At 59.6% G+C, this 53,362-nt stretch carries 47 protein-coding genes, 1 other RNA gene and 1 riboswitch; of the genes, 15 read left to right on the forward strand and 33 right to left on the reverse strand.

Annotated elements, in window-relative coordinates; genetic code table 11:
* The 4 genes from ACR0KJ_RS17730 to rpsL all read right to left on the reverse strand — a co-directional run.
* The coding region (locus ACR0KJ_RS17730) for a GTP-binding protein (protein WP_215675807.1) at nt 1-91 on the reverse strand (91 nt) is incomplete at its 3' end.
* Nucleotides 92-151: 60 nt separating this feature from the next.
* Nucleotides 152-2,269 (reverse strand): elongation factor G, encoded by a 2,118-nt coding sequence (gene fusA, locus ACR0KJ_RS17735; protein ID WP_480627304.1) that lies wholly within the window; start codon nt 2,267-2,269, stop codon nt 152-154.
* Nucleotides 2,270-2,287: 18 nt separating this feature from the next.
* A complete protein-coding gene (gene rpsG, locus ACR0KJ_RS17740; RefSeq protein ID WP_039529242.1) occupies nt 2,288-2,758 on the reverse strand; it encodes a 30S ribosomal protein S7 in 471 nt (156 codons plus the stop codon).
* 15 nt (nt 2,759-2,773) lie between these two features.
* A complete protein-coding gene (rpsL, locus tag ACR0KJ_RS17745; protein WP_005621086.1) occupies nt 2,774-3,145 on the reverse strand; it encodes a 30S ribosomal protein S12 in 372 nt (123 codons plus the stop codon).
* Between the two features lie 397 nt (nt 3,146-3,542).
* On the opposite strand from rpsL, the gene ACR0KJ_RS17750 reads away from it, so the two are divergent.
* Together ACR0KJ_RS17750 and ACR0KJ_RS17755 are read left to right on the forward strand one after the other, a co-directional pair.
* Nucleotides 3,543-4,364: a putative rhamnosyl transferase gene (locus ACR0KJ_RS17750; RefSeq protein ID WP_480627305.1), complete on the forward strand. Its 822-nt coding sequence runs from the start codon at nt 3,543-3,545 to the stop codon at nt 4,362-4,364.
* The gene (locus tag ACR0KJ_RS17755) at nt 4,361-5,170 is read left to right on the forward strand and encodes a putative rhamnosyl transferase (RefSeq protein WP_480586622.1); all 810 of its coding nucleotides are present in this window, start codon (nt 4,361-4,363) and stop codon (nt 5,168-5,170) included. The genes ACR0KJ_RS17750 and ACR0KJ_RS17755 overlap by 4 nt, the downstream gene beginning before the upstream one ends.
* On the opposite strand, the gene ACR0KJ_RS17760 is transcribed toward ACR0KJ_RS17755, so the two are convergent.
* From ACR0KJ_RS17760 to rplJ, 5 genes are all read right to left on the reverse strand, one after another.
* Complete coding sequence (locus tag ACR0KJ_RS17760; protein WP_480627306.1) at nt 5,155-6,024, reverse strand: DMT family transporter; 870 nt, start codon at nt 6,022-6,024, stop codon at nt 5,155-5,157. The genes ACR0KJ_RS17755 and ACR0KJ_RS17760 overlap by 16 nt on opposite strands.
* A gap of 461 nt (nt 6,025-6,485) precedes the next feature.
* The gene (gene rpoC, locus ACR0KJ_RS17765; RefSeq protein ID WP_480627307.1) at nt 6,486-10,727 is read right to left on the reverse strand and encodes a DNA-directed RNA polymerase subunit beta'; all 4,242 of its coding nucleotides are present in this window, start codon (nt 10,725-10,727) and stop codon (nt 6,486-6,488) included.
* Nucleotides 10,728-10,777: 50 nt separating this feature from the next.
* Nucleotides 10,778-14,914: a DNA-directed RNA polymerase subunit beta gene (gene rpoB, locus ACR0KJ_RS17770; protein ID WP_170624516.1), complete on the reverse strand. Its 4,137-nt coding sequence runs from the start codon at nt 14,912-14,914 to the stop codon at nt 10,778-10,780.
* A gap of 250 nt (nt 14,915-15,164) precedes the next feature.
* A complete protein-coding gene (gene rplL / locus ACR0KJ_RS17775; protein ID WP_008755409.1) occupies nt 15,165-15,539 on the reverse strand; it encodes a 50S ribosomal protein L7/L12 in 375 nt (124 codons plus the stop codon).
* 79 nt (nt 15,540-15,618) lie between these two features.
* Nucleotides 15,619-16,137, reverse strand: coding sequence for a 50S ribosomal protein L10 (gene rplJ, locus ACR0KJ_RS17780; protein ID WP_170455059.1), 519 nt, complete (start codon nt 16,135-16,137; stop codon nt 15,619-15,621).
* Between the two features lie 401 nt (nt 16,138-16,538).
* Between rplJ and ACR0KJ_RS17785 the strand changes: the two genes are divergently transcribed.
* The gene (locus ACR0KJ_RS17785) at nt 16,539-17,498 is read left to right on the forward strand and encodes an aminoglycoside phosphotransferase family protein (RefSeq protein WP_170524068.1); all 960 of its coding nucleotides are present in this window, start codon (nt 16,539-16,541) and stop codon (nt 17,496-17,498) included.
* Between the two features lie 72 nt (nt 17,499-17,570).
* Here ACR0KJ_RS17785 and rplA read toward each other — a convergent pair whose 3' ends face one another.
* The gene (rplA, locus tag ACR0KJ_RS17790; protein ID WP_170455063.1) at nt 17,571-18,269 is read right to left on the reverse strand and encodes a 50S ribosomal protein L1; all 699 of its coding nucleotides are present in this window, start codon (nt 18,267-18,269) and stop codon (nt 17,571-17,573) included.
* Between the two features lies 1 nt (nt 18,270).
* Nucleotides 18,271-18,720 (reverse strand): 50S ribosomal protein L11, encoded by a 450-nt coding sequence (gene rplK / locus ACR0KJ_RS17795; RefSeq protein ID WP_010440985.1) that lies wholly within the window; start codon nt 18,718-18,720, stop codon nt 18,271-18,273.
* Nucleotides 18,721-18,935: 215 nt separating this feature from the next.
* Here rplK and ACR0KJ_RS17800 point away from each other — a divergent pair, with 215 nt between their 5' ends.
* A complete protein-coding gene (locus ACR0KJ_RS17800) occupies nt 18,936-19,868 on the forward strand; it encodes a hypothetical protein (RefSeq protein WP_480627308.1) in 933 nt (310 codons plus the stop codon).
* Nucleotides 19,869-20,092: 224 nt separating this feature from the next.
* The gene (locus tag ACR0KJ_RS17805; RefSeq protein ID WP_480627309.1) at nt 20,093-20,611 is read left to right on the forward strand and encodes a trimeric intracellular cation channel family protein; all 519 of its coding nucleotides are present in this window, start codon (nt 20,093-20,095) and stop codon (nt 20,609-20,611) included.
* A gap of 76 nt (nt 20,612-20,687) precedes the next feature.
* Here ACR0KJ_RS17805 and nusG read toward each other — a convergent pair whose 3' ends face one another.
* The 11 genes from nusG to ccoN form a co-directional block, all read right to left on the reverse strand.
* Nucleotides 20,688-21,221: a transcription termination/antitermination protein NusG gene (nusG, locus tag ACR0KJ_RS17810; RefSeq protein WP_152459924.1), complete on the reverse strand. Its 534-nt coding sequence runs from the start codon at nt 21,219-21,221 to the stop codon at nt 20,688-20,690.
* A 189-nt stretch (nt 21,222-21,410) separates the two neighbouring features.
* On the reverse strand, nt 21,411-21,608 hold the full coding sequence (gene secE, locus ACR0KJ_RS17815) for a preprotein translocase subunit SecE (RefSeq protein WP_050605011.1): 198 nt from the start codon (nt 21,606-21,608) through the stop codon (nt 21,411-21,413).
* Nucleotides 21,609-21,709: 101 nt separating this feature from the next.
* Nucleotides 21,710-21,868, reverse strand: coding sequence for a cbb3-type cytochrome oxidase assembly protein CcoS (ccoS, locus tag ACR0KJ_RS17820; RefSeq protein WP_170455067.1), 159 nt, complete (start codon nt 21,866-21,868; stop codon nt 21,710-21,712).
* A gap of 6 nt (nt 21,869-21,874) precedes the next feature.
* Entirely contained in the window at nt 21,875-24,052 is a 2,178-nt protein-coding gene (locus tag ACR0KJ_RS17825) for a heavy metal translocating P-type ATPase (RefSeq protein ID WP_170455069.1), read from the reverse strand.
* A 4-nt stretch (nt 24,053-24,056) separates the two neighbouring features.
* Complete coding sequence (locus ACR0KJ_RS17830; protein WP_170624520.1) at nt 24,057-24,515, reverse strand: FixH family protein; 459 nt, start codon at nt 24,513-24,515, stop codon at nt 24,057-24,059.
* On the reverse strand, nt 24,512-25,945 hold the full coding sequence (gene ccoG / locus ACR0KJ_RS17835) for a cytochrome c oxidase accessory protein CcoG (protein WP_170455073.1): 1,434 nt from the start codon (nt 25,943-25,945) through the stop codon (nt 24,512-24,514). The genes ACR0KJ_RS17830 and ccoG overlap by 4 nt, the downstream gene beginning before the upstream one ends.
* Before the next feature lie 100 nt (nt 25,946-26,045).
* A complete protein-coding gene (locus ACR0KJ_RS17840; RefSeq protein WP_170455075.1) occupies nt 26,046-26,921 on the reverse strand; it encodes a LysR family transcriptional regulator in 876 nt (291 codons plus the stop codon).
* 409 nt (nt 26,922-27,330) lie between these two features.
* Nucleotides 27,331-28,194 carry a cytochrome-c oxidase, cbb3-type subunit III gene (ccoP, locus tag ACR0KJ_RS17845; RefSeq protein ID WP_170455077.1) on the reverse strand — a complete coding sequence of 288 codons (864 nt, stop codon included), beginning with the start codon at nt 28,192-28,194 and terminating at the stop codon, nt 27,331-27,333.
* Nucleotides 28,191-28,394: a cbb3-type cytochrome c oxidase subunit 3 gene (locus ACR0KJ_RS17850; RefSeq protein ID WP_170455079.1), complete on the reverse strand. Its 204-nt coding sequence runs from the start codon at nt 28,392-28,394 to the stop codon at nt 28,191-28,193. Before ACR0KJ_RS17850 ends, ccoP begins: the two co-directional genes overlap by 4 nt.
* A 12-nt stretch (nt 28,395-28,406) precedes the next feature.
* Nucleotides 28,407-29,135 (reverse strand): cytochrome-c oxidase, cbb3-type subunit II, encoded by a 729-nt coding sequence (gene ccoO, locus ACR0KJ_RS17855; RefSeq protein ID WP_170455081.1) that lies wholly within the window; start codon nt 29,133-29,135, stop codon nt 28,407-28,409.
* A 14-nt stretch (nt 29,136-29,149) separates the two neighbouring features.
* Nucleotides 29,150-30,757, reverse strand: coding sequence for a cytochrome-c oxidase, cbb3-type subunit I (gene ccoN, locus ACR0KJ_RS17860; RefSeq protein WP_170455084.1), 1,608 nt, complete (start codon nt 30,755-30,757; stop codon nt 29,150-29,152).
* Nucleotides 30,758-30,953: 196 nt separating this feature from the next.
* Between ccoN and ACR0KJ_RS17865 the strand changes: the two genes are divergently transcribed.
* Both ACR0KJ_RS17865 and ACR0KJ_RS17870 read left to right on the forward strand, forming a co-directional pair.
* Nucleotides 30,954-31,793 carry a universal stress protein gene (locus tag ACR0KJ_RS17865; RefSeq protein ID WP_170455085.1) on the forward strand — a complete coding sequence of 280 codons (840 nt, stop codon included), beginning with the start codon at nt 30,954-30,956 and terminating at the stop codon, nt 31,791-31,793.
* A 201-nt stretch (nt 31,794-31,994) separates the two neighbouring features.
* Nucleotides 31,995-32,402, forward strand: coding sequence for a hypothetical protein (locus tag ACR0KJ_RS17870; protein ID WP_480627310.1), 408 nt, complete (start codon nt 31,995-31,997; stop codon nt 32,400-32,402).
* 48 nt (nt 32,403-32,450) lie between these two features.
* Here ACR0KJ_RS17870 and fnrL read toward each other — a convergent pair whose 3' ends face one another.
* Nucleotides 32,451-33,194: a transcriptional regulator FnrL gene (gene fnrL, locus ACR0KJ_RS17875; RefSeq protein ID WP_480627311.1), complete on the reverse strand. Its 744-nt coding sequence runs from the start codon at nt 33,192-33,194 to the stop codon at nt 32,451-32,453.
* A gap of 61 nt (nt 33,195-33,255) precedes the next feature.
* Here fnrL and hemN point away from each other — a divergent pair, with 61 nt between their 5' ends.
* Nucleotides 33,256-34,611 (forward strand): oxygen-independent coproporphyrinogen III oxidase, encoded by a 1,356-nt coding sequence (gene hemN, locus ACR0KJ_RS17880; protein WP_170624525.1) that lies wholly within the window; start codon nt 33,256-33,258, stop codon nt 34,609-34,611.
* A gap of 214 nt (nt 34,612-34,825) precedes the next feature.
* Nucleotides 34,826-36,754, forward strand: a complete 1,929-nt coding sequence (locus ACR0KJ_RS17885) for an elongation factor G (RefSeq protein WP_480627312.1) — start codon at nt 34,826-34,828, stop codon at nt 36,752-36,754.
* 19 nt (nt 36,755-36,773) lie between these two features.
* Here the strand turns inward: ACR0KJ_RS17885 and ACR0KJ_RS17890 are convergent, their stop codons facing one another.
* The 6 genes from ACR0KJ_RS17890 to ACR0KJ_RS17915 form a co-directional block, all read right to left on the reverse strand.
* Nucleotides 36,774-38,351: an ABC transporter ATP-binding protein gene (locus tag ACR0KJ_RS17890; RefSeq protein WP_480627323.1), complete on the reverse strand. Its 1,578-nt coding sequence runs from the start codon at nt 38,349-38,351 to the stop codon at nt 36,774-36,776.
* 2 nt (nt 38,352-38,353) lie between these two features.
* Nucleotides 38,354-38,671 (reverse strand): hypothetical protein, encoded by a 318-nt coding sequence (locus ACR0KJ_RS17895; protein WP_480627313.1) that lies wholly within the window; start codon nt 38,669-38,671, stop codon nt 38,354-38,356.
* Nucleotides 38,668-39,774: an ABC transporter permease gene (locus ACR0KJ_RS17900; RefSeq protein ID WP_480627314.1), complete on the reverse strand. Its 1,107-nt coding sequence runs from the start codon at nt 39,772-39,774 to the stop codon at nt 38,668-38,670. Before ACR0KJ_RS17900 ends, ACR0KJ_RS17895 begins: the two co-directional genes overlap by 4 nt.
* Nucleotides 39,775-40,869: a microcin C ABC transporter permease YejB gene (locus ACR0KJ_RS17905; protein WP_480627315.1), complete on the reverse strand. Its 1,095-nt coding sequence runs from the start codon at nt 40,867-40,869 to the stop codon at nt 39,775-39,777.
* Between the two features lies 1 nt (nt 40,870).
* A complete protein-coding gene (locus ACR0KJ_RS17910) occupies nt 40,871-42,781 on the reverse strand; it encodes an extracellular solute-binding protein (protein ID WP_480627316.1) in 1,911 nt (636 codons plus the stop codon).
* A 170-nt stretch (nt 42,782-42,951) separates the two neighbouring features.
* Nucleotides 42,952-43,467 (reverse strand): c-type cytochrome, encoded by a 516-nt coding sequence (locus ACR0KJ_RS17915; protein WP_170624701.1) that lies wholly within the window; start codon nt 43,465-43,467, stop codon nt 42,952-42,954.
* A gap of 120 nt (nt 43,468-43,587) precedes the next feature.
* Here ACR0KJ_RS17915 and ACR0KJ_RS17920 point away from each other — a divergent pair, with 120 nt between their 5' ends.
* Nucleotides 43,588-44,421, forward strand: a complete 834-nt coding sequence (locus tag ACR0KJ_RS17920; protein WP_170455103.1) for a prephenate dehydratase — start codon at nt 43,588-43,590, stop codon at nt 44,419-44,421.
* A gap of 60 nt (nt 44,422-44,481) precedes the next feature.
* Here ACR0KJ_RS17920 and ACR0KJ_RS17925 read toward each other — a convergent pair whose 3' ends face one another.
* The gene (locus tag ACR0KJ_RS17925; RefSeq protein ID WP_480627317.1) at nt 44,482-44,949 is read right to left on the reverse strand and encodes an SRPBCC family protein; all 468 of its coding nucleotides are present in this window, start codon (nt 44,947-44,949) and stop codon (nt 44,482-44,484) included.
* Between the two features lie 33 nt (nt 44,950-44,982).
* Nucleotides 44,983-45,966: an NAD(+) diphosphatase gene (gene nudC / locus ACR0KJ_RS17930; protein ID WP_480627324.1), complete on the reverse strand. Its 984-nt coding sequence runs from the start codon at nt 45,964-45,966 to the stop codon at nt 44,983-44,985.
* Between the two features lie 227 nt (nt 45,967-46,193).
* Between nudC and ACR0KJ_RS17935 the strand changes: the two genes are divergently transcribed.
* Both ACR0KJ_RS17935 and ffs read left to right on the forward strand, forming a co-directional pair.
* A complete protein-coding gene (locus ACR0KJ_RS17935) occupies nt 46,194-48,026 on the forward strand; it encodes a bifunctional 2',3'-cyclic-nucleotide 2'-phosphodiesterase/3'-nucleotidase (RefSeq protein ID WP_480627318.1) in 1,833 nt (610 codons plus the stop codon).
* 39 nt (nt 48,027-48,065) lie between these two features.
* Nucleotides 48,066-48,164, forward strand: an RNA gene (gene ffs, locus ACR0KJ_RS17940) — signal recognition particle sRNA small type.
* Nucleotides 48,165-48,193: 29 nt separating this feature from the next.
* Here the strand turns inward: ffs and ACR0KJ_RS17945 are convergent.
* Nucleotides 48,194-49,051 (reverse strand): alpha/beta hydrolase family protein, encoded by an 858-nt coding sequence (locus tag ACR0KJ_RS17945; protein WP_480627319.1) that lies wholly within the window; start codon nt 49,049-49,051, stop codon nt 48,194-48,196.
* Between the two features lie 158 nt (nt 49,052-49,209).
* A riboswitch (cobalamin riboswitch) is annotated at nt 49,210-49,430 on the forward strand.
* Nucleotides 49,431-49,517: 87 nt separating this feature from the next.
* Here ACR0KJ_RS17945 and ACR0KJ_RS17950 point away from each other — a divergent pair.
* Complete coding sequence (locus tag ACR0KJ_RS17950; RefSeq protein WP_480627320.1) at nt 49,518-49,925, forward strand: hypothetical protein; 408 nt, start codon at nt 49,518-49,520, stop codon at nt 49,923-49,925.
* On the opposite strand, the gene ACR0KJ_RS17955 is transcribed toward ACR0KJ_RS17950, so the two are convergent.
* Nucleotides 49,917-50,429, reverse strand: coding sequence for a protein-tyrosine phosphatase family protein (locus tag ACR0KJ_RS17955; RefSeq protein ID WP_480627321.1), 513 nt, complete (start codon nt 50,427-50,429; stop codon nt 49,917-49,919). The two genes, ACR0KJ_RS17950 and ACR0KJ_RS17955, sit on opposite strands and share 9 nt — an antisense overlap.
* 173 nt (nt 50,430-50,602) lie before the next feature.
* Between ACR0KJ_RS17955 and ACR0KJ_RS17960 the strand changes: the two genes are divergently transcribed.
* Together ACR0KJ_RS17960 and ACR0KJ_RS17965 are read left to right on the forward strand one after the other, a co-directional pair.
* Nucleotides 50,603-52,360, forward strand: coding sequence for a DNA polymerase III subunit gamma/tau (locus tag ACR0KJ_RS17960; protein ID WP_480627322.1), 1,758 nt, complete (start codon nt 50,603-50,605; stop codon nt 52,358-52,360).
* A 31-nt stretch (nt 52,361-52,391) separates the two neighbouring features.
* Nucleotides 52,392-53,261 (forward strand): TauD/TfdA family dioxygenase, encoded by an 870-nt coding sequence (locus ACR0KJ_RS17965; RefSeq protein ID WP_170624537.1) that lies wholly within the window; start codon nt 52,392-52,394, stop codon nt 53,259-53,261.
* The last annotated feature ends 101 nt before the right edge of the window (nt 53,262-53,362 follow it).

Here is a 53,362-nt window from a genome sequence, read left to right on the forward strand (position 1 = left end):
CTGCGGTCAGCGTCGTTTTACCATGGTCAACGTGGCCAATCGTGCCGATGTTGACGTGCGGTTTTGTACGCTCAAACTTTTCCTTTGCCATGATGGCCTCCTTTTTCGGTAATGAAGGGAGCCCCTGACCGGAGCTCCCTCAAATCTTCGCTTATGCGTATTTCGCCTGGATCTCGTCCGAGATGTTCTGCGGAACCGGATCGTAGTGGTCGAACTGCATGGTGAACTGGGCACGGCCCGACGACATCGAACGCAGGGTGTTGATGTAGCCGAACATGTTCGCCAGCGGAACGAACGCGTCGATCGCGATCGCGTTGCCGCGCGGTTCCTGACCAGACACCTGGCCACGACGCGAGGTCAGGTCGCCGATGATACCGCCGGTATATTCTTCCGGGGTGATCACTTCGACCTTCATGATCGGTTCCAGCAGTTTCGCGCCAGCTTTGCGCATGCCTTCACGCATACACATACGGGCCGCGATTTCGAACGCCAGAACGCTCGAGTCAACGTCGTGGAACTTACCGTCCAGCAGGGCAACCTTGAAGTCGATCACGGGGAAGCCAGCCAGCGGGCCGCTATCCATGACCGAGTTGATGCCTTTTTCAACACCCGGGATGTATTCCTTCGGAACGGCACCACCAACAATGCGGCTTTCGAACGAATAACCTTCGCCCGGCTCGGTCGGCTGGATTTCCAGCTTAACTTCACCGAACTGACCCGAACCACCCGACTGTTTCTTGTGGGTGTAGGTGTGCTCGACCGGCATCGAGATGGTTTCGCGATAGGCCACCTGCGGTGCACCGATGTTCGCTTCAACCTTGAACTCGCGCTTCAAACGGTCAACCAGGATGTCCAGGTGAAGTTCGCCCATGCCCTTCATGATGGTCTGACCCGATTCCAGGTCGGTTTCCACACGGAAGGACGGGTCTTCGGCGGCCAGACGGGCCAGACCCTGGGACATTTTCTCCTGGTCGCCCTTGGTTTTGGGCTCGACCGCGATCTCGATCACCGGATCGGGGAAGGTCATGGTTTCCAGAACCACAGGATCCTTCGCATCACACAGGGTGTCACCGGTGGTGGTGTCTTTCAGACCCGCCAGCGCGATGATGTCGCCTGCAAACGCTTCTTCGATCTCTTCCCGGTTGTTCGAGTGCATCATCATCATACGACCGATGCGCTCTTTCTTACCTTTGGTCGAGTTCAGGATCGAGTCACCCTTGTTCATGGTGCCCGAGTAGATCCGGGTGAAGGTCAGAGAGCCAACGAAGGGGTCGTTCATGATTTTGAACGCCAGGCCCGAGAAGGCCATTTCGTCATCGGCACGACGGGCGATGTCACGAACTTCTTCCTCGTCGCCGGGTTTGAAGCCCATGTAATCGACAACGTCCAGCGGGCTGGGCAGGTAGTCGATCACAGCGTTGAGCAGCGGCTGAACGCCTTTGTTCTTGAACGCCGAACCACCCAGAACCGGAACAAACGCGATGTCCAAGGTGCCTTTGCGCAGCAGTTTGCGCAGGGTCGGAACGTCGGGCTCATTGCCTTCCAGGTATTCCATCATCGCGTCGTCGTCCATTTCGACGGCCGCTTCGATCATCTTGCCGCGCCATTCGTCAGCCATGTCTTTCAGGCTGTCGCGGATCGGTGCTTTGATCCAGCTTGCGCCCAGATCTTCACCCTGCCACAGCCACTCTTCCATGGTGACCAGGTCAATCAGACCTTCCAGCTCGGACTCGGCACCAATCGGAATACCAACCGGAACAGCACGTGCGCCGGTGCGGTCTTCGATCATGCGAACGCAGTTAAAGAAGTCTGCGCCGATCTTGTCCATCTTGTTGACGAAAACCATACGCGGAACCTTGTAGCGGTCAGCCTGACGCCACACGGTTTCGGTCTGGGGCTCAACACCGGCGTTTGCGTCCAGAACGCAGACGGCACCGTCGAGAACCGCCAGCGAGCGTTCAACTTCAATGGTGAAGTCAACGTGGCCGGGGGTGTCGATGATGTTCAGGCGGTGCTTGGGGGTATCGGCGGTCTGACCGTCTTCGGTGCGTTCCCAGAAAGTGGTGGTCGCAGCCGACGTGATGGTGATGCCGCGTTCCTGCTCCTGCTCCATCCAGTCCATGGTGGCTGCACCGTCGTGCACCTCACCGATGTTGTGGGATTTGCCAGTGTAATACAGGATACGCTCCGAGCAGGTGGTCTTACCTGCGTCGATGTGCGCCATGATACCGAAGTTACGGTACAGTTCGAGCGGATATTCGCGTGCCATTTTTGATAAGCCTCTGAATTACCAACGGTAGTGGCTGAAGGCTTTGTTCGCCTCGGCCATCTTGTGGGTGTCTTCGCGCTTCTTCACGGCAGTACCGCGGGACTGTACAGCGTCCAGCAGCTCACCGGCGAGGCGTTCTTCCATGGTGTTTTCGTTGCGGCCGCGCGCAGCAGTGATCAGCCAGCGGATGGCCAAAGCTTCGCGGCGCTCGGGGCGGACTTCGACCGGAACCTGATAGGTTGCACCACCAACCCGGCGCGAGCGAACCTCGACCGACGGTTTGATGTTGTCGAGCGCTTCGTGGAACACTTCGACAGGTGCGCGCTTGATCTTGTTCTCAACGCGGTCAAAGGCGTTGTAGACGATGCGCTCTGCGACCGACTTCTTGCCGTCGATCATCAGGTTGTTCATGAATTTGGTCAGAACCTTGTCGCCAAATTTGGCGTCAGGCAGGACTTCGCGTTTTTCGGCGGCGTGACGACGTGACATATCAGCCTCTCCTTCTTACTTGGGACGCTTCGCGCCGTATTTCGAACGACGCTGCTTACGGTCTTTGACGCCCTGAGTATCCAGAACACCGCGCAGGATGTGGTAACGCACACCGGGAAGGTCTTTCACACGGCCGCCACGGATCAGAACAACCGAGTGTTCCTGCAGGTTGTGGCTTTCACCGGGGATGTACGAGATCACCTCGAACCCGTTGGTCAGGCGCACCTTGGCAACCTTACGCATCGCCGAGTTCGGCTTTTTCGGTGTGGTGGTGTACACGCGGGTGCAGACGCCGCGTTTCTGCGGGCACTGCTCCAGGTGCATGGACTTCGAGCGTTTTACTTTGGGCTGCCGCGGTTTGCGGATCAGCTGTTGAATAGTTGGCATTCCGGTTTCTTCCCCGTTTTGCAACACACATGACATGCACGCGGGTTGCGTGCGGTTAAATTTGCTGCACTCATGCGTCCACAAGCGCAAAATCCGCGAGCGTTCCCATTCCGAGGTGAACGTCGCGGTTGGTTATCAGAGGGCGCGAACGGCAAAATTGTCCGGGCCTTGACCAGTTCATTACTGAAATCGGTTATGGGGCGGCCCCCGGTACCGAGATGTCGCGCGTCTTAAGGGGAGTCGGCCCAAGTGTCAACAGCGCACCCGGCCCACAGGTCAACTGGCCGAATCGCGGCGATTTATCAGGGCGTGCTCCGGTTTGGCAATCGTTCCATTCGTTGCAGCCCATCGGATGCGCGGGCATAGTCGCCGCATCGGATGTCCCAGCGGGTGAATCATGCAAATCCTCGGCCTGTGCCGTTTTTCCTTTCCCGCCACTGACGGCTTTCAGATCCTGCATGACACGGTCGAGGACCGGAGGGCCTACCTATACAGCCCCGCCCGGCTGGAAGAACGGTTCCGCCTTTTCGAAACAACCACCCTGCCCTGTTTTCGCGAACAGACCGATCTGGATTTCGATCTGATCCTGCTGACCGGAACCTGCTTGCCCAAACCCTATCTTGAGCGACTGCAAGACGTCACGTCCGACGTGCGCCAGATCCGAATAGTTCAGAAAGACCCCGCGCCGCACAAAGCTGTGGTTCGCGACGTTCTGAACACCGCGCGCCAGACGCCGGATCAACCCTGCATACAGTTCCGAAATGATGACGACGACGCGGTCTCGGTGGATTTTGTCGAACGGCTGCGCCGGACGGCGCACGACAACGCAGGCCTGATGCAACGGTATGAGAGTGTCGGGATCGATTTCAACGCAGGCTATCTTGCGCGGTTCGGGCCGGGTGGGATTCAGGCCACCGCCGTCATGCGCTCGCTGTTGGCCGTCGGCCTTGGGATGTTTGTTCAGGGCGGCAGCAGCAGAACCATATTCGACCGATTGCACAACCGATTGGCCCGGTTCATGCCAGTGATCAGCCAACCTGATGCGCCGATGTGGGTGCGCGGGCTGAACGGGTTCAACGACTCGCCCCATGCGCGGACGGACAAAACCGAGCTTCGCCCGCTGACGCCGCAGCAAGCCGGGGAATTCATCGCCCGCTTTGCCATCGACTCCGATGCCGTGCAGGCAGCCCACAGCAAAAAACCGGACGACCGGCCATGATGCAGGTTATCGGTCTGTGTCGGTTTTCATACCCTGCCGTTGGCGGCTTTCAAGTCATGCATGACACGATCGAGGATCGGCGGCGTTTTCTCTATGACCCGGTCAGGTTGGAGCAGCGTTTCCACCTTTTCGAAACGCTGACCCTGCCCTGCCTGCGGCACCAGACGGATGAGCGCTTCCAGTTTCTGATCGTTGTCGGCGAGTGTCTGCCCGAACCGGCCCTGCACCGGCTACGCGACATCACGCGGGACCTGCCGCAGGTGCAGATCATCCCCAAACCGCCAAAGCGGCACCGCAAAGTCATGCAAGAGGTGCTGAACGCAGCGCGCAAGGACCCGGACCAGCCCTGCCTGCAATTCCGCCACGACGATGACGATGCCATTGCCATCGATTTTGTCCAACGCTTGCGAGCGGCGGCGCAGGATTGCGGCGGAACCCTGAAACAGCACGACACAGTGGGCATCGATTTCAATAGCGGCTATCTGTTGCATTCCGGGGATGCGGGCGTCTTTACGGCGCAGATTCACCGGCCTTTGGTCACGGCCGGTTTGGGCATGTATGTCGCGGCAGGCAACCCAAAATCCATCATGAACTTCACTCACAACAAGATCAGCCGGGTCATGCCGGTCGTCACCCTGCCGGACAGCCCGATGTGGGTGCGCGCACTGCATGCGCATAACGACTCGCCTCAGGCCCGGAAAAACCTGAATGACCTGACGCCTGTCCGACCCGCCGATGAACAGATCCTGCGCCAGCGTTTTGCGATTGATCCGGATGCTCTGCGGCAGGTTCAGTCGTCCGATTGAAGCGACCGCTCGCGCAGGAGCGTGAACAGCCCTGCCACGACAACCAAGGCCGCACCCATCAGCGTGACGCTGTCCGGCCAATCCCCAAAGACAAGCCAGCCCAGACCCAGCGCCCATAACAGGCTGGAATAGCGGAACGGGGCGACAAATCCGACCTCGCCCACCCGCATGACCATCACGCTGAACGTATAACCCATCAGAACAAACACGGCCGCAGCCGCCACCAACCCACCGGTTACATGCGCAACCGGCACCCAGCCTTCGAACACCGAGATGATCGCCGCCGTCACCGTGATTGACAAGGACGTCGCCAGAGTGACCACCATCGAAGGCACCTGTGCCGACATGCGCCGCGTGATCAGATCGCGCACAGTAACCGACAGCATCGCAATCAGCGCGTAGACCGCATACAGGTTGAACCCCTCGGGCCCCGGGCGGACAATCAGCAGCATTCCGGCGAACCCAATCGCAATGGCGATCATCCGCCGCCAACCGATGCTTTCATTGAAAAACAGCACTGCCCCCAGCGTCACGGTCAGCGGCAACGCCTGCAAAACCGCCGTCACATTCGCCAGCGGCATGTTTTTCAAGGCCGCCAGAAAGAAGAACGTGGCCGACAATTCCGTCAGACACCGCAGGGCAACCAGGATTTTGTCATGCCGCGGAAAGTTCAGATGCAGCGCCCCAAGATGCCGGGCCAGCAGATAGATCAGCACCGTCGCCAGCACACCTCGCATCGCGATCAACTGGAACAAAGGCAGGTCCTGCAGCGCAACCTTCACCAGTGTGTCGTTGACGGTAAAGGCCATCATGCTGCCCATCATCAACAGCGCGCCTCTGACATTGGGGGTCATTCTGGTCTGATCCAAATACAAATGCTTTTGGGCATTGGTCTTTCAGGTCGCTGAAATGTCAACTCATCAATCAATGATCTCGCCCAGCATGACGGTGGTGTGGGGAGACACCTGTCCAGGCCAAAAGGGCCTATCCAAAACCCGCAGCACCTGTAAACTGATTGGCACCCGATACAGCCGCAGGCCGCACCGGGCACGGCGTATTTGCCCACACTCGACGCAAATCGCCCGCTTTTCTCAAAAAAAATCCCAAAAATGTGAGGTCATTTTGATTACAGCCGAATATTGCCGTCTATTCGCCCGTTACAACAGCTGGCAGAACTGTTCGCTTATTGCGGCAGCCGGAGCCGTACCTGATCCAACCGACCTTCCAAGAATGCCGTTGCTATAGGTGTCGGCGCACTGAACAAAAAAAGGCCCCGCGCAATCGCGGGGCCTTTTTCAATTGTCTTAAGCGAAACTTACTCGCGGCTTTCCGGGGTTTCCACCAGAACATCCAGCTCATCCCCCACCATGTCGTCGTCGAATGCCGGGGCGGCCAGAGCAGCGGCGGCTTCGGCTTCTTCCCGACGGGCTTCGATGACCACGTTGTCACGCGACTGCGCGATGTGGCGGACGGCCTGAGTTGCACCACCGGTACCGGCGGGGATCAGACGTCCGACGATGACGTTCTCTTTCAGGCCAACCAGCTTGTCCTTCTTGCCCTGAACCGAAGCCTCGGTCAGAACGCGGGTGGTTTCCTGGAACGAGGCCGCCGAGATGAACGAACGCGTCTGCAGCGAGGCTTTGGTGATCCCCAACAGGATCGGCTCGCCCTGTGCCGGACGACCACCACGCGAGAGGGTCTTCTCGTTGGCCGCGTCGAACTCTTGCTTGTCGACATGCTCGCCTTTCAGCAGGGTGGTGTCGCCTGAATCCAGGATCTCCCACTTTTGCAGCATCTGGCGCACGATGACCTCGATGTGCTTGTCGTTGATCTTCACGCCCTGCAGACGATAGACGTCCTGCACCTCGTCGATCATGTAATCCGCCAGCGCTTCAACACCCATGATGGACAGGATGTCATGCGGAGCCGGGTTACCGTCCATCAGGTATTCACCCTTCTGGATGAAGTCCCCTTCGGCGACCGGGATGTGCTTGCCCTTGGGCACCATGTACTCGATGGTCTCCATGGACTCGTCAGCCGGTTCGATGCTGATGCGACGCTTGTTCTTGTAGTCGCGGCCAAAGCGCACGTAACCATCGGCTTCTGCGATGATCGCGTGATCTTTCGGGCGACGGGCTTCGAACAGTTCGGCCACACGCGGCAGACCACCGGTGATGTCCTTGGTCTTGGCACCTTCACGCGGGATACGCGCGACAACGTCACCGGCTTCGACCCGCTGACCGTCTTCGACCGACAGGATCGCATCCACCGACATCGGATAGTGAACCGGGTTGCCCGCATCGTTGCGGACCGGCTCGCCATCTTCACCGACCAGAATGATCTCGGGCTTGAGGTCGCTGCCTTTGGGGGCGGCGCGCCAGTCGATCACGATCTTCTGGGTCATGCCGGTTGCTTCGTCAGTCTCGTCGCGGACGGCAAGGCCCGAAACCAGATCGACATATTTCGCGGTACCGGCTTTCTCGGCGATGATCGGCAGGGTGTACGGGTCCCATTCGAACAGCTTGTCGCCACGGGCCACTTTGGTGCCGTCCTTGACGAACAGCTTGGAGCCGTAGCCCAGCTTGAAGCTGGCACGCTCTTCGCCGTGTTCGTCGTTGATCACCAGCTTCATGTTCCGGCCCATGACCAGGCTTTCACCTGCGGCATTGACCAGAATCTGCGGGTTCTCGAATGCGACAACGCCTTCCTGGTTGGCTTCCTGGAACGACTGCTGACCACCTTGCGCGACACCGCCGATGTGGAAGGTCCGCATCGTCAGCTGCGTACCAGGTTCACCGATGGACTGGGCGGCGATGATGCCGACAGCCTCACCCGTGTTCACCATGGTACCGCGCGCAAGGTCACGACCGTAGCAAGTTGCACAAACGCCTTCCTCGGACTCACAGGTCAGAGGCGAGCGGATGCGCATCGAGGCAACACCGGCTTCATCGATGGTGTCCGCCATGCGTTCGTCGATCAACTGACCTGCGGCCACGATCACCTCATCGGTGCCCGGACGCAGAACATCGTCAGCAGCGACACGGCCCAGCACACGTTCGGCCAGCGAGGCGACAACCTCACCGTCGTTCACAGCGGCTTCGGCAGTGATCGCGCGTTCTGTACCACAGTCGATCTCACGAACGATACAGTCTTGCGCCACGTCCACCAGACGACGGGTCAGGTAACCCGAGTTCGCCGTCTTCAGAGCGGTATCCGACAGACCCTTACGTGCACCGTGGGTCGAGTTGAAGTACTCGAGAACGGTCAGACCTTCTTTAAAGTTCGAAATGATCGGCGTCTCGATGATGTCACCGTTCGGCTTGGCCATCAGGCCGCGCATACCGCCCAGCTGTTTCATCTGAGTGACCGAGCCACGCGCGCCCGAGTGGGCCATCATGTAGACCGAGTTCGGTTCCTGATCCGACCCGTCTTCGGCCTTGGCGACGTCCGAGATGGTGCTCATCATCGCCTCAGTGACGCGGTCGTTACACTTCGACCAGGCATCGACGACTTTGTTGTACTTTTCGCCCTGGGTGATCAGGCCGTCCATGTACTGCTGTTCAAAGTCCTTCACCTGACCGCGGGTGTCATCGACGATGCCCCACTTGTCGTTCGGGATGACCATGTCGTCCTTGCCGAACGAGATGCCCGCCTTGAACGCTTCTTTGAAGCCCATCGACATGATCTGGTCACAGAAGATAACCGACTCTTTCTGACCGCAGTAACGGTAGACGGTGTCGATCACCTGCTGCACTTCTTTCTTCCGCAGCAGGCGGTTGACCAGCTCGAACGGCGCTTTGTTGTTCATCGGCAGCAACGCACCCAGACGCAGACGGCCCGGAGTGGTCTCATACCGCTTCTGAACTTCGTTGCCTTCGTCGTCGATCTGCGTGATCCGCGCGGTGATTTTGGTGTGCAGATGCACTTCACCCGCGTCCAGCGCGTGCTGAACTTCGTCGATCGAGCCAAACACCTTGCCTTCGCCCGGCATGCCTTCACGTTCCAGGGTCACATAGTAAAGACCCAGGATCATATCCTGCGACGGAACGATGATCGGCGCGCCGTTTGCAGGCGACAGAACGTTGTTCGTCGACATCATCAGAACACGGGCTTCCAGCTGCGCCTCAAGGCTCAGCGGAACGTGAACGGCCATCTGGTCACCGTCGAAGTCGGCGTTAAAGGCCGAACAGACCAGCGGGTGCAGCTGGATGGCTTTGCCTTCGATCAGGACCGGCTCGAACGCCTGAATGCCAAGACGGTGCAGCGTCGGCGCACGGTTCAGCATGACAGGGTGTTCGCGGATCACCTCGTCGAGGATATCCCACACTTCGGGACGCTCTTTCTCGACCAGTTTCTTCGCCTGTTTCACGGTCGAAGACAGACCCTTGGCTTCAAGGCGCGAATAGATGAACGGCTTGAACAGCTCCAGCGCCATCTTCTTGGGCAGACCACACTGGTGCAGCTTGAGTTCCGGGCCGGTCACGATGACCGAACGGCCCGAGAAGTCGACGCGTTTCCCCAGAAGGTTCTGACGGAAGCGGCCCTGTTTCCCTTTCAGCATGTCCGACAGCGATTTCAGCGGACGCTTGTTGGCGCCGGTGATCACGCGGCCACGACGGCCGTTGTCGAACAGAGCATCCACGGATTCCTGCAGCATCCGCTTTTCGTTGCGGACGATGATGTCAGGCGCGCGCAGTTCGATCAGACGCTTCAGACGGTTGTTCCGGTTGATGACGCGGCGATACAGATCGTTCAGATCCGAAGTCGCAAAACGGCCACCATCCAGCGGCACCAGCGGACGCAGTTCCGGCGGAATAACCGGGATCACGGTCATCACCATCCATTCGGGACGGTTGCCCGACTCGAGGAAGGATTCAACAACCTTCAGACGCTTGATGATCTTCTTGGGCTTCAGCTCGCCGGTTGCTTCGGCCAGATCAGCGCGCAGCTGCTCGGCTTCGGCTTCCAGATCGATCTGGGCCAGCATCTCGCGGATGGCTTCTGCACCGATGTTCGCGGTGAACGCGTCCATGCCATAGGCATCCTGTGCGTCCATGTACTCTTCTTCAGTCAGCATCTGGCCATAGGTCAGGTCGGTCAGACCGGGCTCGATGACGACATAGTTTTCAAAGTACAGAACGCGTTCCAGATCGCGCAGCGTCATGTCCAGCATCAGACCGATGCGGGACGGCAGCGATTTCAGGAACCAGATATGCGCAACGGGCGCGGCCAGTTCGATGTGGCCCATACGCTCGCGGCGGACTTTTTGCAGGGTGACTTCCACACCGCATTTCTCGCAGACAACGCCGCGATATTTCATCCGCTTATATTTGCCGCACAGACATTCGTAATCTTTGATCGGGCCAAAGATACGCGCGCAGAACAGGCCGTCACGTTCAGGCTTGAACGTCCGGTAGTTGATGGTTTCGGGTTTCTTGATCTCGCCATAGGACCAAGACAGGATCCGCTCGGGCGACGCCAGCGAGACCTTGATCTCGTCGAAAACCTTGGGCGGCGTCAGCGGGTTGAACGGGTTGTTGGTGATTTCCTGGTTCATTTGTTACCTCAAATCTTGCGGAAGGGGGGACGGGAGAAAGGGCCGCGCCCTTACTCCTCAACCTCCGCATCCAGGAGTTCCATATTCAGGCCGAGGCCACGGACTTCTTTAACCAGAACGTTGAACGATTCCGGTACGCCCGCTTCAAAGTTATCCTCGCCCTTGACGATCGACTCATAGACCTTGGTCCGGCCGGCGACGTCATCCGATTTCACGGTCAGCATCTCCTGCAGGGTGTAGGCGGCGCCGTAAGCTTCCAGAGCCCAGACTTCCATCTCACCAAAGCGCTGACCACCGAACTGCGCCTTACCACCCAGCGGCTGCTGAGTAACTAGGCTGTACGGCCCGGTCGAACGCGCGTGGATCTTGTCGTCCACAAGGTGGTGCAGTTTCAGCAGGTACTTGATGCCCACGGTCACCGGACGCGCGAATTGCTCACCGGTACGCCCGTCGAACAGAACCGACTGACCGCTTTCCGAGAAGCCCGCGCGCACCAGCGCGTCGTTGACGTCAGCCTCTTTGGCGCCGTCGAAGACCGGGGTTGCGATCGGAACACCGCGGGTCACGTTGCCCGCCGCCTCGATCAGGCCATCCTCGTCCAGACCGGTGATGCCTTCTTCGTAGACATCCTCGCCATAGGCCAGCTTCATCGCTTCGCGCACCGGGGTCAGATCGCCGGAACGGCGGTATTCACCCAAGGCGTCGTCGATGTTCAGACCCAGACCGCGCGCGGCCCAACCCATGTGGGTTTCAAGGATCTGACCAACGTTCATACGCGAAGGCACACCCAGCGGGTTCAGACAGAAGTCAACCGGCGTACCATCGGCCAGGAACGGCATGTCTTCCATCGGAACAACCTTGGAAATCACACCTTTGTTCCCGTGACGACCAGCCATCTTGTCGCCCGGCTGCAGCTTACGCTTAACGGCGATGAAGACTTTGACCATCTTCATCACACCCGGCGGCAGGTCGTCGCCACGGCGGACCTTCTCGACCTTGTCTTCGAAACGGGCGTCCAGAGCACGCTTCTGCACTTCGTACTGCTCGTTCAGAGCCTCAACGATCTGTGCGTCCTGCTCGCCTTCCAGCGCCAGCTGCCACCACTGACCACGGGTCAGGGTTTCCAGCAGATCTTCGGTGATCACCGACCCTGCCTTGACGCCCTTCGGGCCTTTGACAGCGGTTTTACCCAGGATCAGGCCCTGCAGACGCGCATAGATGTTGCGGTCAAGGATCGCCAGTTCGTCGTCCCGGTCACGGGCCAGACGTTCAACTTCCTCACGCTCGATCTGCAGCGCACGCTCGTCTTTTTCGACGCCGTGACGGTTGAAGACACGAACCTCAACGACGGTACCGTAATCGCCCGGCTTCACGCGCAGCGAGGTGTCGCGCACGTCAGATGCTTTCTCACCAAAGATGGCGCGCAGCAGCTTTTCTTCCGGGGTCATCGGGCTTTCGCCCTTCGGGGTGATCTTGCCCACCAGAATATCGCCCGGCTCAACATCCGCACCGATGTAAACGATGCCTGCCTCGTCGAGGTTGCGCAGCGCTTCTTCACCGACATTCGGGATGTCGCGGGTGATCTCTTCCGGGCCCAGCTTGGTGTCACGGGCGGCGACTTCGAATTCCTCGATATGGACCGAGGTAAAGACGTCATCACGCGCGATACGTTCCGAGATCAGGATCGAGTCTTCGTAGTTGTAACCGTTCCACGGCATGAACGCGACGACCACGTTCTTACCAAGGGCCAGTTCACCCATATCGGTCGAGGGACCGTCGGCAATGACCTCGCCCTTCTGGACGGTGTCACCCACCTTGATCAGCGGACGCTGGTTGATGCAGGTGTTCTGGTTCGAACGCTGGAACTTGCGCAGACGGTAGATGTCAACACCAGCGTCGCCCAGTTCCAGATCTTCGGTGGCGCGGATAACGATACGCTGGGCATCGACCTGGTCGATGATACCGGCGCGTTTCGCCTGAATCGCAGCGCCCGAGTCGATCGCAACCTTTTCCTCGATACCGGTACCGACCAGCGGTGCCTCGGCCCGCAGCAGCGGAACCGCCTGACGTTGCATGTTCGAGCCCATCAGAGCGCGGTTGGCGTCGTCGTTTTCAAGGAACGGGATCAGCGATGCAGCTACTGATACCAGCTGTTTCGGCGACACGTCGATCAGGTCCACATTCTCGCGCGGGGCGAGGGTGTAGTCACCGGCCTGACGGGTCGACACCAGATCGTTGATGAACTTGCCATCGGCATCCAGCGTCGCGTTCGCCTGCGCCACGGTGTGACGCATTTCCTCGGTCGCGGACATGTAGTGCACCTCATCGGTCACCTCGGCGTCTTTGACGACGCGATAAGGTGTTTCGATGAAGCCATACTTGTTCACACGGGCAAAGGTGGCCAGCGAGTTGATCAGACCGATGTTCGGACCTTCCGGCGTTTCAATCGGGCACATCCGGCCATAATGGGTCGGGTGTACGTCGCGCACCTCAAAGCCCGCACGCTCGCGCGTCAGACCACCGGGGCCAAGCGCCGAGAGGCGGCGTTTGTGAGTAACTTCCGACAGCGGGTTGGTCTGGTCCATGAACTGCGATAGCTGCGAAGAGCCAAAGAATTCACGAACAGCAGCCGCAGCCGGTTTCGCGTTGATCAGGTCCTGCGGCATGACGGTGTCGATCTCGACCGACGACATACGCTCTTTGATCGCGCGTTCCATGCGCAGCAGACCGACGCGGTACTGGTTTTCCATCAGTTCGCCGACCGAACGGACACGACGGTTGCCGAGGTGGTCGATATCGTCCACGTCGCCTTTGCCGTCACGCAGTTCAACTAGCGCCTTGACGCAGGCCACGATGTCTTCGCGGCGCAGGGTGCGCAGGGTGTCCGGCGCGTCCAGAGCCAGACGCATGTTCATCTTCACGCGGCCAACGGCGGACAGGTCATAGCGTTCGCTGTCGAAGAACAGAGTGTCGAACAGAGCGGACGCAGCCTCGACGGTGGGCGGCTCGCCCGGACGCATGACGCGGTAAATGTCCATGAGCGCGCTTTCGCGGTTCATGTTCTTGTCCTGCGCCATGGTGTTGCGCATGTACGGACCAACATTGACGTTGTCGATGTCCAGAACCGGAATGTCGGTGATACCCGCGTCGATCAGCTCTTTCGCGGTGCCACCGATCAGGTCGCCGTCCTTGTCATATTCCAGCGTCAGCTCGTCACCGGCTTCGACATAAATCGCACCGGTTTCTTCGTTGATGATGTCTTTAGCGACATATTTGCCTACGATGTGATCAAACGGAACCAGCAGGTCGGTAACGGTGCCTTCGTCGATCAGCTTCTTGACCGCGCGCGGGGTGACCTTCTTGCCTGCTTCGGCAATCACTTCACCGGATTTGGCGTCAACCAGATCATAGGTCGGACGGGTGCCGCGTACACGCTCGGGGAAGAACGGCGTGACCCAACCCTTCTTCTTGTCCAGCTTGTAGGACACGGTGTTGTAATACGCGTCCATGATCGCTTCCTGGTCCAGACCCAGCGCATAAAGCAGGGTCGTCACAGGCAGCTTGCGGCGACGGTCGATACGGGCGAACACGATGTCCTTGGCGTCGAACTCAAAGTCCAGCCAGCTGCCGCGATACGGGATGATGCGGCAGGCAAACAGCAGCTTGCCCGAGGAATGGGTCTTGCCCTTGTCGTGGTCAAAGAACACACCGGGCGAGCGGTGCATCTGGGACACGATCACACGCTCGGTGCCGTTCACGATGAACGTCCCGTTCGGTGTCATCAGGGGCATATCGCCCATGAAAACGTCCTGTTCCTTGATGTCTTTGACCGATTTCGCGCCGGTGTCCTCATCGACATCAAACACTATCAGACGCAGAGTAACCTTCAGCGGCGCGCTGTAGGTCATGTCGCGCTGCATGCACTCTTCGACGTCGTATTTGGGTTTTTCCAGATCGTATTTCACGAACTCCAGAACGGAGGTTTCGTTGAAATCCTTGATCGGGAAAACCGACTGGAACACGCCTTTGATGCCTTCGCCGTCGGTGGGCTGCTCTGCATCGCCGGAGCGCAGGAAAAGATCATAAGAAGATTTCTGGACCTCAATGAGGTTCGGCATTTCCAAAACTTCACGGATTTTGCCGTAATATTTACGAAGACGTTTCTGGCCAAGGAACGTTTGAGCCATGTCAGATGTCACCTTTCGATGTTCTCAGCGGGCAAAGACACCGTCGGGCCCCGGCATCTTGCACAATCGAGACAACACGTCCGGATCAATTCATGGCCACCGTCCCGAAGGCGGCCTCCCGATCCGAAAACCGTGTCTTAGAAAACGCCCCAAGTCATGAGGCCCTTTCTAAGACAGGTTCGGCTGGACCCGGATTTCTCCGGACCCAGCCAAAATTTCAGGCGCATCAGCGATGCACCGGTAAGCAGGCTTAGGCCAGCTCGACCTCGGCGCCAGCTGCTTCCAGCTTGGCTTTGACTTCTTCGGCTTCTGCCTTGTCAACGCCTTCTTTGATCTTGCCGCCTGCTTCGACCAGTTCCTTGGCTTCTTTCAGGCCCAGACCGGTGATGCCGCGAACTTCTTTGATCACGTTGATTTTCGAAGCGCCGGCGTTCTTCAGAACGACGTCGAATTCGGTTTTCTCTTCCTCAGCTGCGCCACCGGCGTCGCCACCGGCTGCCATGACAACTGCGCCGCCAGCTGCGGGCTCGATGCCATATTCGTCTTTGAGGATGGTTTTCAGTTCTTGTGCTTCCAGCAGGGTCAGACCCACGATGCTTTCTGCGAGTGCTTTCAGATCAGCCATTTTATCAGCTCTTTCCGTTTACAGTGTGTGTTCCAACGTCAGGGGTATTTCCCTACGCAGATCATTCAGTGCCAACCGCTTACGCAGCTTCCGCCTTCTCTTCGATGGTGGAAAGGATGCTTGCGATGTTGCTTGCAGGTGCGCCAATCGCGCCGGCGATGTTCGAAGCAGGTGCGCCAATGCAGCCCACGATCGAAGCAATAAGCTCCTCGCGAGACGGCATTTTCGAAACTGTTTCGACGCCTTTGCGGTCCAGAGCGTTCTCACCCATTGCACCACCAAGAATTTCAAAATTCTTGTTATCCTTGGCGAAATCCTCGGCCACCTTGGCTGCTGCCACGGGGTCCTCGGAATAGGTCAGAACGGTCATCCCTGTCAGCAGGTCGGCCATGCTTGCACACGGCTTACCCTCAAGGGCGATTTTGGCGAGCCTGTTCTTGGCAACACGCACGGAGCCACCCGCGTCACGAGCACGTGCGCGAAGGTCCTGCATCTCGGCAACTGTCAGACCGGCGTAATGGGCAACCACTACGACGCCAGAGCTTTCGAAGATTTGGCCGAGTTCCTCGACCACTTTCTCTTTCTGGGCTCTATCCACAGTTCTCTCCAGGTTAGGGGCGATACCTCACCCCGGCTCATATTTGCCGCAGCTTTCGCTCCGGCGTTCAGGTCCGTTATTACGGGATTGGCCAAAATGCGCCCGAGGGTGGGACCCTCAGAATTCTTTGGTCTTACCCGTCTCAGGCAGGGAATTAAGGGGCCGGATGGCACCACCCACCGTCTTGGACGAAACGAAAGAAAGCGCACGACGAATCGCACGCTTTATTCCGCAGGTCTACTTAGGGCAGACAGGTCCGGTTTCCAAGGGGTAAATTGCACGTACCAGCGATCTATCGCCCGTATGTCCGGTTCGGGCGAACCATTGACACGATTGCACCGCTCTTGTCTTGTCGGACCCACCCCCGGGGCGCAGAAATTCAGACGCAGATTTGCGAGACCATGCCGACACTTACGATTTCCGAATACGACATGGCCCGCGAGTTTGCCAACGAATTTGCGCGCGATCACCTGCGCGACCGCATCACCGGGCTTCACTGCGTCTACCGATCACATGGCTTCCCCGGTTCGCGCTTTGTGATGAAGGTCGAAACACCGTCGCAGAACTATGCGCTGAAGATCGACACCATCTCACCCGAATCCGGACGGCTGCCCAACGAATTCCAGGTGCTGACCCGCGTGCACGATCATTTCCGACGGCACGAGACCGCCCGCGTGGTCCGCCCGGTATTCCTGTCGCCCGGCGGCGCGTTCATGGTCACCGAATATGTCGACCGCCCCACCGCCGTCGATGTGATCTACAACAGCACCGACGATAAACAGGTTGCCCAGATCTACCGCCGCGCCGGGTCGTGGCTGCATCACCTGCACAGCATCCAGAAGCCCACCGACTACGCGTTCCGACCGCGCTGGATGACCGACAACATCCGCGAACTGTCAACACTCGTTCCCCCCGATATCGCCCGGATCAGTCAGCCCATGGTCGAGGCTTTCTTGGCCGAAGCCGCGCGTCTGAGAAACCGTCCCGACTTGCGCGTCTTCTCTCACGGTGATTTTCACGGCCTGAATCTGATCATGGGTCAGGGCACAACCATCGGTCTGGATTTCACCGAAGCGAGGGACAAACTGGCCGTTTATGACATCGTCGATTTTCTCAAAGCAGACATTTTCCGCGACAGCACAAACTCCGAAGTGGATCGCAGCGGCGTCCTGAAATCCAACAAACAAATGTTCTTCAAGCTCTACCGCCACCCCATCGACATGGAGATCCTGGATTGCTGCCTGCGCGGTCGCCTGCTGAAAGACTGGCTGCGCCTGTGGCGGCCGGATTTCATGTGCAGCCAGTTTGAAGAACGCAAACGCGACCGCCTGGAAACCCGCTTGCGGCAAATCTTTCTGTAACGCCTGAGGCAAAGAAAAACCCGGGCCGTTCGCACGACCCGGGTCCATTTTCCAATGACTGAAAGCCGGGGCTTATTCGCCCGCAGCCGCCGCCACGTCCAGAGTCACGCCCGGGCCCATGGTCGAGCTCAGCGCGATTTTCTTCATGTAGGTGCCTTTGGCGCCCGACGGTTTGGCCTTGGCCACAGCCGAGATGAAGGCACGGACGTTTTCGACCAGCTTGGCTTCGTCAAAGGACGCTTTGCCAACACCGGCATGCACAACGCCGCCTTTTTCCGCCTTGAACTGAACTTCGCCACCTTTGGCTGCTTCCACGGCTGCTTTCACGTCCATGGTCACGGTGCCGACCTTGGGGTTCGGCATCAGGTTGCGGGGGCCCAGAACCTTACCCAGACGACCGACGATCGGCATCATGTCCGGGGTGGCAATGCAGCGATCGAATTCGATGGTGCCGCCCTGAATGGTTTCCATCAGGTCCTCTGCGCCAACGATATCCGCGCCAGCTTCTTTCGCTTCGTCAGCTTTCGGGCCGCGCGCAAAAACAGCAACGCGCATCGCTTTGCCGGTGCCGTTCGGCAGGCCGACAACGCCGCGAACCATCTGGTCCGCGTGACGGGTGTCAACGCCCAGGTTCATCGCGATTTCGATGGTCTCGTCGAATTTCGAGGTTGCGTTGCCCTTGACCAGAGCAACCGCATCTTCAACCGACAGGTTTTCCTTGCCGGCGACAGCTTCGCGCGCAGCGCGGGTACGTTTACCGAGTTTTGCCATCTTACTTCACCTCGATGCCCATAGAGCGGGCCGAGCCCAGGATGATCTGCATTGCGCCTTCGACGTCGTTGGCGTTCAGATCTTTCATTTTGGCTTCGGCGATTTCGCGAACCTGCTTCGAGGTCACGGTAGCCACGGTCTCACGACCGGGGTTTTCCGCGCCACGGGGGCGGTTCCGCTTGCCGACCGGCTTCAGACCAGCTGCTTTTTTCAGGTAGTAAGACGCGGGCGGCGTCTTGATGTCCATGGTGAAGGACTTGTCCTGATAATAGGTGATCACGGTCGGGCACGGAGCGCCGGGCTCCATGTCTGCGGTCTTGGCGTTGAACGCCTTGCAGAATTCCATGATGTTGATGCCGCGCTGACCCAGAGCGGGGCCAACTGGCGGCGACGGGTTCGCCTGACCTGCAGGAACCTGCAGCTTCATTGTACCAGCAAGCTTCTTGGCCATTTGGTTTTCCTTTCAACTAAGGTGAAACGCGTTCCACCCAGATTATGTTGCGTGGTTCGGACCAGGATCGCGATCCCAGCAACCTCCCACGAGAGAATCTCGCCCGAAGACGATAGAGGCGGCATTTATAGGGGAATGGTGGGGTTGGCAAGAGCATTGCTTCGCAGCGTACTGGAATTACAGTGAGTAAAAGTCGAATTTAAAAAATCATCCAAATGAACATTGCGCAGCGCATTCTAAAACTCATAGGCGGGCTTTTCTTGCTGTGGCTTGTCCTGTTTGGCGCAAGCATACATTTTGGCCTTAAAGCAAGGTCAGAACAGGAGGAAGCTGCGAAAGAACAGAGAATTCAGAAACTCCGCCGTGAATGGCAAGAGCTATGCGCCGTCGAAGACTGCGCTCAATTTCCTGTTGGTTACATTACCTACAAATTCGGGCCGGATCTGCACTATTTCCCGACAATTGGCTTGATGACCGAAAAACCACCCACTTTCACCGGTGGACTTTTGCCAGGCAGGTATGTCGAACTGGACGAAGAGAACAACACCAGACGCTCTTTCTCAGACAGCGGCAGTTTCAAAGTCTCCAGCTGCTGTCACTATCTTCTGGCGTTCTATGGGCTTGCCACAGGCATTCCAAAAATTCTTCGCGATAGTAGGGGCCATCGAATGGTTTCAACCATAACAAATTTCAATTCTCATGATCACCCTTACGGCCACAACAAGATCGGCCGCTGGCTTGATTTTGAGGTCGACGAAACACCTTCAATCCAAGCGGTCATCCGCGCTGATCAACCGTCTTTCAACGACGATTTTTGGCTTCTCTATTCTGGTGAGCCAAATGAGAAAGGAGGAAGAGATTTACGACTGTTGTCAAAACGCCCATTGATCAATGATAGGCATATTCTAGGCATGTGTGACTCATTGTGCACATTTGCAACAGTTTCATTGAAGGAAGCGACTGGTGGGACACAGCCACATATAACTCTCAAATGGATGACAATACCCAGAGTGAAGTCTTGTAATCCGGGCGGCTCTTCATACGGATGCCCCCTCTCTCTGGAAGCATTCGAAGAAGTCCCGCGCTTATTGGCCGTGATTGACGAAATGTTCGAGGCTGCGAAGAAGAAACCCTCAGTAGAGAACTGACTTGCACCCAAAGCACTTTTGCTACTCACTCGGCACCAAAGCAAATGCTGCGGTACCCACCTGACGCGCCATTCCGGGCACCTGAGAAAAATAAACAACGGACACGAGGTCATGGACTTTCAATACCTGATCGGCCTGGTCGGCATGGCGGCCTTTGCAATCACCGCCGTGCTGGCGGTCGCCCCGCGGGGCATCGACATCTACAGCGCCTGCTTTTGGGGATCGTGACCGCGATTGGCGGCGGCACCATTCGCGACATGGTGCTGGATGCGCCGGTATTCTGGTCGATGGATCCGAACTATATCTGGGTGGCGCTCATCGCCAGTCTTGTGACCGTTTATGCCTACAGATTTGCCCGGCAGGAGTCTGTTTACCGCCTCATGCTATATACCGACGGCCTCGGCGTGGCGCTGTTTGCAATTCAAGGCGCAAACAAGGCCTGGGGGTTGGGGTTCGGCTTGCCGGTCGGGCCTGTGATCCTCGGGGTGGTTACGGCCGTTGGCGGCGGCATCATACGCGACGTGCTGGCCGGGCAACCCACATTGCTCATGAGCCGGGACATCTATGCGTTTCCGGTATCCGTCGGATGCGCCCTTTATGTCCTGCTGCTGTATCTGGTTCCGGAGCACTCGACCGTGTCAGGCGTCGTCTGCGCAACCTTGATTTTCGCCATGCGGGCCGCCGTCATTCGCTGGGACCTGCGATTGCCCGACTGGGTGATGGTTCAGGCCAAACGCAGCTAAAGACTGCTTGGTCTACAAACAAAAAAACGCCACGAGCCCAAGCATCGCGGCGTTTCAAAAATCGTTGAGAGCCAGCTTAGCTCTGCTTCGTGACCTGAGTGAAATCCAGTTCCACCGGCGTTTCCCGACCAAAGATCGAAACCGAGACCTTCAGCTTCTGGTTCTCGTCGTCCACGCCTTCGACCATGCCGTCGAAATCCTCGAACGGGCCGTCGTTGACCTTGACCTTCTCACCTACTTCGAACGAGATCATCAGTTTTGGCGCTTCTTCGCCTTCCTGAACGCGGTTGAGGATCTGGTTCACCTCGGCGTCGCGCATCGGCATCGGGCGGCCCTGCGGGCCCAGGAAACCGGTGACGCGGTTGATCGAGTTGATCAGGTGATAGCCCTGATCGGACATTTCCATATGCACCAAAACGTAGCCGGGCATGAAGCGGCGTTCGGTCGTGACTTTCTTGCCCCGGCGCACCTCGATCACCTCTTCGGTGGGCACCAGAACCTCGTCAATGTCGTCCTCAAGGCCCTGTTCAGCCACCGACGTGCGGATCTGCTCTGCGATCTTCTTTTCGAAATTCGAAAGAACGCTGACCGAGTACCACCGTTTCGCCATGAACCTGTCGTCCTTGTTTGCCGTCAGGGCGGTGCAAGCGCCCTTCATTGAAATTCTATCGCGTGACCCGGAATAAAAAGCGGCGCGCAACCTGATTCGCCGCACGCCCATTCCGAATAGTCATGTCACCTACTCTGACACGCCGTGCTGTGCAAGGGGGCAGTGGCGTTTCCGCCCGCCCGAACCGGCTTAGCTGAACGCGCCCAGGATCAGTTGCAAGCCGCCGCGAATACCCAGATCGACCAGAGCGAAAAACACAGCCGTCAGCGCCGCCATGATGAACACCATGACCGTGGTCAACAGCACCTCACGCCGGGTCGGCCAGACGACCTTGGAGACTTCGGCACGGACTTGCTGAATGAACTGGATCGGGTTGGTGGTGGCCATGTGGCTTGATCTCTCTGCTAGCGGATAGGCCGGACATAGCCGGGCATTGCGGCAATTTCAAGGGCGGTTCGGATCAACTCTGCCTGGGCGATGCGGCCCGGTTACGGCTTGGGCTTGTCGTCCCATTCATCGCTAAGGATGCGGCGGGCATCGCCCTCGGGGTCCTCGTACTGGTTCGAGCGCACAGTGTAGACAAACGCAACCAGGCCAACGCCGCCCAGAAACAGGGAAATCGGGATCAGATAGGCCAATACTTCCATTCGGGGTCACCTCAGCCGCTGGGCGTTCAGGGATACGGTAATGGACGAGGTCGACATCGCCAAGGCTGCGATCAATGGCGTTGCCAGCCCGATCACAGCCAACGGAACGGCGACCACGTTATACACGGTGGCAATGCGGAAATTCTCGCGAATCCGTTTGGTGGCTTTGACGGCGGTGTCGCAAGCGTCCGCAATGGGCGACAGATCGGTGCCCAGCAGAACGATATCCGAGGCGACCCGAGCCGCATCCAATGCCGAGGCCGGAGAGATCGAGACATGCGCTGCAGCCAGCGCCGCCGTGTCATTCAGACCATCGCCCACCATCAGGACATGCCCTCCCTGATCGCTGAGCTCCTGAATGCGCGCCGCTTTGTCCTGAGGCAGCGCCTCGGCAATCCAGTTTTCGATACCCAGCTTATCGGCCAAGGCCTGAACGGCACCTTTGGAATCACCCGAGATCAGGATGATCTGCTTGCCCGACCGCGCAAACGCCTCGACCGCTTCTGCTGCGCCGGGGCGCAGGGCGTCCGAGAATGTGAAGGGCACGGGTGGGTTTGATCCGACGGAAAGCCAGGCCGAGGTCTGAGCCCCTTGCGCCCCGCCAACCCAGGCCGCGCGGCCCAATCGGACACGCTGATCGCGATACAGGCCTTCTGTGCCATATCCGGGTACTTCGACGATTTCTTTCACTGCGGCAGGTTTGACCCCGGCGGCACGCGCCGCCTGCGCCAATGCGACCGAAAGCGGGTGGCCTGATGCCTCGGCCAAGGCCAACGCAATTTCCAGGTCAGCGCGGGAATGGTCGCCCAGATTGGTCAGTTCCGGCGCGCCGGAGGTCAGCGTACCAGTCTTGTCGAACACGACCGTATCGACCTCGGCCAGACGTTCCAGAGCGGTGGCGTGTTTGATCAGCATCCCCTTGCGGAACAACCGCCCCGAGGCGGCTGTCGTCACCGCAGGCACAGCCAGCCCCAAGGCGCAGGGGCAGGTGATGATCAACACCGCCGCCGCGATGTTCAACGCGGTGCGCAGATCGCCGGAATAGATGTACCAACCAACGAAGCTGAGTGCCGACAGAATGTGAACGCCCGGCGCGTAAAGCTTGGCTGCCTTATCCGCCAGCGACGTGTACCGGGACCGCCCGGATTCCGCGATCGCAACCAGATCGGCCATCCGGTGGAGTGAGGTATCTTCGCCCACCGCCGTGGCGCGGATGGTCAGCGGGCCGGTCAGGTTGACCTCACCCGCGCTGACGCTCTGGCCTGCGTCGGCAAAGACCGGCAGGGTTTCTCCGGTCAGCAAAGACCGGTCCAGTTCGGACCGGCCCGAGACGATCTGGCCGTCCACCGGCATGCGCCCACCGGGCCGCACAAGGATCAGATCGCCCACGGTCAGGGCTGACACGGCAACCTCTTCCTCGACCCCGTCGATCACGCGGATGGCGCGCGGCACCTCAAGAGCGGTCAGTTCCTCGGCCGCGGACCGTGCGGCGGCGCGGGTCCGGTAATCCAGATACCGCCCGGCCAACAGGAAGAAGGTCAGGGTCAGAGCAGCGTCGAAATAGGCATGTTCACCGCTCAGGGCCGTTTCCCAAAGGGACGTCATCAAAGCCAACAGGATGGCCAGCACAATCGGTACGTCCATATTCAGGCGACGAACCCGCAAGGCCGACCAGGCATTGGTAAAGAACGGCTGCGCCGAAAAGGCAATGGCAGGCAAGGCAATGGCGGCTGAAATCCAATGGAACATGTCGCGCGTCGCGTCCGCCGCCCCTGACCAGACCGAAACCGACAACAACATCACGTTCATCGAGGCGAAACCGGCCACCGCCAGCCGCATCAGCAAATCCCGACCCGCCTTATCCGCGCTGGTTGCGGACAGGGCGCCCGGATCCAGCTCATGCGCCTCATACCCGGCGCGTTCCAGCACCGGGATCAGCTCCGCCGCCCGCGTCTCGGGCGCGGCTTTGATCATGGCGCGTTTCAGGGTCAGGTTGACCCGCGCATCCTCGACACCCGGATGCGCGTTCAATGCGCGTTCGACATTCGCAATACAGGCCGAGCAGTGGATGCCCGGCAAGGACAGCGCAATCTGAACATCCTCGGGGATTGGGCGCGCTGGTTCTGCCGGGGTCGCAATGCACCCCGGGCAAGCCGCCGTTCCGGATGTGATTTGCGCCGTCACTCCGTTAACCTTTCACATAAAGTGGTACGCGCTGTGTGAACTCGGCCCCTGCATGATCGCGTGCCACAAGGCGGATATTCCAATTCCCCTTGCCCAGCGTCGCAGGCGTCGCATAGGCGATACCGTCAAAGGTAAAATCCGGCGAGAAATCATCCTTTACATGGGTCGCGCGACCCACGACCGCCTGCAATTCGGCCACCTGAACCGGGGCACCCGTGGCATCGGTAATGTGCAGGATTAGCAAGCCACCCTTGGTCTCGGCCCGGACCTCCCAGCCCAGCGCCTGTTGTTCCTTCAACCGCTCATTGAATTCCTGGCTGGCGACGTAAGAGTTCTTAACCTCGAGCCCCGGAAAGGTTTTCACCGCGTTATAGGCCAGCAGCAGGTTCACGGCGATAATCACCCCAAAGGCGCCGACGAAAACCGCCAAAGCGTGTTTCCCGGTGAATTTGCGCTCTGTCATGATCCGTTCCCTCGGCCATTGAACGTGGTGTCTTTGTAGGCGCGCTCGCCGCTGGTGATGTCTTCGACCCAAATCCGAACCGGCGTCGTTTCCGCTCCCGCTGGGCCAGCATCGCGAGAGGCGGTGATGTACACGCGCACCAACTGTGCTGTGTCGGCCGTGACATTCACAGTATGCAGGTTTGTGCCTTCAATCTCCAATCGCATCGACGGATCACCGGCAAGCGACAGGCTGAACAGGCGGTCTTCGCCGTGTTTGTTGCGCAGACGCACATCATAGGTGTTCCGGATGGTGCCGTCGGACAAGGTCACGAAGGTCGGGTTGCGAACAGGTGCAACCGTCAGATCAATATCGGACCGGATGAACAGCGCGAACAGCAATGCGAACCCAACCAGTGACCACAGCGCCGTATACATGATCGTCCGGAACCGCAGGATGTGCTTCCACACATTCTTGGGCGGCTTACCCGAGCGTTCGTTGGCCTCATCGCTCAGCGCCATATAGTCGATCAACCCACGCGGTTTGCCGATCTTGGCCATCATGTCATCACAGGCGTCGATGCACAGCGCACAGGTGATGCATTCCAACTGCTGGCCATCCCGGATGTCGATCCCCACGGGGCAGACATTCACGCAGGCCATGCAGTCGATGCAATCGCCCAACTCGGAATCGGCAGTGCGTTTGCCTTTACCGCGCGGCTCACCCCGCCATTCGCGGTAGCCGACGACCAGAGTGTCTTCGTCCATCATCGCGGCCTGAATGCGCGGCCAGGGGCAGGCATAGATGCAGATTTGTTCACGGGCAAAACCGCCAAACAGGAAGGTTGTACCTGTCAGGATCAGCACGGTCGTGTAGGCCACGGGGTGCGCATTGCCGGTGACCAGATCGCGCAGCAATGTGGGCGCGTCGGCGAAGTAGAACACCCAGGCCCCGCCGGTTGCGAGGCCGATCAGGAACCAGGCCGTCCACTTCGTCAGCCGCAGCCGCGCCTTACGGAAGTCCATTTTTTCCTGCCGGTGTAGGCGCAATCGCGCGTTTCGATCCCCTTCGATCCAGCGCTCGACCAGAATGAACAAGTCGGTCCAGACCGTTTGCGGGCAGGCATAACCGCACCAGACGCGACCAAGGGCCGAGGTAAACAGGAACAACCCAAGACCGGCCATGATCAAAAGCCCAGCCACAAAGTAAAACTCATGCGGCCAGATCTCGATCCAGAAGAAATAAAACCGCCGGTTGGCCAGATCCAGCAGCACCGCCTGATCCGGCAGGCTGGGCCCGCGATCCCATCTGATCCACGGGGTCACATAGTAGATACCCAGCGTGACAATCAGGATGATCCATTTCAGGTTCCGAAACGGGCCGGATACGCGTCTTGGGAAAATCGGCTCGCGCGCGGCATACAAGCTGGGGGCGGGATCGGAATCGCTCACTGGCTGGCTCCAAATGGGTCTTCTGCTAGCGTCTTCTTCCAGATCATGTCCGCGCAAACTTTGACATGGGTCAAAACGCGCATCGAACAAACATCTTTTATCACATGCTACCAGATTGCCGCTTCAACCAGGTCACAAATGTCTTCACAGCGGGCCTAAGCGGCGTTTTTGCAGTTAAAACATGGTATCCGCTGAGTTCGGGCTCGGCATACAGCTCGATCAGACGCCCGGCGCGGATGTCGTTTTCGACGAAATGTCGCACCGTTGCGGTGACGCCCTGACCGGCTCGCAACCCGTCCAGCAGCAGGTTTCCGGGCAAAGACATACGCCCGGCCAAAGGCGGATGAGCCACACCGCGCTTGGCAAGCCATGTGGATGCCTCGGTTGTGCCCAACTCCTCCAGCCAGGGCAAATGGGCCAGCTCTTCGGGCGTCCAGCTGGTTTTGCCCCCCAACAGGCCAGGGGCGGCGACGACGACAAAGGGTGTTTCCAGCAACATCTCGGACTCGACACCCGACCATCCGCCCGCCCCGTAGCGGATCGCGACATCGACCCCGCCGGGCGTCAAAGCGACCAGATGCGGCGAGGGGTCAATCGCCAGGTTGATCTGAGGGTATTCGGCCTGAAACGCCGGCAGACGCGGCATCAGCCACGACGCCGCAAAACTTGAGGTCAGCGATACGTGCACCGGACGCGCCTCGCCCGATTTCATAAGCTCTTCCACAACGGTGCCGATGGATTCAAAACCCAGATGCAGCGCGCGGGCCAGCTGTTCGCCTTCGGCGGTCAAGGTCAGGGATTTGCCGTCACGCTGAACCAACGCGACGCCCATGTGTTTCTCAAGCGCGCGCAATTGCTGACTTATGGCAGCATGGCTAACATTCAAGGCCTCGCCAGCCTGAACGACGCCGCCCCTCTCTGCAAAAGCAGAAAAGGCCCTTAGCGAGGCCAGCGGGGGTAGTTTCAGCCAATTCACGTGTAATCCCTGCTTACATTTTGGAACGCTAATTGGTTCGCATTTTTTGCCGGAGAACACAATCTTGTTGTTATCCGCAACACCGCGACAGGAGGGAACCCATGCTCTCGATTTATGCCAAAGCGATATTGAACGCGACCAGACTGCACCAACCGGCAACCGCCCCTGCCCCGCACTCAGAGGCAAAGCCAAAGTTGATCGCCTTGCCGCCGGTGGGTCATCCTTTGTCGAAACACGCGCCCAGATCGGTTCAGAAAGACACAAGCAGGGTTCTGACACATCTGCCCTCGGGGCAGTCCTGTCCTCAGACGTGAAATAGGCACCGGCTGTTCAGGAAACGCGCGAACAGATGGAACAGCCGGTGCCGGGACCTGTGGGCAGCGAACCGCCCGCAGGTATTCTTTTGCGCTTACTGACCGCCGCCCAACTGGTGGACGTAAGCGGATACGGCGCGGATCTGCGCCTCGGTCAGGCGGGTATCCCAGTTCGGCATCACGCCGAAACGGCTATAGGTCACGGTCTCGGTCAGCGCCTCTTCGCTGCCGCCGTACAGCCAGATCGCATCCGTCAGGTTCGGAGCGCCCTGGAACATGTCACCTTGACCGTTTTCGCCGTGACAGGCCGAACAGTTGTCTTCGAACACAACTTTGCCCGCCTGTGCAGCCGCATCGTCGGTCTGCGCGTTGGTCAGCGACATGACGTACTGAACCACCTGGGTGATCTCTTCCTTCTCAAGGAGCTCACCAAAGGCCGGCATCTCGGAATAGCGCGCATCGTCGCTTTCTTCGTTCCGGATGCCATAGCTGACGGTAAAATGGATATCCTCCATCGTGCCGCCCCACAGCCATGCGTCATCCAGCAGGTTCGGGAAGCCCGGCGCGCCCTGCGCACCCGAACCATGACACTGCGCGCACCAGGTACGGAACACGGCGCTGCCCGCGTTGACGGCATATTGCTGAAGCTCAGCATCCTTCGAGATATCGTCGAGCGGCGTATCCACCAATTGGGCGTTCAAAGGCGCGTTGGCCTCTTCAAACGCGACCAGTTCCTTTTGCACCTCAGCGCGCGAGGACCAGCCCGTCACACCCGCCGTTGCCGATTGCACAAGCGGCCAGGCCGGATACATGATGGTGTAGATCACGCCCCAGAAGATCGTGGCGTAGAAGGTCCACAACCACCAGCGGGGCATCGGGTTGTCGAATTCCTCGATCCCGTCCCAGCTGTGACCGGTTGTATTCGGATCGCCCGGCTGTTTTTCAGGTGTCTTGCTCATGGCCGCGCCTCCTTGGGTGTGGCGGGTTTGTCTTGCTGGGCGGGGGCATCGGAGTGCCGGAACGGGATGTTGGCGGTGTCCTTGTATTCCTTGCTGGCACCGGGGCGGAAAACCCAAACCACGATGCCAAGAAAGAAGGTGAACAGCAGCAGCAGCATCCAGCTATCCGCGAATTGCCGTAAGAGTGTATATTCTTCCATCATACCCTCCTGTTATCGGCTGGCTGCCGGGGTGAAGGTCGAGAAATCGACCAGCGTGCCCAGCATCTGCAGATAGGCAATCAGCGCATCGGCCTCGGTCAGATCAGACTGACCGTCGAAGTTGCGCACATTGACCTTGTCGCCATAACGCTCCAGCAGCCCGTCATAGTCGCTGTCCGGATCAGCCTGCGCGCGGAAGTCGGCCACGGCGTTTTCCAGCATTTCTTCGGTGTAGGGCGTGCCGACCACGGCGTTTGCCGCCATGATGTCGCCGATATATTCACCGTCGATCTTGCGACGTTCCAGGAAGCCGTATTTCGGCATCACCGATTCTGGCACCACCGATTGCGCATCGCGCAGGTGGCGCACATGCCAGTCGTCCGAGTAACGGCCACCGACGCGAGCCAGATCAGGCCCGGTACGCTTGGACCCCCACTGGAACGGGTGGTCATACATCGATTCAGCCGCCAGCGAGTAGTGGCCATAGCGTTCGACCTCGTCCCGCATCGGCCGGATCATCTGGCTGTGGCAGACATAGCAGCCTTCGCGCAGATAGATCTCACGACCCGCCATTTCGAGTGGGGTGTAAGGGCGCATGCCCTCCACCTTCTCGATGGTATTCTCAAGATAGAACAGCGGTGCGATCTGCACGATGCCACCGATGGTCACGACCAGAAAGCTGAAGATCAGCAGGAGGGTCGCGTTGGTCTCGAGGATCTTATGTTTGTCGAGAATTGCCATTGCTCCGGCCCTCCTTATTCAGCCGGGACCGCGACGGTCAGGCTGGCCTCACGGGCCGGCGCTTTCCGCACAGTCATCCACAGGTTGTAGCACATGATCACCGACCCAGCGAGGAACATGACCCCGCCCAGACCGCGCACCACATACATCGGGAACTTGGCCGCCACAGTGTCGGCGAACGAGTTCACCAGGAAGCCGTTGGCATCCACTTCGCGCCACATCAGGCCTTCCATGATACCGGTCACCCACATCGACGCGGCGTAGAGCACGATGCCGATGGTGGCGAGCCAGAAGTGCCAGCTGACCATTTGCAGCGAGTAGAGACGCTCGCGCTTCCACAGGACAGGCACCAGGAAGTACAGCGCACCGAATGTGATCATGCCGTTCCAGCCCAGCGCGCCGGAATGCACGTGACCAATGGTCCAGTCGGTGTAGTGAGACAGCGAGTTCACAGCGCGGATCGACATCATCGGACCTTCAAAGGTGGACATGCCGTAAAAGCCGACCGAGATCACCATCATCCGGATCACCGGGTCGGTGCGCAGCTTGTCCCACGCGCCCGACAGGGTCATCAGGCCGTTGATCATGCCACCCCAGGACGGCATCCACAGGATCACCGAGAACACCATGCCCAGCGTCGAGGCCCAATCCGGCAGCGCGGTATAGTGCAGGTGGTGCGGACCGGCCCAGATATACAGGAAGATCAGCGCCCAGAAGTGGATGATCGACAGCTTGTACGAAAACACCGGACGTTCGGCCTGTTTCGGGATGAAGTAATACATCATGCCCAAGAAACCGGCGGTCAGGAAAAAGCCCACGGCGTTGTGGCCGTACCACCACTGGATCATGGCATCTTGCACGCCCGACCAGACGATGACCGATTTCGAACCCCAGATGCTGACCGGGATGGTCATGTTGTTGACCAGGTGCAGCATGGCGACGGTGACGATGAAGGCCAGGTAGAACCAGTTTGCCACATAGATATGGGGCTCTTTCCGCTTGATGATCGTGCCCAGATAGACCGCCAGATAAGCGACCCAGACGACGGTCAGCCACAGGTCAACATACCATTCCGGCTCGGCATATTCCTTGGACTGGGTTCCGCCCAGAACGTATCCGGTAGCAGCCAGCACGATGAACAGCTGATAGCCCCAGAACACGAACCACGCGAGGTTTCCACCCCACAGCCGTGCGGCGCTGGTACGCTGAACCACATAGAACGAGGTTGCGATCAACGCGTTGCCGCCAAAGGCAAAAATCACCGCCGAGGTGTGCAGCGGACGCAGCCGTCCAAAGTTCAGGTATCCCTGCGCCCATTCGAAATTGAGCGTCGGAAAGGCCAGCTGGAACGCAATAAAGGTCCCTGCAAGGAACCCGACCACGCCCCAAAAGGCGGTTGCGATCACGCCGTAGCGGATCACGTCATCCATGTACTCGCCCGAGCGATCAGTGAGAATATCTGGCTCATCCGTGTTTCGAAGCGTCCAGATGAACAGACCGCCGGCGATGACCATCACCAGAATCGCATGCACCTGATACGCCAAATCGCGTGCATAATTGGACCCGATCGCGGCAAATACCACGACCAGACCAAGCACGATCAGCTTGATGTAATTCGACATATTGCGTCCCTTTACCGTGCCCCGCGCAATTTGCGTGCCGCGCGGAACCTTTTTGACTGTTTGCTGTATTGAAGAAATGCAGCCTGGGCTGCTTTGATCTGAGTCAAGACAGACACCCGTTTTCTATGACACGCATACCTCTATGAATGGGTTATCTGGTCGCAGGGGACCGTTGACCCCAAGTCAAGAGGTCGATATGGCGTATAAATCTCTTCTCACAATTATGACCGAAACACAGGGCGCACAGGCCACGCTTGCCCAGTTGGCGGCACTGGCCGAAGCGCAGGATGGTCATGCCGAGGCCCTGTGTCTGGGCGTCGATCGCAGTCAGACAGGCTATTACTATGCCGGGGCAAATGCGTTGATCCTTCAGGAAACGCTCAGCCGGGCCAATGCCGAAGCGGATGAGTTGCTGGCCTTCGCTAAGGAGTATCTGCGCAAAACCGGGGCCCGCTGGTCAGCCGAAAGCGGTGTGGCCCAGATCGCAGATATTGGCCGCCATGTGGCACATCGGGCGCGGTTTTCGGATCTGGTCGTGCTGCCGCATCCGTACGGTGAGGATCGCGGCGCCGAGGCCGAACCGATTATCGAAGCCGCCATGTTCGAAGGCCACGCGCCTGTGCTGGTCGTCCCGAATACCGCCCGTCCGATGTCGGTGCCCAAGCGCATCATGATCGCGTGGAACGAAAGCATCGAGGCGATGCGCGCCGTGCGCCGCGCCCTGCCCTTCCTCAAGGCGGCTGATGTGGCCCGTATCGTGGTCATCGACCCGCCGCGCCACGGGCCTGACCGGTCCGATCCCGGCGGGATGCTGTCCCAGATGCTGGCGCGGCACGGCGTAAAATGTGAGATTGAGGTGCTGAGCAAGACAATGACCCGCGTCTCGGACATTCTGAACCGGCACGCGATGGATACGGAATCCGACATGATCGTCATGGGGGCGTATGGCCATTCCCGCTTTCGCGAAGCGATCCTTGGCGGCGCAACACGCAACATGCTGGAACAATCCGCCGTCCCGGTTTTTCTGGCCCACTGAACCACGCTGCGGGCCTGGAGCTTTGAAAGCTGCATCAAGTACGACCGGCTGCAGGTTCGGGCGCACATGAACGTACAACCGTTTCGCGGCACCTTCTGTCACACGGGCTGCCGCCTCTTCACATGCCCGCTAGTGCGGTGAAACGATACTGGCGTGGTGCGCGGACACTCCCTACCTCGGTTTCAAATCGACGGAGGCACAATGCGCACCTTTATCCCAACCCTTGCCGCTGCGGTCATCCTAGCTGTTCTCATCGGCGCAGATGTCGCCAAACCTCTGGGCGCTCACCCATGGTGGTCACAGAAGACGCTGCTGTTTGGCGCGCCGATCGGGCTGATCCTTGCAACCCTGCTTGCACGCGTGTCGGTTCCGGTAACAAGGCTAGCTGTTGCCGTGGTGCTCACAGCGCTCGCTTTTGGTGTTGCAAAATACGGTCAGACCCAATTCGCCGCCTCATATGCCGAAGATGCCCTGGCGGGTAAGCTGTGGTACTTCGGATGGATCGCGGTCGGAGCCACTGCGGCATCCCTGTTGACCTTCCTGATGCAGATGACCCTGCCTGGATCCGCTGGTCGAACGCCATCAGGCTCGGGCAGCAAGATCAGCTAGGCCAAAGCGAACCCAATCGGGTCTAGCCAACGCGGGTGCCTGATCTGGTCAGACCAGGAACCCACCATCCGAATCGTCCCCGGCCTCATCCATCAATCGGGCCATGTCAGGAATAGTCACGTGGCGTTTGCCTTCCAACGCAATCACCCCGTCCTTTTTCAGGGCCGAGATCTGACGGCTGACCGTCTCAAGCGTCAGACCTAGGTAGTCGGCCATCGCCTCGCGGGTCAGGGGCAGGTCAAAGACAATCGCCTCCGACAGCCCCTTTTGCGTGATCGAGGCATCGCGACGCGCAATGATCGACAACAGGCTGGCGATCTTTTCCCGCGCGGTTTTGCGCCCCAGAACCAGCATCCACTCGCGCGCGGCGTCCAGCTCGTCCAATGTCATCTGCAACAGGCGATGCGCGATATGCGGCGTCGCGTTCATCAGATCCTCGAACGGTTTCTTGCGAAAGCAGCACATCACCACGTCCGTGGTGGCCTGAACGTCATAGGCCGCGGCGTCGCGCCCCGGTCGACCCACAAAGTCACTGGGCAGCAAAAGACCCACCATCTGGGTCCGGCCATCCTCCATCGTTTGGGTCAAAGAGGCGATTCCCGACACGACCGAGCCGACAAAGTTCATCTGATCGCCTGACCAGATGATCGTCTGTCCCGCCTCGAAACTGCGGTAATACTTAATCTCTTCAAGAGCTTCCAACTCATCCGTATCACAGCGTGCACAGACCGCCCGGTGACGAATCGGGCAGTCTTCGCAATTGGCGTGATCGAACTGTGCTTTAATTGTCATGCGCGTTCCCACTTGATCTCTGTCAAAGCAGCCAAGTCGTTGGCCTCATAAGGTTATCGTCATGATAGATAAATCACAATTGGCAAGGCTTGGACTATTTGACGCGAAAGTGCCGCGTTACACGAGCTACCCAACCGCCCCCCACTTCAGCAATGACGTGGGGGCTGACCTTTATGGCGACTGGATTTCCGCAATAAAACCCGGAAGCGCCGTCTCGCTGTATATCCACGTTCCCTTCTGCCGCCGGCTGTGCTGGTTCTGCGCCTGCCGCACGCAAGGCACGCAGACGGATAACCCGGTTATTGCCTATGTGGATGTTCTGAAGGCCGAGCTGGACTTGCTGGCCGCGCGCCTGCCAGACGGCGTCGTGCTGTCGCGCCTGCATTGGGGCGGTGGAACGCCAACCTTGCTGAACCCGGACCTGATGCGCGAACTGGCGCAGCATATCCTGGGCATTGTGCCGATGGGCCCGGATGCCGAGTTCTCGGTCGAAATCGACCCGAACGAAATTGACGATGCGCGTCTGGACGCCCTGGCCGAGGCAGGCATGAACCGCGCCTCGATCGGTGTGCAGGATTTCGATGATGAGATTCAAAAGACCATCGGGCGCATTCAAAGCTATGACACCACCCGCGAAGCGGTCGACATGATCCGCGCGCGCGGCATTACCAGCCTGAATGCCGATATTCTGTACGGCCTGCCCCATCAGACCAAGGCCCGCATGACCGAAAGCGTGCAGAAGCTTCTGTCGCTCAGCCCGGACCGCGTGGCGCTTTATGGCTATGCCCACGTGCCGTGGATGGCCAAGCGGCAGCAGCTGATTCCATCAGACGCGCTGCCGACGCCCGAACAACGGCTGGACCTGTTTGATACGGCCCGACGCCTGTTCATGTGGGACAATTACGCCGAGATCGGGATCGACCACTTCGCAACACAGGAAGATGGCCTGACCCGGGCTTTGAACGCGGGGCAGTTAAAGCGCAACTTCCAGGGCTATACCGACGATCAGGCCGAGGTTTTGATTGGGGTTGGTGCCAGTTCGATCTCGCGCTTCCCGCAGGGCTACGCACAGAACAATCCGGCGACCTCGGCGCATACCAAGGCGGTTCGCGACGGGCGGTTTTCAACCTCGCGCGGGCATCTGTTCAAAGCTCAGGATGTGCTGCGCGCCCGGCTGATCGAAGCGCTGATGTGCGATTTCAAGATCAACTCGGCCGAGATTCTGCGCAACTACGACGTCACCGCCCAAGAGTTGCGCGACATGTACAGCGCGGCGAATACGGCTTTTGACGGGTTGCTGCGCATCACCGAGGACGGGCTGTTCATCCCGCCCGAAGCCCGCGCCCTGACCCGGATGATCGCGCGGACCTTCGATGCCTACGACCTCAGCAAGGCCGGGCATAGTTCCGCCATCTGACCCAAAGACCGCGGGCGGCTTTTCCGCCCGCCTCGCGAGATTTCGAACAGGGGCTTGACGCAAGGCTTCTGTTTTCTCCACACTTGGGGTGTGGCCCGTTAAACTGGTCCGCAATTCGAGGCAGGCAAATTCGCAGACATCCCGTGCCGACGCTTTTGCGTTCGACATCCTCATTCGTGCAGCCACTCTGCAACCTGAAAGAGGGACAGCACATATGCGCGTTTTCACCGTCCTGGGCCCCAGTCAATCGGGCAAATCCACTCTGGTCGAGGCCATCAGCCGCCTCGACGGGCGCCCCACAACATTCGACGTATCCGGAACCGTGCATTTGCACGGTTTTTCTTACTTGGACGAACCATGGTGCGCGGTTGACGTTGATGGCGGCGGCGATGCGCTGGCTTATGTCGGTCCGGCCATGGCAATCTCGGACGCGGCAGTTGTCGTCGTGCCACCCGATCCGGACGCCGCTGTGCTGTGTGCGCCGTATCTGAGATTGGTCGAAGAGGCCGGCATCCCCTGCTTTCTGTTCATCAACCGGATGGACAATCCCAACGGCCGCATCCGCGACATTATCGCGGCACTGCAAACCTATTGCACCAATCACATCGCATTGCGCCAGGTTCCGATCCGCGAAGGGGAAACGATCATCGGTGCGGTCGATCTGATTTCTGAACGCGCGTGGAAATATCAGGAAGGCCAACCCTCGGCGCTGATCGAATTGCCGCAATCGGTCGAGGATCGCGAGCAGGAGGCCCGCACCGAATTGCTGGAAACCCTGTCCGATTTCGATGACAACCTGCTGGAGCAACTGATCGAGGACAAGCAGCCCCCCAGCGCCGAGGTCTATGACCTCGCCGCGCAGGTTCTGCAGAACCACCAGCTGATCCCGGCCTGTCTGGGGGCCGCAAGCCATGGCAATGGCCTGACCCGGTTGATGAAAGCCCTGCGGCACGAGGCGCCAGAGTTTGATATTGCCGCCGGGCGTGACGAAGCCGCCGACAATGCCTGCGCAATCGCAGGCTTTGCTGATGTGAAGAAACATATCGGCAAGATCACCGTGCTGCGTGGCCTGGGCGACGGCGTCAAAGCGCATGAGGCGTTGGGCGGCGAAACCGTGGGCAACCTGACCACGCTGGACGCAAAAACCCAGATCAATGCGTTGGAGGCCGGGCAGATCGGTCTGGCGGTCAAATCCGATCACCTGAATCCCGGTTTTATCTATGACAGCCGTGCGGCAACACCGTTGCCGGATTGGGCCGCGTCGCACCCTGTTGCGCACCGGCAGGTCGTCTCGCCCGCGCATGAACGCGACGACGTGCGCCTGTCCAACGCTCTGACCCGGCTGGTCGAGATCGATCCGGGGCTTCAGATGGAGCAGGATGAACTCAGCGGTCATTCTGTTCTGGGCTCGCAAGGGCCACAGCATATGCGACGGGTGACGGCGAAGCTGTTAGAGGATTTCGGCATCGAAATCGAAACCAGCGCGGTCGAAACCGCCTATCGTGAAACCATCCGCACATCGGTCGAACACCGGCATCGGCATCGCAAGCAATCCGGCGGGGCCGGGCAGTTTGCTGATGTGGTCATCTCGGTCGCGCCGCTGCCGCGCGGTTCTGGCTTTCAGTTCGAGGAAATCGTCAAGGGCGGGGCCGTGCCGAAGAACTATATCCCGTCGGTCGAACACGGGGCCAAGGACGCGCTGGTACAGGGCCCCGAAGGCTTTCCGGTGGTGGATGTCAAAGTCACACTCAGCGACGGAAAGCACCACAATGTCGACAGTTCGGACTATGCCTTCCGCACCGCAGGCAAAAACGCCGTCCGCGAGGCCCTGCCCGAAGCCAAACCCGTGGTGCTGCAACCGATCCTGACCGCCGAGATCCATCTGCCATCAGATTTCGTAGGCGATCTGGTGCCGACGATCAGCACGCTGCAAGGGCAGGTTCTGGGCTTCGAGGGCAATCCAAACGCGTCGGGCTGGGAGATCTTCAATGCGCAGCTTCCGGCCGTGGCGCAGGACGAGTTACACCGAACCCTCGCCAGCGCCACGCGCGGGACCGGTTGGGTCAAGCTGAGCTTTGATCACTATGAGGAGCTGCGCGGGCCTGTTCCAAAACCCGCCGACCGGGAAAAGGCCAGCGCCTGAGAAACGCGTCGGGCGGGCGTCAGCCCGCCGCTGCGATCAATTCCCGCGTATAGTCTGTTTGCGCGTTTTCAAACAGGTCTTCCGCCGCCCCCATCTCGATCACGTCCCCGTTGCGCATGACGATGACGTTGTGGGACATCGCGCGCACTACCTTCAGGTCGTGGCTGATGAACAGATAGGCCAGCCCATATTTCCGCTGCAGATCGCGCAGCAGATCGACGATCTGAACCTGCACCGTCATGTCCAGCGCGCTGGTCGGTTCGTCCAGAACCAGCAGTTTCGGGCGCAAAACCATGGCCCGCGCAATTGCGATGCGCTGACGTTGCCCGCCCGAGAACTCATGCGGGTAGCGATCCATCGACGCCGGGTCCAGGCCCACTTCGGTCATCACCTCGGCGACCAACTCACGCGGGGCACGATGGGGATCGACCTTATGGATGGCCAGCCCCTCGGCGATGATCTGCTGGCAAGTCATGCGCGGGCTGAGGCTGCCGAACGGGTCCTGAAACACGATCTGCATATCCTTGCGAAGTCGCCGCAACTGCCGCGTGGACCAGCGGCGGACGTTCTGGTCGCGGAAGGTAATGCCGCCTTCTGACGCAATCAGGCGCATGATGGCCAGCGCCAATGTCGTCTTGCCCGAGCCACTTTCGCCGACGATCCCCAATGTCTCACCCGCCCGGACGCTGAGCGTGGCGTCATTGACCGCCTTCACATGACCCACGGTGCGTTTCAGGAAACCCCGCTGGATCGGGAACCAGACTTTCAGATGGTCCGTGCGCGCGACCTCTTCTGCGTCATGTGCAACGGGGTCCGGGTGGCCCGAAGGCTCAGCCGCCAGCAGCTTGCGCGTATAGGGGTGCTGCGGGTTGTCGAAAATCTCAGCCGTGACACCGGTTTCGACAATTTCGCCATCCTTCATCACGCAAACACGATCCGCGATCCGACGGACGATCCCCAGATCATGGGTGATGAACAGCATCCCCATATTCTCGGATTTCTGCAATTCGGCCAGCAGTTCGAGGATCTGCGCCTGAATGGTCACATCCAGCGCGGTTGTCGGCTCATCTGCGATCAGGATGTCCGGCTTGTTGGCCAGCGCCATCGCAATCATCACGCGCTGCCGCTGTCCGCCGGACAGTTGATGCGGATAGCTGTCCAGACGTTCTTCAGGATCACGGATACCCACCTTGGTCAAAAGCTCCACAATCCGGTCCCGCGCCGCATCGCCTGATAGCCCCTGATGCAAAGCCAGCGACTCGGCCATTTGCTTCTGGATCGTGTGCAGCGGGTTAAGCGAGGTCATCGGCTCCTGAAAGATAAAGCTGATATCGTTGCCGCGCACGCCCATCAGCGTGTCCTCGGACGCGCCGATCATCTCCTGCCCGTCATATTGCACCGAGCCTTCGACAATCGCGCTGTCGCCCAGCAAGGACACCGTGGACAGGGCCGTCACGGATTTGCCCGACCCGGATTCACCCACCAAGGCGACCGTTTCGCCCCGATCCACGGTGAAGGACACGCCTTTGACGGCCGCTGATACCTGACCGTCCTGCCGGAACGAGACTTTCAGGTCCTGCACATTCAACAGCGACATTTTCATACGCTGATCCCCCCAAGCGCTGCGTGCGTGAAACCCACCCATACGGCACCGAGCATCGCGCCGACCTGCAGCCAGGTCGGGAAAGACCGTTTCGTTGCAAAGATGACCGCGCTGGCGATCAGAACGGCTGTACCCGGCCCGAACAGCACCAGGAAAAACAGGCCAAAGACGTCGTATTGAAACGGGCCGTGGGGGTGCGTGGTAAAGAACTCCCAGCCGAGCCCACCCATCACCAGAATGATGTATCCCAATGCCACTAGCCCCGCGACAAGGATGAGACGTTCCACCGGCCTGTTGATCACCTTTTCGGTCATGAGAACGTCTTTCTGGGATCAAACGCATCGCGGACGCCTTCGAAAATGAAGACCAGCAGCGACAGCATGATGGCAAAGGTGAAGAACGCGGTGAAGGCCAGCCACGGGGCCTGTAGATTCTGTTTCGCCTGCAAGGTCAGCTCGCCCAGAGAAGGGGCCGAGGATGGCAGGCCGAAACCCAGAAAATCCAGCGACGCCAGACCACCGATGGTGCCGGTGACGATGAATGGCATAAAGGTCAGCGTGGCGACCATTGCGTTGGGCAGCATGTGGCGGAACATGATGGTCATGTTGCCCACACCCAGCGCGCGTGCGGCACGAACATATTCCAGATTGCGCGCCCGCAGGAATTCGGCCCGCACAACGCCCACAAGCCCGGTCCAACTGAACAGGATCATCAACGCCACAAGCAGCCAGAAACTTCGCCCCAGAATGGCGAACATGATGATGATCACATAAAGCGACGGGGTCGCCGACCAGATCTCGATTATGCGTTGGAAGATCAGATCCAGCCAACCGCCGAAAAAGCCCTGAATGGCCCCGGCGAATATCCCGATCAGGCTGGCGGCGCCGGTGACGATCAAGGTGAACAGGATCGACAGGCGGAAGCCATAGATGACGCGGGCCAGAACGTCCCGTTTCGTGTCGTCCGTACCCAGCAGGTTCTGCCCGTTGGGCGGCAACGGGGCCGCGCCGGGGCGATCGACGCTGGTGTTGTAGGAATAGGGGATCAGGGGCCAGATGGCCCAGCCCTTTTCAAACCCTTCAGCCTCAAACGTTCCCGCGTCGATCTGTTCGATGATGCCTTCGGGGTCATCGAAACACTCCTCCAGACCCCCACTGTCGATCAGGCACATCACCTCGGGGTCGCGATAGATCGCCTCGGTCTGGAAATCGCCGCCAAATTCGGTTTCGGCGTAGAAGTTGAAGACCGGCGTGTAGAACTCACCCCGGTATTTCACCAGGATCGGTTTGTCATTGGCAATGAACTCGGCAAACAGCGACAGACCAAACAGCACCGAAAAGATGATCAGCGACCAGAAGGCCCGGCTATTGCGCCGGAAATTGCGCCAACGGCGCTGGTTGAGAGGGGAAAGCGCCATCTACCCCTCCCGCTTTTCAAAGTCGATGCGCGGATCGACCAGCACATACATCAGATCGCTGATGATGTTGACGACCAACCCCATGATCCCAAAGATGAACAGCGTGCCAAAAATCACCGGATAGTCGCGCGCCACAGCAGCCTCGAAACCCAGACGCCCCAGCCCATCCAGCGAAAAGATCGTTTCGATAATGATCGACCCGCCGAAGAACACGCCGATGAACACAGCCGGAAACCCTGCGATCACGATCAGCATCGCGTTGCGAAAAACGTGGCCATACAGAACCTTGCGCTCGCCCAGCCCCTTGGCGCGGGCGGTCATGACATACTGCTTCTTGATCTCATCCAGAAACGAGTTCTTTGTCAGCAGGGTCAGCGTCGCAAAGGCCGAGATCGTCAGGGCGATAATCGGCAGGGCGATGTGCCAGAAATAATCTCCGATCTTCCCGATCAGGCTGAGGCTGTCCCAATTGTCCGAGGTCAGGCCACGCAGCGGGAAGATCTGCCAGTATGAGCCACCGGCGAACAGCACCAGCAGCAGAATGGCGAACAAGAACCCGGGGATCGCATAAGCCACGATGATCGCGCCGCTGGTCCACGTATCAAAGGTCGATCCGTCCTTTACCGCCTTGCGAATGCCCAGCGGGATCGACACCAGATAGGCAATCAGGGTCGACCACAGGCCGAGTGAAATCGATACAGGCATCTTTTCCAGCACCAGATCGATCACGCTGATCGAGCGGAAATAGCTCTCGCCAAAATCCAGCGTCAGGTAGTTGCCCATCATGTTCACAAAGCGTTCGAGCGGCGGCTTGTCAAAGCCGAATTCCTTCTCCAACTCGGCGATGAATTCGGGCGGCAGGCCGCGGGCGCCGACATACTTGTCGTCGAATACGCCGCCTGCGGGCTCGGCCCCGGCGCCCGCATCGCCGCCGCCTGCGAACCCGGCGAACACGTCCCCCTGCCCTTCGATCTGAGCAATGATCTGTTCGACCGGCCCGCCAGGCACGAATTGCACCAGCGTGAAGTTGACCACCATGATGCCCAGCAAGGTCGGGATGACCAAAAGCAGGCGTCTTAGAATATAGGCGCCCATCTTAACGCAGCGCGCCTTTCGCTTTCAGCGCGGCTTCTTTCTCGGGGTTGATCCACCACAAATCCAGATGACCAAGCGAGTAAGGTGGCAGGTTTTCCGGGTATTCATACATGTCGTAATAGGCCGTCCAGTAGTCCGCGATATATCCCACGGGGATTACGAAGAACTCATACCGCAGTGCCCGATCCAGCGCCATAAGGGCTGTGTCCTGATCTGCCTGATTGTCCGTCTCGAATGACGCGTTGATGATTGCATCAACCAGCGGGCTTGCCAGTCCCGCAGGGTTGAACAAGCTAAAGGCCGCTTCCTCGGACCCGTACATCTGCAGCAAGCCGCCGCCGGTCGAGAGGAACGTGCCATACCGGGTCGAATACACCATGTCATAGTCGCGTTCCCGGCTGCGCAGGGTGTATTGGGCCGGATCGACCTTTTCTGCCGACGCATCAACGCCCAGCGCCTGAAGGTTCTGCACATAGGTTTCGATCATCGTAGCTGTCGATGTGGGCAAATTCGATGGGTAAGGGATATTTACCTTCAGGGTCTGCCCCTCGGCGTTTCGGCGCAGGTTGCCATCGCCAACCGGCCATCCCGCTTCGTCCAGCATCTTGGACGCCTTGCGCAGATTGCGACGGTCGTTCAGCCGCGCCGAATTGGATTCATGCGCCATGATCGCCGGTTCGGACAAAAAGTCCGCAGGTACGACATCCCCCAGCGTTTCCAGAAACGCCAGTTCATCCCCTGTGGGAACATCCTGCGCCTCCAACGGCGTGCCTTGGACAAAGGAACTGCGAGGTGAGTTCAGACCGAACAGCAGGGATTCGTTTGCCCATTCGAAATTGAACGCCAGCGCCAGCGCCTTACGTACGTTTTTGTCTGCAAACTGCGTTTTGCCCAGATTGAACACAAAACCAGACGGGGTCGGCGGGCTGCCATCCGCGATCTCATCCTGCACAACCGAACCTTCGGTCAGTTTGGGGAAATCATAGCTTGTCGCCCAGAGCTTGGGGTCGCTCTCGATCCGGATCGTGTATTCACCGGCCTTGAAGCCTTCGAAGGCTGCGGTCTGGTCTGCGAAGTATTCGACGCGAATGGTGTCGAAGTTGTTTCGCCCAATATTGAATGGCAGATCCTTGCCCCAGTAATCGTCACGCCGTTTGTACACGATCCGACGATTAATGTCGTAGCTGTCCAGTTTATACGGGCCCGATCCAACGGCCACTTCCAAGCGGGGTTCGTCCAAACGGCGCGAGTCATCCGCCTCGAACCAGGCTTTCGAAAACACCGGCGTGGCCCCAACGGTTTCGATCAGGCTGCGCCGCGTCACTTCGGGGTTAAACGTGAATTTGACCGTGTGGTCGTCCAACGCCTCGGCCCCCGTGACCATGCGGCCTACCGCTTGCGCGTATGACGGCAACCCCTGCTCGATGAACAAACGGTGGCTGTAAACCACATCCTCGGCCGTAACCGGCGTGCCATCCCAGAACATCGCCTCGGGCCGAAGGTGGAAAATGACGTAGTTTCGGCCTTCGTCATATTCCAGGCTTTCCGCAAGGACGCCATAATACTGACCCACGCTGTCATCTGCACTTTCGAACAGGCGGTCATATTGAATGGTGGTCAAGGCTCCGCTGCGGCCTTTGCGCGAATAAGGGTTCAGCGAGTCGAATGTTCCAGACGCCGCCAATGACAACTCTCCGCCTTTCGGCGCATCCGGATTGACGTAGTTCAGATGCGGATAATCGGCCGGATAGTCCAGATTTCCAAAGTAGGAATACCCGTGGCTGCGCGTGATGTTCTCGTCATTCGCCTGCGCAATTCCTACCGATCCAAAAGCGGTGGCTGCCATCATTCCCAAAACCGCCCCCCAATGCCGAACGGTCATCTCGCGCGAAGCAGGCAGGAGGGGTTTCATATGGCTCGTCCTCTGGATCGTTGTCATCTTCTATGTCGGTCCGGCTAGCTAAATCGCCAGCCTTGGATGATTCAAGTTTAGAATGCGTGAACGCTTTGTGAAGATTTTCGGCACAAAAAAAGCCGCTGCACAAGGCAACGGCTTTGGGATTTTCACATTCGTGAGGGCAATCAGTTGCCGATGGTCTGCAGGTAAGCAATCACATCCGCGCGCTCTTGCGGCTTTTTCAGGCCCGCAAAGCTCATGGTCGTGCCCGAGATATAGTCGCTGGGGCGTGTCAGGAACGCGTCCAGGGCTTCGGGGGTCCAGTTGCCGCCATGCGCAAGCATGCCTGCCGAATAGCCGCCAAAGCCCTCGGCCGTGCCCAGCGGACGGTCCACTACGCCGTACAGGTACGGGCCGGTGCCGTTTGCGCCATCTTCCAGCTTGTGGCACGCGGTGCACTTGCGGAAGACTTTTGCGCCTTTTTCGACGTCGGCGGCGGCCAGCAGATCCTCGAATACCACCTCTTCGCCGTCGGCGCTTTCGCCCGAACTTTCGGTTTCGATGATATATGCGGCCTGCGCATCACCGTGGCCACCATGCGAATGGTAAAGGATGTCGCCACCCCATTTGGCAAGAAGCAGCACCAGGAAAGTGCCGAACAGGCCTGCTGCGGCCTTGGTAACTGTCATCGTGTCGAACATTGATCGCGTGTCCATTTCAGCTGTCTGTGCAGGTGTCTAAGGCTTCCCCTGACGAGAGGCAAGGTATAGACACCGCGACGAAACGCCCAATTCTGGAACTTGTTGCACGGAATCGACCAAATGACCAATCGCATTGCTTTTCAAGGCGAACCCGGCGCCTACAGTCACGAGGCCTGCCGCAACGCGCGCCCGGAAATGGAGGCCCTGCCCTGCCGCACCTTCGAGGATGTGATCGAATCGGTCCGCTCGGGCGAGGCTGATCTGGCGATGCTGCCGGTGGAAAACACGACCTACGGGCGGGTGGCCGATATTCACCGGCTGTTGCCGCACAGCGGTCTGCATATCATCGAAGAGGCGTTTGTTCGGGTGCATATCAACCTGCTCGCTGTGCCAGGTGCAAAACTGGAAGACATCACCGAGGCGCACTCGCATCTTGTGCTGCTGCCCCAATGTGCAGGGTTCCTGCGCGAACACGACATTCGCGGACGCGTCAGCCCCGATAACGCACGTGCTGCGCGCGAAGTGTCCGAGGCCGGTGACATTCATTCCGCCGCGCTGGCCAGCGAACTGGCCGGAGAGATTTACGGCCTGAACGTCTTGGCCCGCCATATCGAGGATCACGGCGACAACACCACGCGCTTTTTGCTGATGTCCCGCCAGGCTGACCTGTCGCGCCGGGGCGCGCATGAGATGATCACCAGCTTCGTATTTCAAGTGCGCAACATCCCGGCCGCGTTGTACAAGGCCATGGGTGGCTTTGCCACCAACGGCATCAACATGACCAAGCTGGAAAGCTACATGCTGGATGGCTCGTTCACGGCGACGCAGTTCTACGCGGATATCGTCGGGCACCCGGACGACCGGAACGTGCAACTTGCCATGGACGAGCTTGAGCACTTTACAACCAATGTCGAGATCCTGGGCGTCTACCCGGCAGCGCAACCGCGCGGTTGATGCGGGGTTGTCACGGTCGGGATGAATTGAATTCTGACCGCCGGAACCGCGAACCGCGCCCTAAGCCCCGTGCTTGTGGCGCTGCTCCAACTCGCGGGCAAACTCGCCCAAGCGGATCTGAAACTGTTTGCGGAACCGGGCCTGACCCAGCTTCATCGATTGCAGCAACAGCCGGGCGGGCAGGGATTTGGCGCTGAGCGACATTTCAACGCTCAGGCGGGTTCTGCGTTGTGACAGGGCCAGAAAATCAACCGTGGTGATGCCGCTCATACCTTTGCTGTTGGCTTCGAACCGCATTTGCGCGGGGCGGTCGCAATCGGTCATCACCACCGACATCTGACGCGGTTTGCCGCGCAGTTTGAACTCGGTCTCCCAGGTGGTCCCGGCCTCGACCGGGGCGTCTTGGGTCGTGCGCCGAACATCGATGCCGCGCCGCATGGCCATACGCTCGAACCGTTCGAAATCGGCAACCATTTCGAATACCGAATTGATCGGGGCTTCGATATCTTCGCGCGCTGAAAACTGCATGTCTGCCTTTGCTGCCTTTTGTCCAGTTTTTCCTTAGTCCAGCGTGTCCGCAAGCCAGTTTTGCAACAGAAAATGCGCGATGGCCCCTTTTCGAGCGGGCAGCAGGGTTGGATGCTCGCCTGCGAAAGCCTGCATTATTTCCGTTTTGCTGACCCACATCGCGTCTTCAATCTCGACCGGATCGATCACGATGTCACGCGACAGCGCCTCGCCCGCGCAGCCGAACATCAGCGAGGCCGGGAACGGCCAGGGCTGGCTGGACAGGTACGAGACCGCACCGACCGGCACGCCTGCCTCCTCCATCACCTCGCGCCGTACGGCGGCCTCAAGCGTTTCGCCCGGTTCGACAAACCCAGCCAGCAGCGAATACATCCCCTCGGGCCAGCCGGGCGAGCGGCCCATCAGCACCGCGTCACCATGGGTGATCAGCATAATGACAACCGGATCCGTACGCGGAAAATGCTGCGCGCCGCAGGTCGGGCAACTGCGCTGCCACCCGGCCTGCGAGATTTCACTGGGCGCGCCGCATTTGGCGCAGAATTTATGCGTTTCATGCCAGCCGATTACCGCCTTGGCCGTCGCCGCCAGTTCGGCATCAAGGGGCGACAGGCGGGTCATGATCCGGCGCAGCTCGGCAAAGACATGGCCTTCGGGCAGGTCGGGATGTTGCTGTTCGGTCCGGTCGACAAACGCGCCAACACCGGTCAGGTCCAGCCCTTCGGCGGCCCAGTTCGAAATATCCAGCGCAAACAAAGGGGCATCTGAAGCATCCAGCCCCAGAAAGATCGGGGCAGAAACAATCCCTCCGGGTCCACGTGTGATCAGGGGATGAGACATGGGCTGCAAAGCCAACCGATCCAGCCTGTCACCCTGCACCAGCAGTTTACCGCGCCACAGCAGAACACATCTGGCTGCCGGATCGCCTTGTGCTTGTGACAACTTCTCGGCGTCGCCCCGAATATGGGCCGCACGGTTCAGACCCGCGCCACCGAAAGTCACCTGTTCTGCATTTATCATCACCTGCCCCTTCGGCTTTGCTGACAGGGCTGCCATGACTGCCCCGGCGTTGCAATGGCCTTTCGCGGTGCCGGGCCATGCGCGGCCAGAGGCAATGCTTGCACAGGCCTGGAAACATTGGCATTAAGTCTACCAATTGTTGATTTTGATTTAGCACCAGCATCCAATAGTAGAATTCAAGAGTGAAAACTGGACCTTTTAGACCGGGTCAAACTGAAAGTTCGGATGTGCATATTCGTATTCTCGCGACAACTGATCTGCACATGAATCTGACCGGTTTCGACTATTACTCGGATCAGCCGGACCCCACGATCGGATTCACGCGAACCGCCAGTCTGATCCGCGCAGCACGAACCGAAGCAGACGGCGCACTTGTTTTGCTGTTCGACAATGGCGATGCGCTTCAGGGCACGCCGCTGGGCGATCAGGCGGTACAGGACCCTGACGGCCATCCAATGATGCAAGGGTTTGCGTCCCTGCACTATGACGCCGTCGGGCTTGGCAATCACGATTTCGGCTTTGGGCTGGAGGTGCTGGACACTGTTCTTGATCAGGCTCCATGTCCCGTCCTGTGCAGCAATATGCGCCGCCGGTCTGGGGTTTCGCAACGCTGGCAGGGCCATGCGGTGCTTGACCGATCGATTTCGCTGAACGGGCAAGACATTCCCATCCGCGTGGGCGTGTTGTCGGTTTTGCCCCCTCAGACCGCGCAATGGGAAGCGCATCATCTGGGCGATGACATCACGATCGCGGACTGTCTGAAAGCGGCGCGACGCACCGTGCAGACCCTGAAATCGGCGGGGTGTGACCTGGTCATCGCGCTGGCCCATTCCGGCCTCGGTCAGGTTCAGGATGTACCGGGGTTGGAGAATGCCGTGATCCCGTTGGCCGCCATTGACGGCATTGATGCCCTCGTGGCCGGGCACACACACCTGACCCTTCCCGGCAACGACCATCAGGGGCTGGCCCATGTCGACCCTGAGGCCGGATTGGTCCATGGCAAACCGGTTGTCATGCCCGGGTCTGCAGGAAGTCATCTGGGCGTGATTGATCTGAACCTGTCCCACTCTGCCGATCTCGGGTGGCAAGTCACCGACCAGCAGGTCGCGTTGAGACCGCTTCGCCAAAACAAACCCACCCCTGAAACGCCAGAGGATCCCGACATGGTCCGGCTTTTTGCACCCGTGCACGCCCGAACCCGCACCAAGATGGCCGAGCCGGTGGCGCGAATCGCACAACCGATGCACAGCTATTTCAGCTTTTGCGCCGTTGATCGGGGGTTGGCATTGGTGGCCTCGGCGCAAGCTGCTGCACTACGCCCCTATCTGTCCGGCACTGCACTGGCCAATTTGCCCATGTTGTCCGCCGTTTCGCCCTATAAATGCGGCGGTCGGTCCGGGCCGCGCTATTATACCGATGTCCCGGCGGGCGAGGTTTGTTTGCGCCACATTGCGGACCTTTACGTCTTTCCGAACGAGCTGAGGGCGGTGAAGGTCAGCGGCGCTCAGGTGCTGGACTGGCTTGAGATGTCGGCGGGTCTTTTCAACACCCTGCGTCGCGACGCCGAGACCGATCTGATCGACCCCGGTCGGGTTGGGTACAATTTCGACCTTCTATTTGGCCTGACCTACCAGATCGACCTGTCCTACCCGGCCCGGTTTGACGCTCGGGGGCAGTTGATCGACAATTCTCACCGCCGCATCCGGCAGGCCAGAATTGACGGGTCTACGCTTGACCCCAATCAGGATTTTGTGGTCGCGCTCAACAATTACCGCGCCAATGGTGGCGGGCATTTCCCGTTTGTGGAAACGGCTGAGCCGATCAACCTGCCCGCAATAGATATCAAGCGAATCCTCCGCGATTATCTGACCGGGAACCTGCCCGCCGACCCGCTGTCTCAGGCGGTTCATCCGTTTTCGTTCACGCCGCAGGCCGGGGTTCAGGCAATCCTCAGTACCGGGCCCGGCGCGCTGAAGTACCTGCCCGAATTGCAGAACTACGACCCTATCGTTCTGGACCCGGACCCGCAGGGGTTCGAACGCATCCGGCTGACACTCTGACGGGTTGCCATTTTCCCCAGGCTTCCCTATATCAAGCGCTGAGAGGTTGGCGCGGGCGAGCGCCTCGCCAACCTGGTCAGGTCCGGAAGGAAGCAGCCACAACGAGCCCCGCTTGGGTCGATGTCCAACCTCTCACCTTTCCCCCACGTATCCGCTCATCAGCACAATCAGGCAACCAACCGGGGCCAGATTGCCGAATTCCGGCGGGCAAATGCGCCGATATGGCCGATCTCTTTCACTCCGAACTCCTTGGGTGACAACAGGTGCCGCCGCGCGTCCGGCCCATACAGATCCACCAGACGCCATACGGCTTGTGGCGGGACGGTCTGATCGTCGTCGCTGGTGAACAGATCTACCGGAACACCCAGATCCGCCCAGCGCGCCAGTGGCAGTTTTTGCCCGATCTCAGGCACATAATTCAAAGGTGCGGTGCACCACCTGCGCCATTGCCAATAGACAGAGCCCGGCAGATCGGCACCGAACCCAATGGCTTTGCCGGGCAGATACCCCAGGGCTTTCACAAGCAGCGGTACATGCCCATGCCAGAACGCCCAGGCCAACCCCCGATAGGGCCATGGGTGATCGGACAGCGTCACCAACCCCGAGCAGACACAGATCATCCGGTCGATCTGGTCGATATCCGGCTGAATCGGCCCCAGCATTCCGCCGACGGAATGACCAATGCTCCACTGCCGGGCGTCGGGAAACCTTCGGCGCATCTCGGCCCGTGCTGCGGGCATATCGATCAGCGCCCAGTCCGACATCGTGACCTGCGAGTCGCGCATGGGGCCGGAAACAGAGTGACCGAAATCACGATAGTCATACGTCAGGCAGGCCATGCCACGCTCGGCAGCCAACCACCGGGCAAAGTGCTGGTAGTAGTCGCGCGGCACACCGGTCGCCCCGTTCAGAACCACCACCGTGTCGGGATCAGTAAAAGGCCGATACAGTCGCGCCGACAGCTGCGCCGGGCCAGCGGGAAACTGGAAATCCTCGATCTTCACGTGCTGCTGCGTGTCCAACATCGAACCTGCGGGCCTTTCTGAACCAATCGGTTTACCTGCCCAAGAGGCACAACAACCCGCAGCCGAGTCAACCCTGCTGCCACTTGACCACACGTCGCCTTAAACAAGGCATGTGGACGTGACCCCCAAAACCCCGCTTGACTCAGCAAGCGAACAGACGCTAGCGGTTGTGTGATGGTTTCCGATCCACACAATGGGTCGGGATGAAAAGGGAACACGGTGCGGTTCTGCCCGGTCAAACCGGAACGAACCAAGGCCGCGACTGCCCCCGCAACTGTAAGCGGTAAGCGATGCCGGAATGCCACTGGCCGAAAGGCTGGGAAGGTCGGCAAAGCGACGACACGCAAGTCAGGAGACCTGCCATCATCAACGTAACCGAAACTCGGGCGGGGTGTCCGGGCAGGTCCTGACAGCGCATAGCTGAACCGCCTGCCAACGCCCCCGTCCGCCGCGCGGAGGGCGCAGGATGATCTGGAAGACAAAAACCCACAAATACGTGGCGACCATTTGCCAACGCACAGGCGGGCCCTGCCCCGCAATGGCGCGTATGGCGCGCGCGCTGGCCGAGGCAATGAACAAGGCCGACCACGTCACCAGCGAAGGATTCGAAATCGAGGGCAGCAGCGACCTGACTCATTGCGCGCAAGGGTGCATGGCCCGCTTTCGCGCAGGACCTGAACAGATACGCATCTTCTGCGGGACCGAGGCGGACACGCCGATCCAAACGCTGGATACATATGCCGACCTGATTTTTGACGAGACATGCGCGGCCCTTCCGTCCGGGGCCTTGCCAAGAACACCTTGCGCCATGCTTGAGGTCTTGGCCCTGAGACCTTCAAGACCAGTCCAGGAACCGGCACGGGTATCAGCCTGAGCGCGCATCCAAAGGTGCGTGGGTCGCATTCGTGGCCCATGCCATCTGCTCGTCGGTTTCCACCGCGCAGGGGCGCAGGGCCCGCAACCGGGCCAGCGCCTTGTCTGCCGGTTCCCCGCATTCCAGCATCAGGCGCAAGACCACCATACCGGATCGCCCGCACCCACCCCGGCAATGCACCAGCACCCGGCCACCGCCGGACAAAGCCTGCCGCGCCGATGCGCTGACCGACCCCCACCGATCCTGAACGGCGCGCGGCGGGGCGCCAAAATCCTCGACCGGCAAATGAACCCATCTGCTGGCGCGGCCCTGAATGTCACTGCCAAAGGTCCGGGCCCCGTCCTGCAGCATCTCAACTTCCGTGGTCATCGAGATCACAAGACCGGGTTTCCAATCCGCAATAGTATCCAGATCGCCCGCGTAATCTCCGCCGCGTCCCGGCATCGAGGTCAGCGCAAGTGTTCCGCCTCCGACTTGCAGCGCGTAGACGACCAGTTGCGACATCAAAGATTTCCTCCCAAACCCAAGCCTGCTTGTAAAATGTGCTTCAAAAATACTGAGATTCCAGTTTACGCCGATCTCGGGTCTTTCCAAACCAAATTTCCCCGACCCTGCGGTGGACGCGGGCGGCAGCGGCCACTACGCTGCGACGACGTCCCGAATCCGCCAGAGCAGACATGACCGACACAGACAGCCCCGCCTATCAGGTTCTCGCCCGCAAATACCGTCCGGAAACCTTTGCTGATCTGGTGGGGCAGGATGCCATGGTGCGCACGCTTAAGAATGCGTTCGAAGCCGACCGCATAGCGCAAGCCTTTGTCATGACCGGCATTCGCGGCACCGGCAAGACAACCACGGCGCGGATCATCGCCAAGGGCATGAACTGCATCGGCCCCGATGGTGCGGGCGGCCCCACAACCGAACCCTGCGGCGTCTGCGAACATTGCACCGCGATCATGGAAGGCCGCCATGTCGACGTGATGGAGATGGACGCCGCCAGCCGTACCGGCGTCAATGATATTCGCGAGATCATCGACAGCGTCCGCTACCGCGCCGCCTCGGCCCGCTATAAAATCTATATCATCGACGAGGTTCACATGCTCTCGACCAGCGCCTTCAACGCGCTGCTCAAGACGCTGGAGGAACCGCCCGAGCATGTGAAGTTCATCTTCGCCACCACCGAAATCCGCAAGGTGCCGGTGACGGTTCTGTCCCGCTGCCAACGCTTCGACCTGCGCCGGATCGAGCCCGAGGATATGATCGGCCTGCTGCAAAAGATCGCCAGCGCCGAAGGGGCCGAGATTGCCGAGGACGCGCTGGCCTTGATCACCCGCGCGGCCGAGGGGTCTGCCCGGGATGCAACCTCGCTGCTGGATCAGGCGATCTCGCACGGGGCCGGGGAAACTACCGCCAATCAGGTCCGCGCCATGTTGGGACTGGCCGACCGTGGCCGGGTGCTGGACCTGATGGATATGATCCTGCGCGGCGATGCCGCCGGGGCCTTGACCGAGCTTAGCGCGCAATATGCCGAAGGGGCCGACCCGCTGGCGGTGCTGCGTGATCTGGCCGAGATCACCCATTGGGTCTCGGTCGTCAAAATCACGCCGGACGCAGCCGAGGATCCGACAGTATCCCCTGACGAGCGCGCCCGTGGCCAGCAGATGGCTGACGCCCTGCCCATGCGAGTACTGACCCGCATGTGGCAAATGCTGTTGAAGGCGCTGGAGGAGGTCTCGGCCGCCCCCAACGCCATGATGGCCGCCGAAATGGCAGTGATCCGTCTGACCCATGTGGCCGACCTGCCCAGCCCGGAAGAACTGATCAAACGTCTGCAGGATACACCTGCGCCACCAAATGGCGGACCGGGCGGCGGTATGCCGATCCACGGTAACGGCACGGCACCGGTTGAAGCGCGCGCAGCACCGACCTATGCGCCTGCGCCTCGCGGGGCAGGGGGTGCTCCGGTCGCGGCGCTGGCCCAGGACACGCAGGCCGCTTTGGCGCGCTATCCCAGTTTCGATCACGTTGTCGAACTGATCCGCGTCAACCGTGATGTGAAACTGTTGGTCGAGGTCGAAAATGGCGTGCGGCTGGTTTCCTATCAGCCGGGACGCATCGAGTTTACGCCTGCGCCGCAAGCCCCGACGGATCTGGCCCCACGGTTGGGCTCGGCCCTGCAGCGGTGGACAGGCAATCGCTGGGCCGTGTCGATTGTGTCCGATGGCGACGCGCCGACGATTGCCGAGATTCGCGACAGGGCGGAACTGGCGCTGAAAGAAGAAGCCTCGGAACACCCGCTGGTTCAGGCCGTGCTGGCACATTTTCCAAAGGCCAAGATCACCAGAATAGAAACCCCTGAACAACGCGCGGCACAGGTCGAAACCGAAGCCCTGCCAGAGGTCGAGGATGAATGGGACCCGTTCGAAGAGGATTAACTCGACCCCCGCCCCATGACCGAGGAGCCTGATGCGCACAACCCCGCTGCACCCCAAATTCGGCCTGATTGTTCATGACGTCGACCTGCGCGAGGTCACGCAGGATAACCTCTACCCCCAGATCCGGCACGCCTTCGAAACGCATTCCGCCCTGCTTTTTTCGGGGCAGAGCATCTCGGATGACGATCACATGCGTCTGGGCGAACTGTTTGGGCCGCTGGAAAACCGGGAACAGATGGCGGCGGGGCGCGATGTGGAGTTTCAGGTGTCTGAACTGTCCAATCAGACAGAGGACGGCTTGCGCGCCCGCGACGATCTGCGCCTGCTGGATTTGCAGGCCAATATGCTGTGGCACACAGACAGCACATTCCTGCCTACCCCTGCACTGATCAATATTCTGACCGCCCTCGTGGTCCCACCCAGCGGCGGCGAGACGGAACTTGCCTCGACACGCGCTGCCTGGGCCGAGATGCCCGGCCACCTGAAAGAACCGCTGCAAGACGCCATCATCTGGCACAGGCTGTCGCATTCCCGCATGAAAATCGATGCCGATCTGGCAGCCCTGCCCCGGATGACCCGCTGGCCCGATCGGCCCTGGCGGGCAATCTGGCCGAACCCCGTGACGGGCGAAGAGGCCCTGTTCATAGCATCCCACGCCTTCGCCATCGAAGGGCTGGGGCACAAGGAAAGCCAGGCCATTCTGGACGAGGCCATCGCCTTTTGCACCCGGCCCGAATATGTCTATTCGCATCAATGGACCGCGGGCGACGTCCTGATCTGGGACGAGCGGGCGACGCTGCACCGTGGGCGGCCTTGGGATTACAACCATCCGCGCACGTTGCGGTCGATCTGCTGTTCCGTAACCGAAACGGACGGGCTGAACCGCGTTCGCATGGTGTGATCCGATTCCCGGAACACTCCCGCGCCCGCCACGGGCCATCGGCTGACGCCGATGCCCCTGAGCGGCCTTGGGCCCGGCAGCGCGCGGGCAAGGCCCGCGCG

Source organism: Ruegeria sp. AD6, from assembly GCF_056542325.1.

Coding starts and splice junctions, on each gene's coding strand:
- fusA (WP_480627304.1), bottom strand. CDS start 2,269: ATGGCACGCGAATATCCGCTCGAACTGTACCGTAACTTCGGTATCATG.
- rpsG (WP_039529242.1), bottom strand. CDS start 2,758: ATGTCACGTCGTCACGCCGCCGAAAAACGCGAAGTCCTGCCTGACGCC.
- rpsL (WP_005621086.1), bottom strand. CDS start 3,145: ATGCCAACTATTCAACAGCTGATCCGCAAACCGCGGCAGCCCAAAGTA.
- ACR0KJ_RS17750 (WP_480627305.1), top strand. CDS start 3,543: ATGCAAATCCTCGGCCTGTGCCGTTTTTCCTTTCCCGCCACTGACGGC.
- ACR0KJ_RS17755 (WP_480586622.1), top strand. CDS start 4,361: ATGATGCAGGTTATCGGTCTGTGTCGGTTTTCATACCCTGCCGTTGGC.
- ACR0KJ_RS17760 (WP_480627306.1), bottom strand. CDS start 6,024: ATGACCCCCAATGTCAGAGGCGCGCTGTTGATGATGGGCAGCATGATG.
- rpoC (WP_480627307.1), bottom strand. CDS start 10,727: ATGAACCAGGAAATCACCAACAACCCGTTCAACCCGCTGACGCCGCCC.
- rpoB (WP_170624516.1), bottom strand. CDS start 14,914: ATGGCTCAAACGTTCCTTGGCCAGAAACGTCTTCGTAAATATTACGGC.
- rplL (WP_008755409.1), bottom strand. CDS start 15,539: ATGGCTGATCTGAAAGCACTCGCAGAAAGCATCGTGGGTCTGACCCTG.
- ACR0KJ_RS17785 (WP_170524068.1), top strand. CDS start 16,539: ATGCCGACACTTACGATTTCCGAATACGACATGGCCCGCGAGTTTGCC.
- rplA (WP_170455063.1), bottom strand. CDS start 18,269: ATGGCAAAACTCGGTAAACGTACCCGCGCTGCGCGCGAAGCTGTCGCC.
- rplK (WP_010440985.1), bottom strand. CDS start 18,720: ATGGCCAAGAAGCTTGCTGGTACAATGAAGCTGCAGGTTCCTGCAGGT.
- ACR0KJ_RS17800 (WP_480627308.1), top strand. CDS start 18,936: ATGAACATTGCGCAGCGCATTCTAAAACTCATAGGCGGGCTTTTCTTG.
- nusG (WP_152459924.1), bottom strand. CDS start 21,221: ATGGCGAAACGGTGGTACTCGGTCAGCGTTCTTTCGAATTTCGAAAAG.
- secE (WP_050605011.1), bottom strand. CDS start 21,608: ATGGCCACCACCAACCCGATCCAGTTCATTCAGCAAGTCCGTGCCGAA.
- ccoS (WP_170455067.1), bottom strand. CDS start 21,868: ATGGAAGTATTGGCCTATCTGATCCCGATTTCCCTGTTTCTGGGCGGC.
- ACR0KJ_RS17830 (WP_170624520.1), bottom strand. CDS start 24,515: ATGACAGAGCGCAAATTCACCGGGAAACACGCTTTGGCGGTTTTCGTC.
- ccoP (WP_170455077.1), bottom strand. CDS start 28,194: ATGAGCAAGACACCTGAAAAACAGCCGGGCGATCCGAATACAACCGGT.
- ACR0KJ_RS17850 (WP_170455079.1), bottom strand. CDS start 28,394: ATGGAAGAATATACACTCTTACGGCAATTCGCGGATAGCTGGATGCTG.
- ccoO (WP_170455081.1), bottom strand. CDS start 29,135: ATGGCAATTCTCGACAAACATAAGATCCTCGAGACCAACGCGACCCTC.
- ccoN (WP_170455084.1), bottom strand. CDS start 30,757: ATGTCGAATTACATCAAGCTGATCGTGCTTGGTCTGGTCGTGGTATTT.
- ACR0KJ_RS17865 (WP_170455085.1), top strand. CDS start 30,954: ATGGCGTATAAATCTCTTCTCACAATTATGACCGAAACACAGGGCGCA.
- ACR0KJ_RS17870 (WP_480627310.1), top strand. CDS start 31,995: ATGCGCACCTTTATCCCAACCCTTGCCGCTGCGGTCATCCTAGCTGTT.
- fnrL (WP_480627311.1), bottom strand. CDS start 33,194: ATGACAATTAAAGCACAGTTCGATCACGCCAATTGCGAAGACTGCCCG.
- hemN (WP_170624525.1), top strand. CDS start 33,256: ATGATAGATAAATCACAATTGGCAAGGCTTGGACTATTTGACGCGAAA.
- ACR0KJ_RS17885 (WP_480627312.1), top strand. CDS start 34,826: ATGCGCGTTTTCACCGTCCTGGGCCCCAGTCAATCGGGCAAATCCACT.
- ACR0KJ_RS17890 (WP_480627323.1), bottom strand. CDS start 38,351: ATGTCGCTGTTGAATGTGCAGGACCTGAAAGTCTCGTTCCGGCAGGAC.
- ACR0KJ_RS17895 (WP_480627313.1), bottom strand. CDS start 38,671: ATGACCGAAAAGGTGATCAACAGGCCGGTGGAACGTCTCATCCTTGTC.
- ACR0KJ_RS17900 (WP_480627314.1), bottom strand. CDS start 39,774: ATGGCGCTTTCCCCTCTCAACCAGCGCCGTTGGCGCAATTTCCGGCGC.
- ACR0KJ_RS17905 (WP_480627315.1), bottom strand. CDS start 40,869: ATGGGCGCCTATATTCTAAGACGCCTGCTTTTGGTCATCCCGACCTTG.
- ACR0KJ_RS17910 (WP_480627316.1), bottom strand. CDS start 42,781: ATGAAACCCCTCCTGCCTGCTTCGCGCGAGATGACCGTTCGGCATTGG.
- ACR0KJ_RS17915 (WP_170624701.1), bottom strand. CDS start 43,467: ATGTTCGACACGATGACAGTTACCAAGGCCGCAGCAGGCCTGTTCGGC.
- ACR0KJ_RS17920 (WP_170455103.1), top strand. CDS start 43,588: ATGACCAATCGCATTGCTTTTCAAGGCGAACCCGGCGCCTACAGTCAC.
- ACR0KJ_RS17925 (WP_480627317.1), bottom strand. CDS start 44,949: ATGCAGTTTTCAGCGCGCGAAGATATCGAAGCCCCGATCAATTCGGTA.
- nudC (WP_480627324.1), bottom strand. CDS start 45,966: ATGATAAATGCAGAACAGGTGACTTTCGGTGGCGCGGGTCTGAACCGT.
- ACR0KJ_RS17945 (WP_480627319.1), bottom strand. CDS start 49,051: ATGTTGGACACGCAGCAGCACGTGAAGATCGAGGATTTCCAGTTTCCC.
- ACR0KJ_RS17950 (WP_480627320.1), top strand. CDS start 49,518: ATGATCTGGAAGACAAAAACCCACAAATACGTGGCGACCATTTGCCAA.
- ACR0KJ_RS17955 (WP_480627321.1), bottom strand. CDS start 50,429: ATGTCGCAACTGGTCGTCTACGCGCTGCAAGTCGGAGGCGGAACACTT.
- ACR0KJ_RS17960 (WP_480627322.1), top strand. CDS start 50,603: ATGACCGACACAGACAGCCCCGCCTATCAGGTTCTCGCCCGCAAATAC.
- ACR0KJ_RS17965 (WP_170624537.1), top strand. CDS start 52,392: ATGCGCACAACCCCGCTGCACCCCAAATTCGGCCTGATTGTTCATGAC.